The 48,766-nt window shown below is 42.9% G+C and carries 34 protein-coding genes and 4 tRNA genes (1 of these 38 running past the window's edge); 17 read left to right on the top strand and 21 right to left on the bottom strand.

Annotated elements, in window-relative coordinates; genetic code table 11:
• Positions 1–121: 121 nt before the first annotated feature.
• The 4 genes from DW917_RS03660 (at position 122) to DW917_RS03645 (ending at position 5,604) form a co-directional block, all read left to right on the top strand.
• Positions 122–3,382, top strand: a complete 3,261-nt coding sequence (locus DW917_RS03660) for a SusC/RagA family TonB-linked outer membrane protein (protein WP_233524621.1) — start codon at positions 122–124, stop codon at positions 3,380–3,382.
• A 19-nt stretch (positions 3,383–3,401) separates the two neighbouring features.
• Positions 3,402–4,916 carry a SusD/RagB family nutrient-binding outer membrane lipoprotein gene (locus DW917_RS03655; protein ID WP_118116585.1) on the top strand — a complete coding sequence of 505 codons (1,515 nt, stop codon included), beginning with the start codon at positions 3,402–3,404 and terminating at the stop codon, positions 4,914–4,916.
• A gap of 178 nt (positions 4,917–5,094) precedes the next feature.
• Complete coding sequence (locus DW917_RS03650) at positions 5,095–5,331, top strand: DUF4160 domain-containing protein (protein ID WP_118116583.1); 237 nt, start codon at positions 5,095–5,097, stop codon at positions 5,329–5,331.
• Between the two features lie 6 nt (positions 5,332–5,337).
• Complete coding sequence (locus DW917_RS03645; RefSeq protein WP_118116581.1) at positions 5,338–5,604, top strand: DUF2442 domain-containing protein; 267 nt, start codon at positions 5,338–5,340, stop codon at positions 5,602–5,604.
• A gap of 369 nt (positions 5,605–5,973) precedes the next feature.
• Here DW917_RS03645 and DW917_RS03640 read toward each other — a convergent pair whose 3' ends face one another.
• Entirely contained in the window at positions 5,974–6,633 is a 660-nt protein-coding gene (locus DW917_RS03640; protein ID WP_118116579.1) for an Abi family protein, read from the bottom strand.
• A 322-nt stretch (positions 6,634–6,955) separates the two neighbouring features.
• On the opposite strand from DW917_RS03640, the gene DW917_RS17160 reads away from it, so the two are divergent.
• The 3 genes from DW917_RS17160 to DW917_RS03630 all read left to right on the top strand — a co-directional run bounded on the left by DW917_RS17160 (position 6,956) and on the right by DW917_RS03630 (position 10,094).
• On the top strand, positions 6,956–7,093 hold the full coding sequence (locus DW917_RS17160; RefSeq protein WP_158570066.1) for a hypothetical protein: 138 nt from the start codon (positions 6,956–6,958) through the stop codon (positions 7,091–7,093).
• 111 nt (positions 7,094–7,204) lie between these two features.
• Entirely contained in the window at positions 7,205–8,695 is a 1,491-nt protein-coding gene (locus DW917_RS03635; protein ID WP_118116577.1) for an ATP-binding protein, read from the top strand.
• A gap of 199 nt (positions 8,696–8,894) precedes the next feature.
• Positions 8,895–10,094 carry an SGNH/GDSL hydrolase family protein gene (locus DW917_RS03630; RefSeq protein ID WP_118116575.1) on the top strand — a complete coding sequence of 400 codons (1,200 nt, stop codon included), beginning with the start codon at positions 8,895–8,897 and terminating at the stop codon, positions 10,092–10,094.
• 132 nt (positions 10,095–10,226) lie between these two features.
• Here DW917_RS03630 and xpt read toward each other — a convergent pair whose 3' ends face one another.
• Positions 10,227–10,793: a xanthine phosphoribosyltransferase gene (gene xpt, locus DW917_RS03625; protein ID WP_022111220.1), complete on the bottom strand. Its 567-nt coding sequence runs from the start codon at positions 10,791–10,793 to the stop codon at positions 10,227–10,229.
• A gap of 95 nt (positions 10,794–10,888) precedes the next feature.
• Entirely contained in the window at positions 10,889–12,193 is a 1,305-nt protein-coding gene (locus tag DW917_RS03620; protein ID WP_118116573.1) for a nucleobase:cation symporter-2 family protein, read from the bottom strand.
• A 180-nt stretch (positions 12,194–12,373) separates the two neighbouring features.
• Between DW917_RS03620 and DW917_RS03615 the strand changes: the two genes are divergently transcribed.
• Positions 12,374–13,363: a YqiA/YcfP family alpha/beta fold hydrolase gene (locus tag DW917_RS03615; RefSeq protein ID WP_022111222.1), complete on the top strand. Its 990-nt coding sequence runs from the start codon at positions 12,374–12,376 to the stop codon at positions 13,361–13,363.
• A 197-nt stretch (positions 13,364–13,560) separates the two neighbouring features.
• Here DW917_RS03615 and DW917_RS03610 read toward each other — a convergent pair whose 3' ends face one another.
• On the bottom strand, positions 13,561–14,028 hold the full coding sequence (locus DW917_RS03610) for a nucleoside deaminase (protein ID WP_118116571.1): 468 nt from the start codon (positions 14,026–14,028) through the stop codon (positions 13,561–13,563).
• 344 nt (positions 14,029–14,372) lie between these two features.
• On the opposite strand from DW917_RS03610, the gene DW917_RS03605 reads away from it, so the two are divergent.
• From DW917_RS03605 to DW917_RS03590, 4 genes are all read left to right on the top strand, one after another.
• Positions 14,373–15,827, top strand: a complete 1,455-nt coding sequence (locus DW917_RS03605) for an ATP-binding protein (protein ID WP_118116569.1) — start codon at positions 14,373–14,375, stop codon at positions 15,825–15,827.
• 181 nt (positions 15,828–16,008) lie between these two features.
• Positions 16,009–19,506, top strand: coding sequence for an ATP-binding protein (locus DW917_RS03600; RefSeq protein ID WP_118116567.1), 3,498 nt, complete (start codon positions 16,009–16,011; stop codon positions 19,504–19,506).
• A gap of 173 nt (positions 19,507–19,679) precedes the next feature.
• Complete coding sequence (gene greA, locus DW917_RS03595; RefSeq protein ID WP_022111225.1) at positions 19,680–20,147, top strand: transcription elongation factor GreA; 468 nt, start codon at positions 19,680–19,682, stop codon at positions 20,145–20,147.
• Between the two features lie 149 nt (positions 20,148–20,296).
• Positions 20,297–20,707, top strand: coding sequence for an HIT family protein (locus tag DW917_RS03590; protein WP_118116564.1), 411 nt, complete (start codon positions 20,297–20,299; stop codon positions 20,705–20,707).
• An 85-nt stretch (positions 20,708–20,792) separates the two neighbouring features.
• Here the strand turns inward: DW917_RS03590 and DW917_RS03585 are convergent, their stop codons facing one another.
• Positions 20,793–21,884, bottom strand: coding sequence for a mannose-1-phosphate guanylyltransferase (locus DW917_RS03585; protein WP_118116562.1), 1,092 nt, complete (start codon positions 21,882–21,884; stop codon positions 20,793–20,795).
• Positions 21,885–22,111: 227 nt separating this feature from the next.
• Here DW917_RS03585 and DW917_RS03580 point away from each other — a divergent pair.
• Positions 22,112–22,193, top strand: a tRNA-Leu gene (locus tag DW917_RS03580).
• A 182-nt stretch (positions 22,194–22,375) separates the two neighbouring features.
• Here the strand turns inward: DW917_RS03580 and DW917_RS03575 are convergent.
• Positions 22,376–24,979 (bottom strand): C10 family peptidase, encoded by a 2,604-nt coding sequence (locus DW917_RS03575; protein WP_118116560.1) that lies wholly within the window; start codon positions 24,977–24,979, stop codon positions 22,376–22,378.
• A gap of 259 nt (positions 24,980–25,238) precedes the next feature.
• On the opposite strand from DW917_RS03575, the gene DW917_RS03570 reads away from it, so the two are divergent.
• A complete protein-coding gene (locus tag DW917_RS03570; protein WP_118116558.1) occupies positions 25,239–26,816 on the top strand; it encodes a glycoside hydrolase family 28 protein in 1,578 nt (525 codons plus the stop codon).
• Between the two features lie 145 nt (positions 26,817–26,961).
• Here DW917_RS03570 and DW917_RS03565 read toward each other — a convergent pair whose 3' ends face one another.
• From DW917_RS03565 to DW917_RS03510, 12 genes are all read right to left on the bottom strand, one after another.
• The gene (locus tag DW917_RS03565) at positions 26,962–27,303 is read right to left on the bottom strand and encodes a hypothetical protein (protein WP_118116555.1); all 342 of its coding nucleotides are present in this window, start codon (positions 27,301–27,303) and stop codon (positions 26,962–26,964) included.
• Positions 27,304–27,351: 48 nt separating this feature from the next.
• The gene (locus tag DW917_RS03560) at positions 27,352–27,696 is read right to left on the bottom strand and encodes a hypothetical protein (RefSeq protein ID WP_118116553.1); all 345 of its coding nucleotides are present in this window, start codon (positions 27,694–27,696) and stop codon (positions 27,352–27,354) included.
• An 80-nt stretch (positions 27,697–27,776) separates the two neighbouring features.
• A complete protein-coding gene (locus DW917_RS03555; protein WP_118116551.1) occupies positions 27,777–28,385 on the bottom strand; it encodes a ribonuclease HII in 609 nt (202 codons plus the stop codon).
• 45 nt (positions 28,386–28,430) lie between these two features.
• Positions 28,431–29,645 (bottom strand): aminotransferase class V-fold PLP-dependent enzyme, encoded by a 1,215-nt coding sequence (locus tag DW917_RS03550; protein WP_022111233.1) that lies wholly within the window; start codon positions 29,643–29,645, stop codon positions 28,431–28,433.
• Between the two features lie 63 nt (positions 29,646–29,708).
• The gene (gene sufD / locus DW917_RS03545) at positions 29,709–31,052 is read right to left on the bottom strand and encodes a Fe-S cluster assembly protein SufD (protein WP_118116605.1); all 1,344 of its coding nucleotides are present in this window, start codon (positions 31,050–31,052) and stop codon (positions 29,709–29,711) included.
• A 14-nt stretch (positions 31,053–31,066) separates the two neighbouring features.
• A complete protein-coding gene (gene sufC, locus DW917_RS03540; protein WP_118116549.1) occupies positions 31,067–31,822 on the bottom strand; it encodes a Fe-S cluster assembly ATPase SufC in 756 nt (251 codons plus the stop codon).
• 4 nt (positions 31,823–31,826) lie between these two features.
• Positions 31,827–32,210, bottom strand: coding sequence for a hypothetical protein (locus DW917_RS03535; protein ID WP_134842989.1), 384 nt, complete (start codon positions 32,208–32,210; stop codon positions 31,827–31,829).
• A gap of 24 nt (positions 32,211–32,234) precedes the next feature.
• The gene (gene sufB / locus DW917_RS03530) at positions 32,235–33,686 is read right to left on the bottom strand and encodes a Fe-S cluster assembly protein SufB (protein WP_022111236.1); all 1,452 of its coding nucleotides are present in this window, start codon (positions 33,684–33,686) and stop codon (positions 32,235–32,237) included.
• Positions 33,687–33,831: 145 nt separating this feature from the next.
• Positions 33,832–36,699, bottom strand: a complete 2,868-nt coding sequence (infB, locus tag DW917_RS03525; protein ID WP_118116545.1) for a translation initiation factor IF-2 — start codon at positions 36,697–36,699, stop codon at positions 33,832–33,834.
• A 58-nt stretch (positions 36,700–36,757) separates the two neighbouring features.
• Complete coding sequence (gene nusA, locus DW917_RS03520; protein ID WP_118116543.1) at positions 36,758–38,020, bottom strand: transcription termination factor NusA; 1,263 nt, start codon at positions 38,018–38,020, stop codon at positions 36,758–36,760.
• Between the two features lie 3 nt (positions 38,021–38,023).
• On the bottom strand, positions 38,024–38,491 hold the full coding sequence (gene rimP, locus DW917_RS03515; protein WP_118116541.1) for a ribosome assembly cofactor RimP: 468 nt from the start codon (positions 38,489–38,491) through the stop codon (positions 38,024–38,026).
• A gap of 203 nt (positions 38,492–38,694) precedes the next feature.
• Positions 38,695–40,359, bottom strand: a complete 1,665-nt coding sequence (locus DW917_RS03510) for a S41 family peptidase (protein ID WP_118116539.1) — start codon at positions 40,357–40,359, stop codon at positions 38,695–38,697.
• Positions 40,360–40,576: 217 nt separating this feature from the next.
• On the opposite strand from DW917_RS03510, the gene DW917_RS03505 reads away from it, so the two are divergent.
• The 3 genes from DW917_RS03505 (at position 40,577) to DW917_RS03495 (ending at position 40,902) form a co-directional block, all read left to right on the top strand.
• Positions 40,577–40,650 (top strand) — tRNA-Asn (locus DW917_RS03505).
• Between the two features lie 52 nt (positions 40,651–40,702).
• Positions 40,703–40,776 (top strand) — tRNA-Asn (locus DW917_RS03500).
• 52 nt (positions 40,777–40,828) lie between these two features.
• Positions 40,829–40,902 (top strand) — tRNA-Asn (locus DW917_RS03495).
• A 281-nt stretch (positions 40,903–41,183) separates the two neighbouring features.
• Here DW917_RS03495 and DW917_RS03490 read toward each other — a convergent pair.
• The 3 genes from DW917_RS03490 to DW917_RS03480 form a co-directional block, all read right to left on the bottom strand.
• Entirely contained in the window at positions 41,184–42,878 is a 1,695-nt protein-coding gene (locus DW917_RS03490) for an RNA-binding domain-containing protein (RefSeq protein ID WP_118116537.1), read from the bottom strand.
• Between the two features lie 847 nt (positions 42,879–43,725).
• Positions 43,726–46,530, bottom strand: coding sequence for a glycosyl hydrolase (locus DW917_RS03485; protein WP_118116535.1), 2,805 nt, complete (start codon positions 46,528–46,530; stop codon positions 43,726–43,728).
• A gap of 43 nt (positions 46,531–46,573) precedes the next feature.
• Positions 46,574–48,766, bottom strand: the 3' portion of a protein-coding gene (locus DW917_RS03480) for a hypothetical protein (protein WP_118116533.1). Its footprint extends 150 nt past the window's final position; 2,193 of the gene's 2,343 nt are visible here — the last part of the coding sequence; its start codon lies beyond the right edge, outside the window; the stop codon is at positions 46,574–46,576.

The following is a 48,766-nucleotide window of genomic DNA, read 5'->3' as shown; positions in this document are numbered from 1 at the left end:
CCACCTCGGGACAAGAGGTAGAGAAAGCATTCTTAGGTATCTCCCTCAATGGGGAGCACCTCGTGACATATAGAGAAAGAAATACATTATATATTAATTTTTTTTAAAGAGAGAGAGATTTATGGAAAAAAGACTCATGACAGTAGCCGCAGCCATTGCCGTTAGTACAAGCATGGCGTTTGCGCAAACTTCCATCTCGGGTACCGTTGTCTCAAACGATGATGAAGAACCAATTATCGGTGCTTCTATCCGAATTGATGGTACAAAGACTGGTACTGTTACCGACATTAACGGTAACTTCTCCTTGATTGTTCCTAACAAGAACAGCAGTTTGGTTATTAGCTATCTTGGTATGAAGACCGTTACTGTAAAGGCAGTAAATGGTATGAAAGTTGTTTTGCTTTCAGATTCAAAAAATCTTGATGATGTAGTTGTTACCGCACAGGGATTGAAGCGTCAGAAACGTTCTTTGGGTTACGCCACTCAGGAAATTAAATCTTCTGATTTAACTTCTGTTGGTCAGCAAGGACTCAACAACGCCTTGGCTGGTAAAGTTGCTGGTGCCCGTTTCGTTGGTGGCTCTGGTGCAAAATTCGACGAAGGAAAAATTGTGCTCCGTGGTACAACCTCTCTGTCATCAGACAATGGAACATCTGCTGGAGCTGCAGCAGGTTCAAGTCCTATTTATGTAGTAGATGGCGTTATCACAGAGGCTGCCGCTGTCAACATGAATGATGTTGCCAGTGTCAATGTGCTGAAAGGTCCTGCTGCTACTGCGTTGTATGGTGTACGTGGTGGCAATGGTGCTGTTATCATTACAACCAATAACGCTAAGGAAGGTGAGGCTCATCAGCAAATTAATATCAGTAATACTCTGACTTGGACTACAGCTTACAACCACGCAAAATTGCAGAAAGAATATGGTGGTGGTGCATATGGAGCTGATGGTGAATTGGATGTCTATCATTGGAAAGAAGGTGATCCGGAATCCTACAAACAACTTGATGGTAAGAAGTATTACGACTACGCAGATGACTGCTCTTGGGGACCTCGTTTTGATTCTAATATCAAATATCTGCCTGCTATTGCATGGGATGAAACAAGTCCATATTTTGGTCAGGAAGATACTTGGACAAGTCATCTTGATATGAATGATTTGTTCCAGACTGGTGTTGCAGATAACACCAATGTATCTTTTGAACGTTCTGGTAAAGACTTCTCTTCACGCATTTCGTTGTCTAACATGAACATAAAAGGCGTAAATCCTAACAGTGGTGCTATTCGTAGATATGCCAATATCAAAACTGCTTTCACACCATTGAAGAACTTACGTGTTTCTTTCGATTATAAATATACTTATAAGAAGAATCATAATGCTGCAACTGAAGGTTATGGTACCGAAAGTAACAACCCATACTCAGACCTTCTTCAGTGGGGACAAACCAATGTAAACTTGAAGCAGTATAAGAATTATACTCGTCCAGACGGCACTTTCCGTACTTGGAATATAAAAGATTATAATGATTTTACTCCAGCATTCCACGATAGTCCGTATGCAGTGTACAATGAAATAAACAACACGAACACAAGGGAATTCCATGTACTTGCTGGTGATATCGAGTATTCTTTGCCATACAACATCAAAGTAGGTTTCAAGACGACAGCCAACCTTTATAATTTCTATCAGCTCTATAATCGTGCTGGTTTGACAGGACAAACTGATATTCATAAGCAGTGGCAGCGCAAGTCATACGATGTTTATAATCAGGGGCGCATCACTTGGGATGACAAGTTTGTCAATGATCGTTTGTCTGCTCAGGCTGCCATCTTCATCGAAAACCGCAACTACCACTATGAGGGTATGGATGTATTCACTCGCGACGGCTTGTTGTTACCAGGTTTATTCCGTACAACTAATTCATATGGTCTGTCTGGTGGTGATGATGCTTCTACTGATGCAACAACCAATGAAGTTGGCGATTATGACAAGGCTTATACAAGACGAGAAAAGGCACAGAGCCTCTTCGGTACTGTAACTTTGGGTTGGGATGACACTTACTTTGTAGATGCATCTCTTCGTAACGATTGGAACTCAACACTTCCTACAGATAACAATAGCTATCTTTATGGTGGTCTTTCTGTTGCAGCTGTAGCCAGCAACTGGTTTAAGCAGGCAAAATGGCTTGACTACTGGAAACTTCGTGCATCATTTGCTCAAGTAGGTTCTGCTTTGACACCATATCGTTTGTCTACAGTTTACAACTTTGGATATCGTTATGGTTCTACAGCTTCAATGTATGGTAATCCACAGTTGATTGATAAAAATATCAAGCCAACCATCACAACATCTTATGAGATTGGTACGGAATTCAGCGTCTTGGGTAACCGCTTGTGGGGTGATATCAACTACTATAGCCGTGACACCAAAAACCAGATTATCAGTACTACAGTAGGTCCTGCTTCTGGTTATTCTTCTCGATTGATGAATGCAGGTTTGATTCGCAACCGTGGTTATGAAATATCTCTGGGTGGTAAGCCTATCAAGACTAAAAATTATGAATGGACTATTGAGGCCAACATTGCTCATAATGAGAACAAATTGGTAGAATTGGCTCCTGGTATGACAAGATACACTCTCGATGGTATGTCTTTCTTCTCTTATCTGTATAGCTATGCAGAGGTTGGCAAACCAATGGGTGCCCTCTATGTAACACGTAGCTGGCAGACCAATGAGAATGGCGATATTATCTTGAAGAAGAATAAAGCAGGCAACTTGATGCCTCAGATAGATAAAACTACAGAGAAGTATATTGGCAATATGCAGCCTAAGCTTACTGGTGGTTTCTCTACTGCAGTACGTGTATATGACTTTACATTGCGTGCATCTTGCGATTTCCGTGTAGGTGGTAAGTTCGCTTCTGTCACCAACATGTGGTTGGAAGGTTCTGGTCTCGGTTCTGCAACAGCTGGTACCAACGACCGTGGTGGTGAGATTCGTGGTGATATCTCTGAGAATGGTGGTGTAAGAGTAGATGGTGTTGTTGCCAATGAAGATGGTACATATAGCCCTGCAACCACATACGTAGAAGCCAACACTTACTTCCAGGGATTGAAGTCAACTCTTTGGGAGCCATACGTATATGATGGTAGTTATATTAAAATGCGTGAATTGTCTTTGACATATAATATGCCTAAGACTCTTTTGAACCAATTACATATCGGTTTGCAATCCGCAAGTATCGCATTTGTTGCTACAGATCCATTCTTGCTTTATAGCAAAGTGAAGAACGTAGATCCATCTGAAACAGATGGTACTTTGTTTGAACAAGGTCAGGCTGTTTCTACTCGTTCATGGGGCTTCACTGTAAACTTAACTTTCTAATCGTATAAAGGATAAATATATGAAATCAATTATATTAAAGACTGCTCTTGCTTTTGTTGCTGGAGCTTCATTAGTAAGTTGTGGCGACTTTGGAGATATCAATGATAATCCTAATAAGCCAACATCTGCATATACAAGTTATTTATTTTCTAATGTAACCCGTCATACTCCATATATTTGGAATGACGAGCGCTATTCTAGTAATAGAAGTGATACCTATTACAACCCAGTATATCTGATTTATCCACAATATATTGCAGAGCGTCAGAATGTTCAGTATGGTACAATGAACCTCTTTACAGGTAGTACAATGGACACGTACCGTTACGTATTGAAAAATTTAAAGAACATCATTGATATGAACACCAATGATGCCACAAAGAATGAAGTTTGCGTATCTTCTTTTGGTAGCAATGCCAATCAGATTGGAGTAGCTCGTACTTTGATGGGGTATTTCTATCTCCACATGACAGATATATTTGGTATGATTCCATATTTAGAGGCATTGCAAGGTGAGGCTAACTTGACACCAAAGTTGGATACACAAGAGGAAATCTACAAAGGCGTAATTGCAGATATGAAAGAAGCATACGACCAGATGGATGCCTCAAGTAATCTGAACGCTACATACGATAAGATTTATGGTGGAAATATTGCAAAGTGGAAGAAAATGAACGCTACAGTTCGTATGCTTGCAGCCATCAAGTTGTCGGATGTTGATCCTACAAATGGTAAGCAATGGTTTGTTGAGGCTTATAATGATGGTGCCATCGAAGATAACGCGGACAATTTTGTATATAAGTATTATGCCAATACCGACAATGAGAATCCATTATATACAAACATTGTCACAGGTGCTCGTAAAGACTTTGCTCCAAATAAGGCTTTTGTTGATTCTTTGAATGTTGTAAATGACCCACGTCGTGCGGTATATTTCACAAAAAATGCCAATGGTGAATACAAAGGAATTCCTTTAGGAATCAAACAGGCAGATGTCTCTAATTACAACAAGGACAATTCAGACTTTGCTCCTGCCATGCAGGCACAGGATGCGCCATTGACTATGTATTCTGCAGCGCGAGTTCTTTTAGTCGAGGCAGAAGCTGCTGTAAGAGGTTGGATTAGTGCTGATGCAAAGAATTTATATGAAAAGGCTGTTGCTGCTTCATTTACAGCCAAAGGTCTTACTTACACTGATGATGTTCTTCAGAACTACTTGGCACAAGATGGTGTTAAATTCCAGGGTACAGACGAAAACAAAATTATGCTGATTGCTAAACAGCGTTGGATCAACGGCTATTTCGAAGATGGTGTAGAGGCTTGGTCTGATTGGCGTCGTCTTGACTTCCCTGTTATTGTAACCGGTTCTTATTCCAAAGAACTTAACATCAATCATGTTCCTTATCGTATGCCTTACGGTTCTTCGGACCGTAGTGCAACTCCTGCACAGTACGAAGCTGCTGATAAAATTCAAGGTGCAGACAGCCCAAATACCAGAGTATGGTGGGATGTCAAAGACAATAGAGAAGAGTAATTTTATCCAAAGGAAAAGTTTTTAAATCACATATATTAATACAGGTGTATCCTTTTTGCTCCTCATCGAGCATTCAGGATACACCTTTTTTCTTTCCTCCTTTCTCCATCATAAAGTTTTCCTGTCATTTCTTTGCAGCTTTCAGAAGAAAAGCGTATCTTTGCAAAAAAAAGAAACGATGCCAACAATATTTATATTTTTCGGATTCAGATTCATGTTTTATTCTAATGATCATGAACCAATTCATGTCCATGTTATCAAGGATGGAAATGAAACAAAATACAATGTATCTCCTCTAACCCAGATTTATAATCATGGATTCAAAAAACATGATATTGCTTTGATAGAATCTATTATTTCTGAGAATGAGGCGGTCATTATAGATAGATGGAAAGAGTATTTTAATCAAAAATAAGATATTATGGAGCAATATAGAGTAAATCGCGTTTGGGTTGACGATGCCCATATTTGGGCAGAAACCCAAAATGGCTGGAAGGCTAACTATCCTTTCAGTCGTTGGAACCGTCTTGCTAACGCCACTCCTGCCCAGCGTAAGGCTTTCGTATTGAGTAGATATGGTATTCATTGGCCTGAATTAAACGAAGATTTATGCTTTGAAGGACTGTTCGCAGATGCTGGTATATACAAACCGTCAAATGCAGAAGATACTATTTATTATCAAGCATAATAAAAGGATTTTTTGCAACAGAAGGATAAGTGAATCATTCGTGAATTCGTAAAAGACAACTATCAGGAAATGTTCTTGAAATGGTCGGAAATGAGCAATAATGGCTTTTATCGTGGAGAATAATTTAATAAAAGGTGTATCCTTATTGCTCCTCATCGAGCATTCAGGATACACCTTTATTCTTTTTATCTCTCTCACCCTCAAGCATTTTTCAATAATTCCTTGCTTCTTTCAGAAGAAAAGCGTATCTTTGCAGAAGAAAAGCTGCACTCGGCAAGCTGAAAGTAAACTCTCATTGCGCTCGCTGGCATAATTTTTGCAGAAGAAGCGATACTCTCTAATCATGGAGATATGTTTTTAGATATGGCTTTACCAATTCATAATTTTACGTATATCCAAGCTAACAGAACTAAATCTGTCAAACTGAGACAACCAAGTTGGTACCTCCTTATTCATCCATCCCATAACATTCATCATTTCATCGTGTATCATCTCAACTTCATCGAGATTCCAACAAATAGCTTCATTATGATCTATCCTATTGCGCAAGCGACGGAATTTGTTTAAGAAGCTAGCAACTACCTTTCTTTGCCGATTAGCTTTCTTCACAAAAGGGAAAGCTCTCCTTAAGTCTTTCCAAAGGATACGTTCGTAGTTTCTATTAAAAAGGGAGGTCCAAAAGCCCCAGGTCAATTCTGCTGTAATCTTTGCTGTGGTTATATCTTCTCCTCGTGCAGCAATTTGTTTCTTAGCTGTGCTTATATATTTATTCAGTTCCATCAGGCCTGGAGTTGTAGAGAAAACGACATACCAATCTTCTCTTTTGGCAAATGCCACAAGTTCCCGAACTACGGAATTACGGAGTTCTACCTCAAAGACAGAAAGACATGGGTACATAGCTTCGGAAAGCATTATGTTACATTGATAATGCTTAATTGCCTTTACTTCATCCCCAGGATAGAGCAAGAAATATTTCTTCATTCTATCTGTCGAGAAAACTTTTTCGAAAAAATCTTTGGTATATTCCATTTTTATTCTTATCTTTGCAGCGCAGTCCCGGTAAGGCCCTCTCCCAGATTATTCGATGCTGGTGATGACCCCGGGTTTTTTGTTTTTGCAAAAGTACATAAATATTTTGATAGTGACAACAAAAAAGCCTTTTTTCTTTGCTTTTCTTTTTATTTCCCTCATCCTCAATCATTTTTCAATAATTCTTTGCATCTTTCAGAAGGAAAGCGTATCTTTGCAGAAGAAAAGCTGCACTCGGCAAGCTGAAAGTAAACTCTCATTGCGCTCGCTGGCATAATCTTTGCAGCACGAATGTTGAATCATTAAAACAAGGAGGTAGAATATGGACAAAAAGAAAAATGAAAACTTCTTTCTGAAACTTATTAAGATTAAGAAGGAGATTCGTGATTGTGTACAAAATGGAGGAGACCTGAAAGATGTAGAGAAAAACTATGGTATCAGATTCTCTAAACCCCTATAGCATTAAAAGATGACTGACCTGCTGAAGATTGAATCAAGAAACACATCGTAAGTGAGTATGACGCATTTCTTCGGGAGGAAATGAAGAAGACAAAGAAACAAAAAGGCGACTATGAACATAGAGGAACTTGAAAGGCTTATAGCCAACGATGAAAACGTACATTTGGAGTTGAAAAAAACTACAGGTGAGTTGAAGGATGGTATGCACACTGCCTGTGCATTCCTCAATGGTGCTGGCGGTTGGCTGGTGTTCGGTGTAGCCCCTAAGTCTCTTAAAATTCTCGGACAGGAGGTTACGGATAATACACAAAGAGAGATAGCCCAAGCGTTGAGTGGTCTCGAACCTGCAGTTTCGATTGACATTCAATACATTGACGTGCCCGATAGACTAGGCTGTCAAGTCATAGCAATGTATTTCGAAGCATTCGTTTGGGGAACGGCACCTTATACCTATCATGGTAGCCCATATTATAAGGTTGAAAGTACCACGAAGCTGATGCCTCGCAATATGTTTGAGGAACGGCTGCGTGCCAACAAACCAAACTATTATGCCTGGGAGAGACAGTCGGCTGATGACATAACCATTGATGATATGGACGAGAAACTCATCAGGGGAGCTATACGGCTCGGCGTGGAGAAGAACCGCATGCCAGCCACAGCTTTGACAGAGCCTCTTTCGGATGTACTCAGAAAGCTTGAACTAATGAACGATGGCGTTCCCAATAACGCTGCTGCCGCCCTGTTTTCCACCAAATTAAGGGGCTACACGCAGATGCAGCTGCGTTTGGCTCGTTTCCGCGGAATCAATAAGATAGAGTTCATCGACAACCAAAGGGTGGAAGGAAATTTCTTCCAACTGCTTGATGCCGGTATGGCTTTCTTCTTGAAACACCTGAACATGAGTGGCAAAATTGTTGGCTTCCGTCGTGAGGAAAATATGGAGGTGCCAGCCGAAGCGTTGAGGGAAGCCCTTACAAACAGCCTTTGTCATAGGCAGTTCGAGAAGTACAACCTTACGCCAAGTATTGCCATATATGATGACCGCATAGAGATTGAGAATCCTGGTGTATTGCCGCCACAACTCAACACAGAAACAATCAAACAGTCACACAGTTCCTATCCATACAATCCCATCATGGCGGAAGTGCTTTACCGCACCACTTTCCTTGAAAGTTGGGGGTCTGGCGCATTCCGTATCATGGAGGCTTGCAAGGCACAGAATGCCCCAGAACCGAAGTGGAGCATCAACGGTGGCTTCATTTGCGTGACATTCGTGCGGCCTGTAACCGATCCGATGAAGACTCCTGTGGGGATGCAACTGGGATTAAATTTGAACCAAGTACGAACCAAGTACGAACCAAGTACGAACCAAGTTAAAGATTTAATTCTAGCTGTTTCTGAAGATTATTTATCAACAGGGGAAATGATGAAAACTTGTGGATTAAAGAGCCGACTGAGATTTAGGACAACCTATATTTTGCCAGCCCTCGACGAAGGGGCTATAGAGCGTAAATATCCTGATATCCCAAACCATCCTCGCCAACAATACAGGTTGACAGAACAGGCCATAGAATGGAAACGTGGACAAAAGAAAAGTTTATAGACTTTTTGGCCTTATTGAAGAAAGCGCAATCACGAATTGTGATTTTGAACGCAGGGCAATGAAAAATAAACAATGCTGAATAATTTAAAATAAGGAGGCAGAATATGACAGAGCTAAGAGATAGATACATAAGATTTGACTGGGTCGGTGCTGAAAAATGCATCGCCCCTTTTTATATATCACATATTATAAGAGAAGAATGAAAAGAATTATTGCATTTTTTATTTTCCTCTGCGCTATAACAATCAATGCTACGGCACAGGGATGGATAGGCACATGGGCTACTGCCCCACAAACCGTCGTGAAGAGCTTCATGCCCTATAATAACAATATGTCCAACCGCTCCGTGAGACAGGTGGTCAAGGTGAGCATCGGAGGCGATATGATTCGTCTGAAACTGAGCAATATCTATAGTACCGAACCGGTTGTCATCCGTTCTATCTATATTGCCCATGCCAAAGACTCTTTCGCCATCGACCCCAAGAGTGCGAAATATCTCAAATTCAGCAATCAATACAAGGTTACGATTCCAGCAGGCAAAAGCATCACAAGCGACGCCCTGCCCTATGACCTCAAGCCTCTCCAGCGACTTGCCATCACCATCAACTATACTTCCGCCCCAACAGTCCCTACCGTCCACATGGGTTCCCGCACCACCTCTTATATCATGAAAGGTGTAACCAATGCTCACTCCAACTTCGAGAAGGCTTTCCGAGAGAACCACTGGTACAACATCAGCGGCATCGACATATATACAATGAGGACTGACCTCAGCAGCATCGCCATCATAGGCAATTCCATTACCGACGGAAAATGCTCTACCGACAATGCCCAGAACCGTTGGCCAGACGTCATGTCGGAAATGCTCCAACTGAAATATAAAATTACCAACCAAGGCGTACTCAACTTGGGCATTGGCAACAACCGTGTGGTGGTGCCAGGAGGATTCGGTGCTTTGGCAAAGGAAAGATTCGACAAAGATGTATTGGCTCAGGCAGGAGTGAAAAAAGTCATTATCTTTGAAGGAATAAATGATATAGGTGCCGCCAAAAGCGGATATAGCGAAACCGTAGCACGTCAACTCATCGAGAGCTATCAGGCAATGATCAAGAAGGCAAAGGCACGCCGATTAAAAGTCTATTTGGGCACGATCACCCCTTTCAAGGGAGCAGGATATTACTCTCCCTTCCATGAAGCAGCACGTCAAACCGTGAACGAATGGATTCGCAACCAAGCCAAGAACAAAGAGGTGGATGGAATCCTCGACTTTGCCAAACTTCTTCAGGACCCGAAGGATGACAGACGCATGAAAAAAGAATATGTGAGCAACGACTGGCTCCACCCGAATCCAACAGGCTATAAAGCGATGGGAACCTACGCTGCCGAAATCATCAAATAACGAAGTTAACTTCAAAGCACATCGAAGTTAACTTCATAAGCAAATGCAATAGGCTTCATAAGCAAATGCAGTAGTACTTCATCTGCCAACGAAGTACTACTGCATTTTTATGTATATCTAATTGAAAGATGATTACTTCAAAACAATCTTGCAATCATCCAGGCTCTCTACGGTAGCGAGCGCTTCATAACGCATACCTTCCTTACGCAGGAAATCACCACCATGCTGGAATGCCTTCTCGATGATGAAGCCCATTGCCTCAATCGTGGCACCAGCCTTCTCGCAGAGATCCATCACACCCTTGGAAGCATTACCATTGGCAAGGAAGTCGTCGATGAAGATAACATGATCATCAGGAGTCAGATAACTGTCACTTACACATACCGTATAGTCACAGTCTTTGGTGAAAGAGTGAACCACCGAGGTAATCATACCTTCCATCGTCTTTGGCTTCTTTTTCTTTACGAAGACTACAGGAAGATGGGTCAGGTAACCCACCATAATGGCAGGAGCAATACCCGAAGCCTCGATTGTGACAATCTTGTTGTACTTGATGTCCTTGAAGAGTCTGACAAACTCCTTCGCCAAGTCCATCATCAAGATAGGATCCATCTGATGGTTCACAAAGCTATCCACCTTCAGGATTCCTCCAGGAAAGCATCTGCCTTCCTGCATAATTCTTTCTTTCAGTAAATCCATTATTCTGATTTGAAATTGATATGATTGATGATTAACAGCCATCATTCCCATTCCTGCTCTATTCCACCGGATAAGAAAATGATGACCTGTCTTTTTTATTTTTCCAAATTCTTAGGCAATACAAGATTCAGAATAACTGCGAGCAGGAACACTACAGCCACACAGTTGTCTGCAAATACGGTACGTACAATCTCAGGGAAGATATTAAACATACCCGTTGCCTGAGTGAAACCGAGACCCACACTGAGCGAGAGGCTCACAATCACCATATTGCGCTGGGAGAAACCCGTACGTGCCATCATGCCGAAACCTGCAAAGAGGATGCTACCGAACATCATGATAGTACATCCACCTAATACAGCCTGCGGAATGGTTGTAAGAACATAACCGATAGCAGGGAATACACCACCGATAATCATGATGATGGCACCCATGGCAATTGTGAAGCGATTGACCACGCCCGACATGGCAGCCAAACCTACGTTCTGGCTGAAAGATGTAATAGGAGTACATCCGAAAAGACCAGAAACCGAACTTACAAAACCATCACAGCAGACAGCCGCACCCATCTCCTTGGTATTAGGATCACGCTTCAGGGCACTATTGCAAAGCGCTGACGTATCACCGATGGTCTCTGTAGCAGAAACCAGATATACAGCCACAACAGAAAGGATGGCACCAATATTAAACTCTGGAGTAAAAGGCAGAATACGAGGCAAGGCGATGATAGAAAGATTGGTAAGACCACTATAGTCTATCATACCCATAAAACAAGCAAGGATATAACCCACTATCAAACCTACGAGCACAGAAAGAGAGCGAAGGAATCCCTTGGCAAAAATCTGACAGAGAAGACAAGCCAATAAGGTGACAGAACCCACAATCCAGTTGTTCATGCTACCGAAATCCGCAGCACCCTGACCTCCGGCAAAAGAATTGGCACCCACAGGAAGAAGTGAAAAACCAATGGCTGTAACCACCGTAGCGGCTACTACAGGAGGAATCAGTTTGATCCAATACTTGGCAAAAAGTCCGAGTGTACCTTCCACGAGACCACCGATGATGACCGCTCCGATGAGCGTACCCATTCCATGGGCAGCAGCAATGCTGATGGCAAGAGAAAGGAAGGTGAAGGAGATACCCATCACGATAGGGAGGCGTGAACCGATGCGCCATACCGGATAAAGCTGTACCAAAGTACCAATACCGGCGATAACCATACAGTTCTGGATAAGAACGGCGCTGATAGAGCTGTCCAACCCGACAGCACCGGCAAGAATCATAATTGGCGCAATGTTACTTACAAACATTGCCAACACATGCTGAAGACCAAATGGGAGTGCTTTACCGACGGGCACCCTACCGTCAAGTTTGTAGAGATTTTCTATTGACTGTTTCATGTCGTATGTTATTATATTTCGATAAAAATCTAATAGAATTTCCGAAAAGAACCTCTTGGAGTCCAAAAAGATGGCGCAAAAGTACAAAGAAAAACTGAGAAAGTGAAATTTCTCTCCCATTTATTTTGATTTGTCTGCAAATAGATGTACTTTTGCAGGGCAATTAAAAATTCAAAGACAATGGAAAATCCATATATCAAGCAATTCCCCGACCTCATGTCGGGCAAGAAAATCATGTATGTTCACGGTTTCCTCTCTTCCGGACAGAGCGGAACTGTAAAGATGCTTCAGGATCTCATGCCCAATGCTACCTTCGTGGCTGAAGACATACCCGTACATCCGGAAGAAGGTATGGAAATGCTCCTCAAGTTGCAAGAAACAGAGAAACCCGACCTGATTATCGGTACCTCCATGGGCGGTATGTACACAGAAATGCTGAAAGGTACCGACCGCATCCTCGTAAACCCAGCTTTCGAAATGGGCAATACCATGAGCAGTATGACCGGTAAACAGGAATTTCAGAATCCACGAAAGGATGGTGTCAACGAACTGATGGTGACCAAGGGACTCATCAAGGAATACCGTGACATTACCGAACGATGCTTTCAGAATATCACTCCAGAGGAACAGGCAAGGGTATATGGTCTCTTCGGAGACAAGGACCCATTAGTGCATACCTTCGACCTCTTCCATGAGCATTATCCCAATGCCATCCGCTTCCATGGCGAGCACCGCCTCATCGACAAGGTAGCCTTCCACTATCTCTGTCCGGTCATCCGCTGGATAGATGACAAGCAAAACGGGAAGGAACGCCCTATCGTATATATCGATTTCGACGCTTTGCACGACAGTTACTGGAAAGCCACAAGCAGTATGCACAAGGCCTACGAGATGCTCATCGAATACTACAATGTATATATCGTAGCCTCAGCACCTACCAACGACCATGAGTATATGGCGAAGGTACAGACCTGGGTGGAGGAATATCTTTCTACCCCAGCCTACAACCATATTCTCTTCACCAATCAGAAGAATCTGCTCTATGGTGACTACTTCATTGACCCACATCCTGCAGAGGATTTCATGGGAACAACGATCGAATATGGCAGCGATGAATTCAAGACATTCGAGGAGATTGTCACCTTTTTTGACAGATTAGGAGGACAATAACAAAGAGGGAGCCAAACGGTACCCTTACCCCACTTTCATTTTTCCCTGCCCAGGAAAAAATTCTTCCCTGCCCAAGGAGAAATTTCCAACTGCCTATCGCGTTATTTTTCCATCGGCAGATAACTATACGAACGAGGCTCTGATGTCAATTCATTTCATCAGAGCCTCGTTTAGTTTTTAGCTTTATTCTAAAAGCTTTAGTATTCCGTCTTAGCCGTATTCTCTTCCCACATACGGAAAGCCCCCAACGCCTCATCTCTCATCAGCGCAATCATCGGCTTGTGACGGTCTTCTATCTTGCGGTCTATTTCCTCATAGATAAACTCATCGTCAAAACCAATCTTGGCTGCATCCTTTCGGTCGTTGGCATAATAGATACGATCAAGATGTGACCAATAGATGGCACCTAAGCACATCGGACAAGGTTCGCAGGAGGTATAGATTTCACAACCCTCCAGATTGAAGGTTTTCAGTTTGAAGCAAGCCTGTCGTACGCAGTTTACCTCTGCATGAGCTGTAGGATCCTTGTCAATCGTCACACTATTGGAAGCCTCAGCAATGATGATTCCATCCTTGGCAATGACAGCTCCAAAAGGACCGCCACCGTTTCTTACGCTATTTTCTGAGAGCTCAATGGCTCTGTGCATCAATTCTTCTTTTGTCATAATCTAAGTCTTTATACCTTATTATATAATATAGAGGGCTACAAATTTACGAAATATTCTTGAATCCGCAAGGTTTTCTGCATTATTTTTATTACTTTGCAGCCAAATAGGATTCTTATCGGAATTTTAAGAAAGAATCAGAAAAGTGCTGTTTTAGGGCATCATTTTTATAGGAAAAGTGTAATTTTCCTGCATCAAAATCAGAAGAAAAGTGCAATTTCTTTCTAGAAAATCAGCGAAAAGCAAGAAATTTTAATCGTTTTCGCTGATTTTCTAAGTAGTTTCCTTGACATTTTCCTAAAAAAAACGTACCTTTGCAACCAACATTACAAAACTATCTTACAATGAGTTACGCAAAAATCATAGGAAGAAATAAAGAGATAAATATACTCGATAGAATATACAAGTCTAAGAAGTCTGAACTTGTAGCCATTTATGGTCGTCGAAGAGTAGGCAAATCTTATCTCGTAAGCGAATGCTTTGGAAAGAAGATTCTCTTCAAAGCAGTAGGCACTTATATTAAAGACGGAGACAAGGACTATGAGTCTTATCGCCAACTTCAACTTGCGCATTTCTATGATTCGTTAGTGATTGCAGGATTATCAACAAAGGAGTCCAAACCCACTTGTTGGAGAGAGGCATTCTTACTTTTGAGAAAAGTTCTGGAAGGAAAAAGAAACAGAAGGAAAATCATTTTTATCGATGAACTTCCATGGCTTGCAGGACCTCAATCATCAGAAATGATAGCAGAACTGGGATATTTTTGGAATTCATGGGCAGACAGTGAACGAAATATTATACTCATTGTCTGTGGATCGGCTACAAGTTGGATGCTTGATAATGTGATACATGACTATGGAGGCCTGCATGGAAGACTCACGGAAACCATCAAACTATTCCCTTTCACTCTAGCAGAATGCGAAAAGTACTACAAGAAAAATGGTTTTCATCTCTCACGCTATGAAATGTGCGTGAGTTATATGGCTATAGGTGGAATCCCCTATTATCTGGATAAACTCCGCAACGATAGAACAATGACAGACAACATTGACAGCATATTCTTTGCTGATGAATTGATTCATCAGGAATTCAAAGATGTTTATACAGGACTTTATTCTAGCAAAGAAAAATACGTAGACATCGTCAAAGCTATTGGCAGCAAGTTCTATGGAATGACTCAATCAGAGCTTTCCAAGGCTACAGGTATCAAAACCGGGGGTACCCTGACAAAGCTACTTGACAACCTGAGAGAATCAGGAATTACGAGAGAGTATCCCCGTTATGGAAAGGAAAGAGTCGAAACTGTATATCAGCTAAAAGATTTCTTTTCTCTATTCTATCTGAGATTTGTTCATGGCAAACAAGTCAAACAAGGAGGGTGGAACACTATCCATGGGACAGCCACATTCTACACATGGGCTGGAGATACGTTTGAACTTCTGAGCATAGAGCATCTGCAAAACATACAAGACACTTTACGCATCCATTCGGTGGAAAGAAACTACAGTTGGTGTGGAAAAGCTGAAGACGGAAAAGGTGCTCAAATAGATTTAGTCATGGAGAGTAAAAGTGCTCAAACAGATTATCTCTGCGAAATGAAATTTTCAACAGGTAATTTTACTATCACACAAGATGCCGAGGAGAATATACGTCACAAGATAGACGCTTTCGCAAATAGTAAGATGCATAACAAGACTCGCTCAATACAAACAGTTTTGGTGACAACAATGGGACTTAGTTCCAATATGCATGCAAGTATCATCAATCACCTGATAACTCTTGACCAATTATTTCAATAACAAAATAGAAGAATAATGAAAGTTAACCGTGGCAATTTAGTTAAAATTACCACGGTTTTTGCTTTTTTCTTTCAAAAGAGGTGTCCACAATTAGCAGATCCCCAAAGTTAACAGTTAATTATCAATAATTATAAATACCTTTATTATAAGAGTATTTATAATTTTCGTAACTTTGTTGCCTATGAATCAAAACAACATATCCGCCACAGAACTTTTCCTGCGGGTAAGGGAACTCTTGATGCTTCCTGACCTGGAACCTGCTACACGCAACAAGATGATGCACGATACGCTCATCCTCTGCTGCCACGAAGGAGTGAAGAATACGAAACAAGCTTTCGGTAACCTTTTCGCCCAGGTGGATTATCTCTGCAAGGTACATGGCATCAAAATAGCCGACAAGATTGCCATCCAGACCATGCGCCGACACAGCAACAAGCAGGAACCTCTATCGGAGGAAGATCTGAAGTACGATGCCCGTGCGCTCGCCATCTTCATCTCTGCCGTATTCCAGGCTGATATTCCACATGAACTGACCATTCTCATCCCACATACCAACCGCCCCTACCAGAAGGGACTCGACATCAGCAACCGACGCATCCGCTGCATCGTGAAAAACTGGGACTCGGACTTCATCCATGTGGATATCGACCATGATACTGATGAGGAAGAACATCTCGTTTGTCTCAAAGATGAGGCAAACGGCATCGACCATACCTATCTCTGCGAAATATTGGAGGAAGGCATGCAGCTCAACCTGCTCGACTGTCAGATACGTCAACCAGTCATCACACCCCGACTCATCATCGTTGAACCGGATTATCTCATCGACATCAGTAGTATCGCAGCCTGCTTTACCGAGTTCGGTCATCATCCCCTGCTGTATCTCTTGAATCTGATGAAACCCCGTGCCAACACTCAGGCTACCCTACTTGGTAACTTTGCCGGTGCTGCGCTCGACGATATCATCAATTCGCATGGCAAGTATCAGGTGAACGAAACCATCAAGAGCAATTTCAGAGAAAAGGCTCTGGAATTTTGCACCTGTCCCTGGTTTGATGCCAAGAAATTCTATACCGATGCCAACCTGCAGGCTTACAATCTGCAGCAGGTAGTGGATATTCTCTTCCCACGCACCGTCTCCCAGGCACAGATGAATGCCTTTCGGGGCGAGGGCATCTACGACCGGAAGAAAGCCATCCTGGAGCCGTCATTCGTGTGCGAAGCCCTTGGCATACAGGGACGCGTCGATTTGATGACCACCGACTGCAAACTTCTCGTAGAACAGAAATCAGGACGAAACCTCAATATCGAAAGCCATCAGGCAGACCCTAACTACCACAGTTTCCAGCTGGTGCCCCACTATGTACAGTTGCTGCTCTACTATGGTGTATTGCAGCACAACTTCAAGTTGGGCAACAATCTCGTCAACATCCGTCTGCTCTACTCCAAGTACCAGCCGCAGAACGGACTGATGGTGGTAGCCTATTACCAGAAACTTTTCAGGGAAGCCATAGAATATCGCAACCAACTCGTTGCCGCTTCTTTTGAAATAGCCAAGAAGGGATTCGAGCATGCGCTGAATGAGTTTACCCCTGATGTTCTCAATGTAGCAGGCACCCAGGACTTCTTCTACAACAAGTACCTGAAGCCACAACTGGCAGACATCACCGACCCGCTTCATGCACTCAGTCCTTTAGAAGAAGCCTACTTCTGCAGGATGATGACTTTTGTGCTCCGCGAACAGATGATTTCCAAAGTAGGTGCCCAGGAAGGAACCAATACTTCGAGCAGCGATCTCTGGACGATGCCCCTTGCCGAGAAAAAGGATGCGGGCAACATCTATACCGACCTTCATATCATCAGAAAGGATCAGAGTGGCGAAGGTAGCGGTTACGATACCATTACCCTGAGCGTACCCGACCAAGGCAAGGACTTCCTGCCCAATTTCCGTATCGGCGACATGGTATATCTCTATACCTACAAACAGAAAGAAGAACCAGACGTCAGGAAAGCTATATTATATAAAGGTGTATTGCAGGAGATTCATTCCCATGAAATCGTGGTACATCTCAACGATGGTCAACAGAATGCTGACATCTTCGAAATGGACAAGCCATACGCTATCGAGCATGGTACTACCGATGCCAGCACCGGTGGAAGCATCCGCAATCTGCACCAGTTTATCTGTGCACCTCAAGAGAAGCGCGACTTGCTATTAGGTCAGCGTCCTCCCCGCCGCAACACCTCGCTCACGCTGACCAGACATTATGACGATGTACTTGACGATATCATCCTGAGAGCCAAACAGGCACAGGATTACTTTCTGCTCGTGGGACCTCCGGGAACAGGAAAGACAAGTCGTGCCTTGAAGTTTATGGTAGAAGAAGCATTGAACGATGGAACAGAAATGCCGACAGCAGAAAGCATCGCTGCTGGTGGAAAGACGGCTCAAAAGCCAGCCTCCTCTATCCTACTGATGAGCTATACCAACCGTGCCGTGGATGAAATCTGCGAAATGCTGGTAGATTCCAGCATCCCATTTCTGCGACTTGGCAGCGAATATTCCTGCGATGAGCGATTCCGTCCATATCTGATAGAAAAAGCCATTGCCCAATGTCCGAAGTTGGAAGCCATCAAACAATATATAATAGGTACGCGCGTCATCGTGGGAACAACCTCGATGATGACCTCCAAGCCTTTCATCTTCAATCTGAAGCATTTCAAGCTTGCCATCATCGATGAATCGAGTCAGATTCTGGAACCCAATCTCATCGGATTGCTTTCAGCTATAGACAAGTTTATCCTCATCGGAGACTATAAGCAACTGCCAGCGGTGGTACAGCAGAGTGAACAGGACTCTGCCATTCCTACCATCAACGACAGTCAGCAGAACAGCCTGATGGATATGAGTATTCTACAGGACATCTGCCTTACCAACTGCCGCAACTCCCTTTTCGAGCGCCTCATCCGCTGGGAAGACCATGAGCATCGTACCGATTTCATCGGCATTTTGCGCCGTCAAGGACGTATGCATCCGGAAATAGCCGAGTTCCCGAACAAGATGTTCTATCGCCGGGAACAACTGGAACCGGTGCCATGCAAGCACCAGTTGGAAACCCAACTTGCCTATTCTCTCCCATCAGAGGATGAACTCGATGAACATCTGAAGAATCATCGTATGATATTCATACCATCAGAATTCTGCAAGGAGCCGAATATTTCCGACAAGATCAATGCCAACGAAGCAGAAATCGTAGTAGATATACTTCGCCGCATACACCGATATTACGGAGATCAGTTCGATAGTCAGAAAACAGTGGGAGTCATCGTACCTTACCGCAACCAGATAGCCATGGTGCGCAAGGGAATCGAGAAACTTGGTATTCCAGAACTGGAGAAAATCAGCATCGACACCGTAGAAAGATACCAGGGCAGCCAGCGTGATGTCATCATCTACAGTTTTACCATCCAGAACATCTGGCAACTGGACTTCCTGGCAGGAAACAGTTTTATAGAAGACGGTCATATCATCGACCGTAAACTGAACGTAGCCATCACTCGTGCAAGAAGGCAAATGATTATGACCGGTAATCCTGAAATTCTCCGTAATAATCAGATTTTTAATGATTTAATGGAATACGTAAAAGGAAAAGGCGGCTTTTTTGAGAAATTTCATTGAAAAAGTTTGGAGATATGGAAATAAAGTCCTATCTTTGCAAAAGAATAGAAAAACAAAGATAATTCAATAGAGATAAAAGATACAGGATTCCGGTGCTTAACTGGCACCGGGATTCTTTATTTTTTACCCCTCTAAGAAATCACATTAATAACTATAAATTAATAAGAAGAATTATGGCTTACATGTCACAAGAAGGTTACGATAAACTCGTAGCAGAACTAAAACAGCTCACTACAGTAGAGCGCCCAAAGGCATCAGCCGCAATTGCTGAAGCCCGAGACAAGGGTGACCTAAGTGAGAACTCAGAGTATGATGCCGCTAAGGAGGCACAGGCTCATCTTGAAGATAAAATCAATCGTATCAAACTCACCATTGCCGAGGCTAAGATCATCGACACCAAGCAGTTGAGCACCGATTGCGTGCAGATTATGTCTAAGGTGGAAATGACCAACATGGTCAACAAGGCAAAGATGACATATACTATCGTGAGCGAAAGCGAGGCTAACTTGAAGGAAGGCAAAATTTCCATCAAGACTCCTATCGCACAGGGATTGCTCAACAAGAAGGTGGGCGAGATTGTAGAAATCAAGATTCCTCGCGGCACCATCAAGCTCCGTATCGACAAGATCTCATTTGAATAAAAATAAAGGAACTATCATATCGGCTCCCAAGCCCTTATGGCAGTTCCTTTTATTATGACATGTAAGCCCACTAAATAAAATATCAAATGAGAATGATACGAAGAGAGAGAAATAAAGTTTCTATTATAAATGTTTAATTGAAAGAGATTATGGCAAGCATTTTTTCTAAGATTGCAGCGGGAGAGATTCCCAGCTACAAGTGCGCAGAAAGCGATAAGTTCTACGCTTTTTTAGACATTAGTCCTATCGGCAAGGGACACACTTTGGTCATTCCTCGCAAGGAAGTGGATTATATCTTTGATATGGAAGACGAAGACCTCGCTGAGTTTGAAGTATTCGCCAAGAAAGTGGCAAAGGCCATCAAGGCTGCTTTCCCTTGCAAAAAAGTGGCACAGGTTGTTTTGGGTCTGGAAGTTCCTCATGCACACATCCACCTCATCCCTATGAACAGTGAGGCTGATGTCAACTTCCGCAAAGAACATCTCAAACTGACTGAAGAGGAATTCAAGGAAATCTCTAACAAGATCTACACAGAATTTCAAAAAAATGAGAAAGACTGAAAAATGAGAAATGACAAATGAGAAATGAGAAATGAACGGCTATCTTGCTGCATTTCTCATTTCTCATTTGTCATTTCTCATTTAATTAAATGTATTCTTCGCCCTTCTTCATTTGCACTTCATTCACATATTTGCGAACCAATGCAGAGGAATCTTCTTTCTTGCAGATCAAGAGTACATTATCCTTCTCTGCTACAATGAAACCATCCAAACCATTGAGAACTGCGAGTTTGCCCTTTGGCAGTTTGATGACATTACGATGGCAGTTTTCCATCATGACATCACTATCTATGATCACATTATCCTCCTCGCTCTTCTGCATTGCCTCATAGATACTGTGCCAGGTGCCGAGGTCAGCCCAACCGAAATCACACTTCAATGCAGATACATTGTCTGACTTCTCTAAGATGGCATAATCTACGGAAATATTTGGATATGAAGGGAAATTCTGCTTCATATAGGCATTCTCTGTCTCCACATCAAAAGTGCGATAAGACTCATCGAAACCTCTCAATACAGCAGGCAGAATTTGAGAAAAACTCTCGCGTAAATGCTTGACATTGGAAATGAAAATACCTGTATTCCAATAAAATTCACCACTATCAACAAATATTTTGGCAAAATCACGCTCAGGCTTCTCTGTAAATGACTGAACATTATAGAGATTATCCCCTTCTGCATCGCCCAACTGGATATAACCATATCCTGGTTCAGGACGGGTTGGTTTTACACCTAACGAGAGAAATCTGTCGTTTTCAGCAACAAAAGCCAGTCCTTTCAGTACATTTTCCTTGAAAGCTTCCTCATTGAAAACTGCCTGATCAGAAGGAGTGGTAATCAAGCAGGCTTTCGGATTCAACTGCGAAACACGATGGTTTGCCCAAGCTACACTTGGAGCCGTATTGCGATGAATCGGTTCTGCCATGATTCGTTCAGCAGGAATCTGCGGCAACTGTTCCCTGACCAGTTCCACATATTCCTCATTAGTATTGATAAAAATATGGTCGGCAGGCACAATCTTCACCATTCTATCGTAGGTCTGCTGCAACTGAGTACGCCCCACCCCGAAGAAATCGATAAATTGTTTCGGGTAATTGCTTCGACTGCATGGCCAAAGTCTTCTACCCTTACCACCTGCGAGTATCACGCAATAATTGTTGCTATCATTTATTGTCATATATCAAGAAACTTAATTGTTAGTTTTGAAATTCTGATGTAAAGGTAAAAAATATATGTGAACCAACCAAGTTTTTTTCCACAAATTAATATAGATAAGGTGAAAAACAACAAAAATTTAGTGTTTTCGAAACAAAAATGCATTTTTTTGAAAAAAAGTCGGCAAAAAGTTTGCCAGTTCAAAAATTATTAGTACCTTTGCAACCGCAAATAAGCCGAGAGGCATTCGCCCAGATGGCGGAATCGGTAGACGCGCTGGTCTCAAACACCAGTGGAGCAATCCATCCCGGTTCGATCCCGGGTCTGGGTACAAAGAGCTGCAAATCGAAAGATTTGTGGCTCTTTTTTCTTTTTCCCACAGATTTCACAGATTACACAGATATTTTTTTCGACACCAAAAACTTAAATCTGTGTAAATCTGTGAGATCTGTGGGACTTTTCTCTTTATCTCCACCATCACGCTGGAGACATTCATCCTATTTCACGATGGTATTACTTCACAATCACTTTGATTCCATTTACAATATAAATGCCTGAAGGCACAGGAATCACTTGTCTTTCACCTGCCTGAACTGCAACTGAAGTTACTTTCTGTCCACTCAGATTACAGATCTTTACGGTCTGAGAGCGGTCAGATGATATGATAATCTCGCCATTGCCACCATAGATACCCTTGTTCAAGGAAATGGTTGAAATACCAGAAGGCTGACCAGCTACATAGACAACCAAGTTAAATGGCTTTAACGGATAATAGCCACCCGAAACTATGTCAAGTCTATTATTAGACAAAGTGGTTGGAATATCGTAATATTCATTATCTGTCAAACTCATGAACCACAAATCAGAGATGATTGTATTGCCGCCCAACTCGTTAGGGTCAAAAGACTTAGAAATCGTAGTGGTCGCTCCATTACCAGGAATGCGTACCGTCTCAAAACGAGGAACAAAGTTTCTTTTATTCGTACTATATGCTACCAAGGCATATTTCAACAAAGCTGTACCTCCATCGTTCTTGATAGCAAAATTGAATTGGGCAAAAGCATCATTCGTCTTTGGAGCTTTCACTTTATTACTACCATAAGTCGCCTTTTCGGTCTCATATTCATTTGGAGCCGCATTGGTCCATGCTTTTACAACTGTGAATACAGGGGCTGCAGGTGTAGCTCCCACCGTAAACTTTTTGCCATTAACAAAGACATTTTCTGCTCCTGCATCAGTCAACCAAAGATATAAATCACCTTCCGAAGGAGACAACTCTACTTTTCTGGTAATAGAACTATGTGCTGGAACCGTGACATAAACATCCAGCGCGGCTTGGTCTGGCATTGTAGCAGTCGTATTGCTGAAGATATTGATGGCTCCCAAATATTCGATATCACCCTGATTCTGGATAGTAATTTCAAAGCCATTGGTTAATCCACCCAATAGTTCTTCGGTTGGAGTGATATCTGCTTTCAATTGCGAGCGAACCTGAGTCAGTTTTTGAGCTGTAGCCTCAACGACATAAGGCCGCATTTCAGAATTAGCGCATTTGTTCCAATGAACATGATCGGTACTGTAAATCGCATAGATCGTGGTCTGTCCGATTGGGAAAACATAATCAAATTCAAACAAGAAAGTATTACCATAAGTTCTGCCATTATCTTGGATACCCTTAAAAGAGAATTCCTTAACCCCAGAGATTGGAACATAAGTACCATCAGACTTCAATATACCATAAGCGATAGAGCCTGTCATTTCCTGACGACTCTGATTACAGAAATAATTCTGTATTTTCAGAGCAAACTTATCTGAGACCTGATTTCTTGTATCCTTAGTCAGTTCAAAAACAGACATTTTATCCCAATAGCTCTGCACAATAGGAGCGAAAGGTGCTACAGGCTCATCTACCTTACCATTATCAGGAGCCACACCAACCAACATACTACAACTGCGGTTGTAACCATCCTGTGCATTACCGGAGCCGACACCACCCTTCTCAGGATTCAAGATCGTAACATCGAAATAACCATTCTGATAGCCTCCCCAGCCCCAGTTGATATGATAAAGTCCCTGTCCATCGGAACCATCACAGATAAACTGATGACCACCATCAGTAGAAGAACCTGAATAGAAAACCGGACGTCCAGCAGCCAATTCATTGTCAAGAATCTGAGTCCATTCTGTCAGGGAATATAAAGAACGGGACAAATCCAGCATCATATCGGCATCATATCCGAAATACTTAGCCAAAGGCGCTGGCGTAAGATTTGCACCCGACGAACTACCATAACCCATCTGCACGGCAGCTCCACAATGGAACATCAGTTTGGCTACGGCATTGGCCTGTGCTTCGGTATAACTACCCTCGGCAGTACTATAGAAAGGTAACATGTTGTCCCAATCATATACGCCATCGCTCTTGCTGATACCAGGAACGGCTACATCCCTGCCATACCATTTCTTAGTATATTCAGGAATATCCTGCAACAATTGTTTAGGATGCTTATAATAAGCCATCACCTGTGCCATAGCCGTAGCCACACAACCGGTAACAGCCCGATTTTTACCATCATAAATCGGACACATATTATTAAAAGGCTTACTCTGATTCCATGCAATATTACCCAATAATGGAGAAACTGCCTTGAAATGGGTGGAATTTACCGAAGAACGGTAAGCTTTTACCTCTGCCAAATTGCGCAAAGTAGCTTGATCGCCCTTGGTCACAGCCTCTACCATCTCCTGATAAGCCTTCATGAAGTTCTTATAACTTTCTGGAAGAGATGCCTCATCATAAGTTCCCTGATCGGTATAACCTACGATTTCCGGCAGACAATCATCGCCCGACACAATCGTGAAACCCTTTCCCTCACCATGAGGAAAAACATAATAACTGGCAGTTTCCTGATCAGAAGCCTGAGATTTCTGAGTTTTGTCACCAAAACCGAAAGACTTCGCCTGTGATGCAGCAGACTCATCCATGACAATACCCAACAAAGCAGCCTGGCGCTCTGCTATCTGCCTGGCTTGTCGGAAACTACGTGGTCCTGCAAATGCTGATACAGAGATCAGCAACAGGGCAAACAACAATAGGTGTAAACGAATACATTTCATAAGCAATATATCAAAAAGTTTAATTGAGTTGTATCGGCCACAAATATACGACAAATCTTCTACACTTGCAAGTTTTTCCTAAGAAAATTCTGCAAATTGCTATATTCCCCATGAGCGAAAACGTTTGCGATATAATAATATCCCATTTATTTGGCGATAAGAAATTAAATGCGTATTTTTGCAACATCAACTGCAACCTATATGCAGAACAAGAAATAATAGCTATTTATTAATAACTCTATTAAACCCAGATTAATTCATGAAGAAATTTTTCAGTTTCGTATTTGCATGCCTGGCAACTTTTGCGTCACAGGCAGCAGAAACCAACAATTATGACGAGCTTTACCAGAATCTTCCATTCCAGATGGAGAAGGTAACACGCCCTCAATTCCCTGCCAACGAGGTTAACCTCAAGGATTTCGGAGCTATCGGCGATGGTTCTACGCTCTGTACTGATGCTTTCAAGAAAGCGATTGATGCACTGGAGCAGAAAGGCGGTGGTAAACTGATTGTTCCACAAGGTGTATGGTTTACAGGTCCTATCACGCTGAAAAGCAACATCAACCTGCATATCGAAAAAGGTGGTGTCATCCTCTTTTCTGCTGATGTCAACCTCTATCCTCTCGTAGAAACTTCTTTCGAAGGTCTTGACACCCGTCGCTGCCAGTCTCCTATCTCTGGTAGAAACTTAGAGAACGTGGCTATCACCGGTCAGGGTGCCATCGATGGAAACGGCGAATATTGGCGTCCATTGAAGAAAGCAAAGGTTACTTCAGCCCAGTGGAAAGAGATTACTTCCCGTGGTGGTGCCTTCAAGAATCCTAACTACTGGTTCCCTTCTGAGGCTGCTCTCAAAGCTGATGAAAAAGGCGCTGGAATGAACGTTCCGCTCGGCATTACAACCGAAGAAGGCTGGAATGAAGTGAAAGACTATCTCCGTCCTGTGATGGTAAGTCTCATCAGTTGCAAGAACGTTTGGCTCAACGGCGTGATCTTCCAGAACTCTCCAGCCTGGAATATCCATCCTTTGATGTGCGAGAATGTACTTATTGAGGATGTATTGGTACGCAATCCTTCTTTTGCCCAGAATGGTGATGGCCTTGATTTGGAATCATGCAAGAACGCACTGATTGTCAATTCTACTTTTGACGTAGGTGATGATGGTATCTGTATCAAGAGCGGTAAAGACCTTGACGGAAGAAAACGTGGCATTCCATGTGAAAACGTGATTGTCGATGGATGCACCGTTTTCAAGGGTCACGGCGGTTTCGTGGTAGGTAGCGAAATGAGCGGTGGCGTCAAGAACATTATGGTACGTGATTGCCAGTTCCTCGGTACTGATGTTGGTTTACGCTTCAAGAGCGCCCGTGGTCGTGGCGGAGTCGTTGAGAACATCTACATCCAGGATATGTCTATGTTTGATATCCAAACCGATGTGATCACCTTTGATCTCTATTATGGTGGAAAATCAGCAGTTGAAGTATTAAACGACGGCGACCAGAAGAAGCAACAGGTGGTAGATATGAAGAAGGTAGATGAAACCACTCCAGCCTTCCGCAATATCGATATCAATCACGTTATCTGCCGTGGCGCACGCCGTGCCGCCTACTTCAATGGTCTTCCAGAGATGCCAGTGCAGAACATCAGCATCAGAGACCTGGAAGTAAACAATGCCCAACAAGGTATCGTTATCAACCGCACGGATGGTGTGAAGTTGGAAAACATCAAGGTGAGTGCCAAGACTCATACCTTTGATGCCAAGAATTCCAAGAATGTAAGTGTCAACGGAAAGACATATAAGAAAATAGATGCCAACGGTATCACCCTTGATTTCTAACCGACATTCATCAGACAAAACATTTATAATACCGCCCTAGCCCCATCAAAAATGGCAGTTAGGGCGGCATTTCTGCTTATAGTACATGTCTTCACTCTTCACCTTACTTTTTAAAGTGGGCTCAGTATTTAATATCTGTCCCATATTACTTATTCACCATCGGAAGTCGAATCTTGCCATTGGGCTTAATCAGATAAAGAGCACTATCTCCTGCTTCCTTATAGACACTATCCCCAATGGCATATCGCCCTTCCAAATTCCAGACTTTGGCTATCTTGAAGTTCACCTTCATTCCTTCACTCGTCATACCGGTAAATCGATAGAAGCTATCCTCATGGGCAGACAAAATTTTGAAGTCATAATGCATAGAAAGACAATACTCCAACAAACTGTCTGTAATCGAATATTGTTTCGTATAGAAACGATAGCCGAAATATGCCAAGACTATGGTTCCTGCACAGTAATTCAATATATTAAGAGTCAGCATGACTCCTTTCTTAGTTATATTCACAATATCACATATTTACAATTGTCATTATATCTCCTCTCCATAAGCCATCAAAGATACCTTTATGGTAGTATCTGGTTTAATCACGTAAATTTCCTTTTCGCCTGCCAATTTATGAATGCTGTCACCAGAACAAACATCGTCCAAATCCCAGTTTTGAGGCAATTTAAACTTAACGATTCTGCCCTCTTTCGTTCGCCCTTCAAAATTGTAATATCGGTTCTGATAACTAGAAATCACCTTAAAGTCATATTGCAACGGCACACAATCTTCCAATGTATTCTCAACCACCTTCTTCTCATCTGGTTGCAATGCAAAGAAGATGACATAAAAACATGCCATTCCCCATATAAGGTAACCAACTACTTTCATTATACTCTTAAAATCTTCCATATCAATGCATCAAAAAATTCGTGAAAGACATAGACCAAATGCTTCATGGCGACAGTATATTATTCCTCAAAATCGATGGATAGTTCACCAGAGCCCAAAAGATTATAGCTCATGCGATGATAAGGAGTCACACCATACTCCTTAATGGCTGCACGATGCTTTTTAGTAGGATATCCCTTATTGGCTTTCCAGTCATACTGCGGATATTCTTCAGCCAAAGCATCCATGTAATCATCACGGTAAGTCTTTGCAAGGATACTGGCAGCAGCTATCGACATATACTTTCCGTCACCTTTCACGATGGTTGTATAAGGTAAATCCTTGTAGGGTTTAAAACGATTACCATCTACAATGATTGCCTCCGGACGAACCTTCAGCTGATCCAAAGCACGATGCATCGCTAAGAAACTGGCATTTAATATATTGATTTTATCGATTTCATCGGGTGTAACTACACCTACAGCCCAAGCTACAGCGTCCCGTTCAATCTGTTCACGGAGTGCCTTACGCTTCTTATCTGTAAGTTTCTTACTGTCGTTGAGATCTGGATTTTGATAACCAGGAGGTAGAATGACGGCGGCAGCATAGACACTGCCTGCCAGGCATCCACGACCTGCTTCATCGCAACCAGCCTCAATCTTATCCATATAATAATGACTTTCCAACATAAACTTCAAATTCTGTTGTTCTTGATTTAAAACATCAGTCTCTTGCTAAAACATCATAGCAACACGTTTCACACCAGCTACCAAAGCATCTACTTCTTCCTTCGTATTATACAAAGCGAAGCTTGCACGGACAGTTCCTAAAATACCATAACGATCCATCAGAGGCTGTGCACAATGATGACCAGTTCTGACAGCAATACCCAAACGGTCGAGCAATGTACCCATATCCATGTGATGAATATCTCCTACCAAGAAGCTGACAACAGCATCTTTACCTTCCTGCTCACCAAAAAGTCTGATTCCATCGATGGTTTTCATCTGTTCCATACAGTAGCGGGTCAACTCCTGCTCGTGCTTGGCGATGTTGTCCATACCGAGAGCTGAGACATAATCGATGGCTTTTGCCAAACCATGAGTAGCCACATAGTCAGGAGTTCCAGCCTCGAACTTAAAAGGCAACTTCTCAAAAGTGGTCTTCTCGAAGCTCACACTTTCAATCATTTCGCCTCCTCCTTGGTATGGAGGTAACTTATCGAGCCATTCTTCCTTACCATAAAGAACACCGATACCTGTTGGTCCATAAATCTTATGTCCGCTGAAAGCAAAGAAATCACAATCCAAGTCCTGCACATCCACAGCAAAGTGAGGAGTACTCTGAGCACCATCCACTATGACAGGTACATCATGCTCGTGAGCGATCTTGATCATCTCCTTTACTGGATTCACCGTACCTAATACGTTGCTCACTTGGGCAATACTTACGATTTTAGTACGATTGGTGAACAAATGAGTGAATTCATCGAGGTTAATCTCACCTTTATCATTAATAGGAATAACACGGATGGCAATTCCCTTCTTAGCAGCCTGCAACTGCCAAGGCACGATATTGGAATGGTGCTCCATTGTAGAAATAATCACCTCATCGCCCTCGCTCATAAACTCATCACAGAACGATGAAACCACAAGATTTAAACTTTCTGTAGTACCACGGGTAAAGATAATTTCCTCGATCTTAGGGGCATTGATAAACTTACGTACGGTCTCACGAGCTGCCTCATGAAGATCGGTAGCCTGCTGAGAAAGATAATGTACACCACGATGCACGTTGGCATTTACATTAAGATACTCATCGCGCATGGCATCAAGTACACACAATGGCTTCTGCGTTGTAGCCGCATTATCCAAATACACCAACGGTTTATCATATACAGTTCTCGATAAAATCGGGAAATCTTGACGTACTTTATTTATATCATACATAATCCTAAGACCTTTTATATCGTTAAAAAAAGGCGCTCCTCAAGCAGAGGAACGCTTTATTATTTATTTACAGAGTTTGCAACCCTCACACTTATTGAGTTCGCCACGGAATCGCTTCTCAACGAGATGATGCAGGCGGTCGCGCAATGGCTCCAGCTCCATCTTGTCGATGACTTCGTTGATAAATGCAAACTGAAGAAGCAACTTAGCCTCCTCGCGGCTCACACCACGCTGCTGCATGTAGAACAAGGCTGCATCGTTCAACTGACCTACCGTGCTACCATGCGCACACTTCACATCATCGGCATAAATCTCCAGCATCGGCTGGGTAAACATACGGGCAGTCTTCGTAGCACAGAGATTCTGGTTGGTTTCCTGAGAAGTAGTCTTCTGGGCACCATGACGAACCAAGACTCTACCGGCAAAAGCACCACGTGCTTCTCCATCGAGCACATACTTATAAAGTTCGTTGCTGGTGCAATGACCCACCTGATGATCAATAAGTGTATTATTATCAACCACCTGATTCTTATCAGCAATCACGCAACCATTGCAGAAACACTCAGCACCTTCTCCCTTGAACACCAGATCGAGACGGTTGCGAGTGATACCATTATGAAGTGTAATCACGTTATGGTTCACACGGCTATTGGCCTGTTGCTCGATATACACATTGCTGACACGACGGTTCTTATAATGAGTCTCCTCCAGACAATAGAGATCGAGACTGGCATTCTCACCTACGTATGCCTCAATGACCTGAGTAGCGAGGAAGTTCTTATCGTCAGCAGCATGGTCACAGAAGAGGAACTTTGCCTCAGCTCCCTGCTCCAAGACAATGAGAACGCGACGGTTTACCATCAGGTCAACATCCGAACGAAGGATATTGATAACCTGTATGGTACGATCCAGTTTTACATTCTTTGGAATATAGATGAGCAAGCCATCCTGTGCCAGGAATGTGTTCAATGCAGTGATACCATCTTCATCTGTTTTTGCAATCTTAGCATAGTATTTTGCGATGAATTCGGGATTTTCTGTAGCAACCTTGCACAAAGAATCCACGATAACACCCTCTGGCAACTCCACTTTTGGAAGAGCTTTATTATAGAAAGCATCGTTCACTACGAAGTAAAGTGAAGTACTCAGATTAGGAACATCGCAACGGAAAGCCTGGTATGGATCTACTGGAATTTCCAAGCGATTCAAATTCAAACCATAGTCTGGCTCGAAGATGGCGCTCATATCGGTATATTTGTATCTTTCTACCTTACGGGAAGGGAAGCCCAAGCGACGGAAGTCCTCGAATGCAGCATCACGAACTGCGTTGAGAACCTCAGCACTGTTCCTCTTGATCATTCTCGAAGAAGACTGATACAAATCTAAATATTGTTTTTCTGAAAGCATAGCCATCCTCCTCATTATTTCTCATCTACCTCAGCCTTAATCCAGTCATAACCACGAGTCTCAATCTCCTTGGCAAGTTCAGGACCTGCAGTTTTCACAATTCTACCTTTATAAAGAACGTGAACCACACTTGGCTTAATCATATCGAGCAAACGCTCATAGTGAGTAATGACGATGGCAGAAGTCTGATCGGTATGCATCTTGTTCACACCGTCTGCCACGATACGCATCGCATCCACGTCAAGACCTGAGTCGGTTTCATCGAGAATAGAAAGCTTTGGCTCCAACATCGCCATCTGGAAAATCTCGTTGCGCTTCTTCTCACCACCCGAGAAACCTTCGTTTACAGAACGGCGAGCCAACTTGCTGTCCAATTCCACCAACGCACGCTTCTCGCGCATCAACTTCATGAATTCACTGGTGTTCAATGGTTCCAAACCCTGATACTCACGCTTGGCATTGATAGCCGCACGCATGAAGTTGGTCATGGATACACCAGGAATCTCCACTGGATACTGGAAAGAGAGGAACAAGCCTTCACGGGCACGGTCCTCTGGCTTCATATCCAGAAGGTTCTTGCCGTTGAAGATAGCCTCGCCCTCGGTTACAGTATAGAGAGGGTTACCTGTAAGCACAGCGCTCAAGGTTGACTTACCGGAACCGTTAGGTCCCATAATAGCATGTATCTCACCATCGTTGATAGTCAGGTTGATACCTTTCAATATTTCTTTGCCTGCAATAGTAGCATGCAGATTCTTTACCTCTAACATATTATTACTTAAAAAATGCGTTCAAAATATTGGAACATAACTCTTCAAAGAAAGATGGTGACTTCTCCCAGCCCCATTGCACAAACAACGAAGGAGGGTCTAGTACCCAAAATGAGCACTCACCTGGTCGTATGACCTTACCCTTCATCTGCGGAACATAACTCGATGTCTGCATAATGGACTTGGTCAATGTAGGGTCAGACTCATCAACATGACAATATCGACCACAACGAAGATACACATTTTGCTCTTGCTTGCATTTCGCAACAAAAGATGCAACGATGGAATCTTGCTGTGCCGTCAAGCCATTTTTTTGATGATTGAAAAGGTCTTGAGCCGTTAAGTTCAAGCTATCAACTAACAATAACATCAACAACATTCTTTTCATAACCACCTCTCTTTCTTATTATTCTTAGCCAACGGTGCCTTCGAGTGAAACACTCAGGAGTTTCTGTGCCTCTACGGCAAACTCCATAGGCAACTTGTTGAGCACATCCTTGGCATAACCGTTTACGATCAAGCCGACAGCCTCCTCGGTAGGAATGCCTCGCTGATTACAATAGAAGAGCTGGTCTTCTGAAATCTTCGAGGTAGTTGCCTCATGCTCGAACACGGCTGTGTCGTTATGGGCATCCATATATGGGAAGGTATGCGCTCCACAATCGCTACCCAGCAACAAGGAGTCACAGGAACTGTAGTTGCGGGCATTGTCGGCATTGGATGTAGCACGAACCAGACCACGATAGGAGTTCTGACTATGACCAGCCGAAATACCCTTCGAGATGATGGTACTCTTGGTGTTCTTACCCATGTGAATCATCTTGGTACCTGTATCAGCCTCCTGATAGTTGTTGGTAACAGCCACACTGTAGAACTCAGCTACAGAGTTATCGCCACGCAAGATACAGGAAGGATACTTCCAGGTAATCGCAGAACCCGTCTCTACCTGAGTCCAGCTCAACTTAGAGTTGACACCACGCAAGTCGCCTCGCTTGGTTACCAGGTTCAGCACACCACCCTTACCATGTTCATCACCAGGATACCAGTTCTGAACGGTAGAGTACTTCACCTCAGCATTATCCTTGACAATAATCTCTACGATAGCAGCATGGAGCTGGTTCTCATCACGCATTGGCGCTGTACATCCCTCTAAGTAAGAAACGTATGCATCATCATCGGCGATGATCAATGTACGCTCGAACTGACCGGTGTTACGGGCATTGATGCGGAAGTAACTGCTCAACTCCATCGGACAGCGGACGCCCTTAGGAATATAGACGAATGAGCCATCACTGAATACACAACTGTTCAAGGCTGCATAGAAGTTATCACGATAAGGAACAACGGTTCCTAAATACTCTTTTACCAAATCAGGATGTTCCTTTACTGCCTCACCAATACTGCAGAAGATGACTCCTTTCTCACGAAGTTTCTCCTTGAAGGTAGTCTTCACCGATACAGAGTCCATAATGGCATCCACAGCGGTACCGCTCAAAGCCAAGCGCTCCTCCAGAGGAATACCGAGTTTATCGAATGTCTTCTCCAACTCAGGATCAATCTCCTTGTTCTTTGGCTTCTTAGCCAAAGGGTCTGCATAATATGAAATCTCCTGGTAGTCAACAGGTGGCACGTGTACGTGTCCCCACTTTGGCTCCTTGAGCGTCTTCCAGTAATGGTAGGCTTTCAGACGAAATTCGAGCATCCAATCTGGCTCTCCCTTCTTCTGTGAGATGAGGCGCACAACATCCTCGTTGAGTCCTTTCTCTATGATTTCAGTATGCACATCAGTGGTAAAGCCGAATTCATATTTCTGCTCAGCCACCTGCTTGACAAACTGATTCTTTTCTTGTTCTTTCTCTGCCATTTTATTTAGAATAACCTTTCGTTATTTAAACCCTAAATAGGGATAAGCCACCAAGGACTCATCCCTACCTTATTATATATAGGATAGAGCGAAAAGACAAATGAAATCTTCACTTTTCGTTCATCATTCTTCACTCTTCACTTGATTAAAGTTTCTGCTCTACCTCGATTTCTGTGAAGGTCTCGATAACGTCGCCTTCCTGGATATCGTTGTAGTTGACAAGGCTCAAACCGCATTCCATACCGGTAACAACCTCCTTGACATCATCCTTGTAACGCTTCAAGGCACCGATTTCTGCAGTACGGATTACGATACCGTCACGGATAACGCGAGCCTTATCCTTAGCGTGTACCTTACCCTCGGTAACGAGACCACCGGCAATAGTACCCACCTTGGAAATCTTGAAGGTCTGCTTCACCTCTACCTGACCGGTAACGATTTCCTTCTTCACCTTGTCGAGCATACCAACCATCGCACTCTTGATATCGTCGATAGCATCGTAGATGATAGAGTAAGTATTGATTTCAACACCCTCACGGTCAGCAGCCTTACGTGCATCAGCAGATGGACGAACCTGGAAACCAACGATGACAGCATCTGAAGCAGATGCCAGCATCACGTCGTTCTCAGAAATCTGACCCACAGCCTTGTTGACAACGTTCACCTGAACCTTCTCGGTAGAAAGCTTGATGAATGAGTCGCTCAATGCCTCAACAGAACCGTCGGTATCACCCTTCACGATGACGTTCAACTCGTGGAACTCACCACGTGCGATACGGTGAGAAATATCACCCAAGGTCAAGCGCTTCTGAGTACGCAAGCCCTGTTCACGCTGCAACTGCTCACGCTTGTTGGCAATTTCGCGAGCCTCCTGTTCTGTCTCGATTACGTGGAACTGGTCACCTGCTGTAGGCGCACCGTTCAAACCGAGGATGATAGCTGGCTCTGCAGGAGCTGCAGACTTGATATTGGCATTACGCTCATTGAACATTGCCTTTACACGACCCCAAGAAGTACCGGCGAGTACGATGTCGCCAACCTTCAAGGTACCATTGGCTACCAATACGGTAGAAACATATCCACGACCCTTGTCGAGAGAAGACTCGATGATGGTACCTGAAGCACGACGGTTAGGGTTAGCCTTCAAGTCGAGCATATCAGCCTCAAGGAGCACCTTGTCGAGCAGATCGTGAACACCAATACCCTTCTTGGCACTGATTTCCTGGCACTGATACTTACCGCCCCATTCCTCAACAAGCAGGTTCATGTTAGCCAAGTCCTCGCGGATACGGTCTGGGTTAGCACCTGGCTTATCAATCTTGTTGATAGCAAATACCATTGGCACACCAGCAGCCTGAGCATGAGCGATAGCCTCCTTGGTAGTAGGCATCACAGAGTCATCGGCAGCGATGATGATGATGGCGATATCGGTAGCCTGAGCACCACGGGCACGCATGGCGGTAAACGCCTCATGACCAGGAGTATCCAGGAAGGTTACCTTGCGACCGCTTTTCAGGGTCACACTGTAGGCACCGATGTGCTGGGTAATACCACCCGCCTCACCAGCAATCACATTGGTATTGCGGATATAGTCGAGCAAAGATGTCTTACCATGGTCAACGTGACCCATCACAGTTACGATTGGAGCACGTGGAACCAAGTCGTTCTCATCATCCTCTTCCTCGCTCACAGCCTCCTGAACCTCAGCGCTGACATATTCGGTCTTGAATCCGAACTCCTCAGCCACCATGTTGATGGTCTCTGCATCCAGACGCTGGTTGATAGATACCATGATACCAACACCCATCAAGGTAGAGATAACCTGAGTAACGCTGATGTCCATCATCGTAGCCAACTCGCTAACGGTAACGAATTCAGTAAGCTTCAGGATCTTACTTTCCTTCTGCTCCTGACGAGCCTGATCTTGCAATTTCTCCTGAACAGCCTCACGCTTCTCCTTACGGTATTTAGCGCCCTTCTTGTTCTGGCTCTTGCTGGTCAAACGAGCAAGAGTCTCCTTTACCTGGCGTGCAACAGCCTCGTCGTCAACCTCAATCTGACGCTGGTTGTTCTGATTGCCGCCCTTGTTATTATTTCTGTTCTTATTCTTTTTCTTCTTGTTGCCACCATTCTGGTTGTTCTGGTTGCCACCATTATTCTTGTTGCCCCCATTATTACCCTGGTTAGCCTCAGCGTTGATATCAACACGTTCCTTGTTGATACGCACGCGTTTCTTTCTCTCACTGTGCTGCTGTGCAAGTTTTTCCTCACGTTCCTTGCGGCGTTCCTCCTTACTCTTCTTCTTAGGACGAGTACTCTGATTCAAGGAAGACAAATCGATCTTACCCAACACCTTAGGTTCATTGGCAGAGAATTTCTTCTCACTCTTGAGGGTGAACACGCTTCCAGAAGCATTCGTTTCAGCTGGCTTCTCGCCTTGTTGTGGCTGATTGTTGTTAGCCTGATTTTGCATTGACTTATGATTATTTTGCTTCTGTTGGCCATTATTTCTCTCACCATTCTGCTTATGCTGGTGAGACATCTGTCCGCCAGCATTACCTTTCTGATGTTCATGACTTGCTTTTACTTCAGCCTTAGAAGCATTAGTAACAGGCGCAGAGCTGACGGCAGCAGACTCCTTTCCAGACGCCTTACGATTCTCAGGAGCAGCAGACTTAGCAGTAGGTTTTCCGATGCTATCCAAGTCTATCTTGCCCAATGGTTTAAACTGTTGTTTACCATTAGACACCTCGGCATTCTCCTCACGGTCTTCCTTCTGCTCTGGAACACGTTTCTTATCTTTTGTTTTCTTGGTGAAAAGCTTTTCCGCCTGGTCACGGACCTTCTTGTCCTGACTGAAGGCATCGGTCAGAGCCTTATATTGCTGATCGCTAAGCTTGAAGCTTGGTTCTGCCTCGACCTCTCCCAGGTCACTTCTCTTAGATAGGAATTCAACTGCCGTCTGAAGTCCTATATTTAATTCACGTAGTGCTTTGTTTAATCTGATGCTCATATTTATTATTTATACTCCTTTTCTTTTGTCTCTTATTTGTAATGCGATTTTTAGAGAATTACTGTTCAAACTCTGCTCGTAAAACCTTCAATACGTTATCAACAGTCTCTTCCTCCAAGTCGGCCTTTTCTACGAGCATATCGCGAGGTGCATTGAGCACTTGCTTCGCTGTATCAAGTCCGATGCCCTTGATGGCGTCGATAACCCACTGGTCGATTTCATCAGAGAATTCATCCAGATAAATATCCTCGTCAGCCTGACTTTCGTCAATCTCACGGAACACATCAATGGTATATTCAGTCAACATAGAAGCCAACTTGATGTTCATACCACTGCGACCGATAGCCTTGCTCACCTCTTCTGGCTGCAAGAACACCTCAGCCTTCTTGTTTTCATCATCTATATTAACTGAAGAAATTCTTGCAGGTGCCAAAGCACGCTGAATGAACAACTTCACGTTGCTGCTATAGTTGATTACGTCTAAGTTTTCATTACACAACTCACGTACGATACCATGTACACGGCTACCCTTCACACCCACGCAGGCTCCTACAGGGTCGATACGCTCGTCGAAAGTCTCCACAGCAATCTTGGCACGCTCACCTGGCATACGGGCTATGCGACGGATAGCAATCAGTCCCTCTGCAATTTCAGGAACCTCAGCCTCCAACAGGCGCTGCAAGAAGATAGGTGCAGTACGGCTCAAGATAATCTTAGGATTATTGTTCTCATTATCCACGCGCAAGATCACGGCACGCACGGTTTCACCCTTGCGATACTGGTCAGCAGGAATCTGCTCTGCCTTTGGCAAAATCAACTCATTGTTCTCGTCGTCAACAATCAGGATTTCACGCTTCCAGATCTGGTAAACCTCACCGGAAATAATCTGACCCACACGATCCTTATACTTATTATAAAGAGAATCATGCTCAAGTTCCAAAATCTTAGAAGCCAAGGTCTGACGAAGAGTCAAGATGGCACGACGACCAAACTTATTGAAATCCACGTTCTCGCTCACATCCTCGCCTACCTCATAGTCAGCCTGGATCTTACGAGCCTCAGTCAAAGCGATTTCCTTATTTTCATCTTCCACCTCGCCATCAGCTACAACGACACGATTGCGGTAAATCTCAAAGTCACCCTTATCAGGATTGACAATCACATCGAAGTTTTCATCACTACCAAAAATCTTAGCAAGCACATTGCGGAAACTTTCCTCCAACACGCTCACCAAAGTTGTACGGTCGATATTCTTGGTTTCTTTGAACTCGCGAAATGTATCAATCATACTCGCAGTTAATTCTTGCTCTTTCTTAGCCATAGTTTATTTGAAACTTATTACGTATTTTGTATATTTTACCTTATCCATCTGGAAAGCATAATCTACTTCCTGTTTTACCGGACGCTTCTTGCCTTCCACTTTTACCTTTTCTTCAACACCTACTGTAAAATCATTGCCATCGACAGCCTTGAGGATGCCCTTTACTTTTTTGCCATCGGCATCAAGCACCTCGACTTCTTTGCCAACAAAGTTGATGTACTGCTGAGGCACCTTGAATGGCTGTCCCAATCCTGCAGAACCCACCTCCAGTTCAAAGTCTTCCTCATCACGATTCAAATGGTCCTCAATATATCTACTGAGTTCCACGCAATCCTCAATCCACACGCCATCGGCGTGGTCGATTTCCACGACAATCTTGTTGTCTTGACTAATTTCGATGCCTACCAAGAAATATTCCTTATCTTGGAGCCACTCATCCACTAATGTTTTTACGACGTTTTTGTCAATCATATATACCTTATTAAAATAAAATGAGGAACTCTTTGCGAGCCCCTCATTCCACTGAACGTTTGCAAAATTACGAATAATTTCGATATTATCCAAAAAAAATGGAACTTTTTATTCCTAACATGCGCATTTTTAATGGATTGTGCATGGATTTCAGCTAAAATCATACTTATTTCCTTCTGATATAGGCAGGTATCGTATGCACTTTATTTTTTCTTAGGATGCAAAATCTTGGCATATTCTTCCGGAGAATTCAAGAGGCGGGACGCTTCCTTTACCACCTTGTCATATCTCAGGGAATTGCGGATGGCACCTGCCTGATAATAGTAAGCTGCCACGATCGCGTTTTCCAGCAATCGCTTGATAGTAGCCTTATTATAATCCAGATCCTTTGCCACATTATGACTCAGTTTTTTCTTCAATGCCTCAAACTCCGGTTTGGCATCCTCATAATATCCTTCAAACTTAGCAAGTTTCTCCAAATCCTTCAAGTATTTCTCCGTTTCACGGTCATACTTAAAGTTTGCCTTCAGCACTCTTGCCTTGAATTCCTCATAGTCTGCATCCGTCAAAGCAAATTCCTCTGGTGATGCAATCGTTGGATGCTTGGCAATGTAATCTACCTCATAATTAAGCATCACCTCATTACTGTCACGAGCTCCTGCTAAATAGAAGGCAATATTTGGAAGAGAATCTGGCTTTACCTCTACATCTGGTTTGATACCGCCACCGTCACGCACTTCTCTACCGCCCACGGTATAGAAGACCTTGGTCAATGAATCTGGCACATGCTCCACATATCCACCCCTCGAATGTTTATAGTTCAAAGCCTGCACACATCTTCCGCTTGGAATATAATACTTGGCAGTGGTCAGTTTCATCTGTCCGTTGTAAGGCAAATCCATGGTTGCCTGAACCAAACCTTTTCCATACGTGCGCGTACCTAATATAATAGCTCTATCATAGTCCTGCAGACTACCACTTGTTATCTCACTGGCACTTGCCGTGTTTTCATTGACGAGCACAGCGATAGGCATCACCGTATCAATCGGTTCCACGGAAGTCTTATACTCATTGTTGGAACGTTTCAACTTTCCCTTCATCTGCAGTATCAGCTTGTTTTTAGGCAAGAACATATTGACGATACTGATAGCTTCCTGCACAGAACCGCCTCCGTTATCTCTCAGGTCGAGAACCAAACTTTTAGCGCCCTGTTTTCTCAAGTCGATAAAAGCACGACGTACATCTCTTGCAGAATTTTCTGTAAAACTATTATAGTTGATATAGCCTACCTGATTCTGCAACATACCATAATAAGGAAGATATGGCATCTGAATGGTTCGGCGTGTAACCTTCATTTTCATCTCCTTGCCCGTGCTCGGTCTTTTGATTTTGATGATAAAGGACGTACCAGGTTCACCACGGAGGTGGTCACTGACGTATGACACTTCCTTGCCAACCATGGAAGTATCAGCAATGGAAAGGATGACATCACCCTTCTTGAGACCAGCCTCCGCAGCAGGCATATTCTCATAAGGTTCGTCGATAACCACAGTCTGCAACTGGTTGTTATATCGAATCAGTGCACCCACACCGGCATACTTACCGGTAAGCATGCGTTTCAACTCTTTCTGATCTGACTCTGGATAATAGGTAGTATAAGGATCAAGACTACCGAGCATAGCCTTGATACCATAGCCGATAACCTCATCCGCATTGAGTGTATCGACATACATCATATCCAAGTTTTTATAGATGGCATTGAAAACATCCATGTTTTTAGCCACTTTGAAATCATGGTCTTTATCTTTCTGTGCAAAAGTTGGCAATGCCAAAAGCAGAGCCAGCATTGAGATCCATATTTTATTCATGCTTATCTTTTTATTAATATGTTTATTTGCCTACAAAATTACTCATTTCTTTGTGAAAACTGCCATTTTCTGTCTTAAAATATGCCTATAAACAAGAAAAAATGCACTTTTTGAAGAAAAACTCAAAAAAAACCGGCAAAAAATTTGGTAGAATCACGAAAAGTTAGTACTTTTGCAGTCGCAAATAAGGAACATCATGTTCTTATAGATGCAAAATGCTTCAATAGCTCAGTTGGTTAGAGCACCTGACTGTTAATCAGGGGGTCGTTGGTTCAAGCCCATCTTGAAGCGCAAATAGAGTATCAAGCAACTCTTATACTCTTCTTCTTTCATAAGCTAAAATGCTTCAATAGCTCAGTTGGTTAGAGCACCTGACTGTTAATCAGGGGGTCGTTGGTTCAAGCCCATCTTGAAGCGCAAATAGAGTATCAAACAACTCTTATACTCTTCTTCTTTCATAAGCTAAAATGCTTCAATAGCTGAGTTGGTTAGAGCACCTGACTGTTAATCAGGGGGTCGTTGGTTCAAGCCCATCTTGAAGCGCAAAAGCCTTGCAGGTTCAACACTTGCAAGGCTTTTTGTTTTTTTATACAAAAGAGGCAGCCAGTCAGGATCGTAGATGACAAGCACAGATCTCTCTGCGCTCATCTTCCCCAACCAGTAATCTACAATATATCTTTATATGTCCATGTTCTTGTAAATTTCTTGTAAATCTTGCAGTTTTCTTGTAAATCTAAAAAAGCATTTCTATCTGACTATCAACACTTTACAAAAATTTTCTTGTAAAACTTGCAGTTTTCTTGTAAATCTAAAAGCCTACAACTCTACTTGCACAAGAACCAAATACGTCTCTCCACATGGATTTTCCCTTCCTTCCTTAAGGAAGCCAACAAGTTAGTCACTTTATTATACTTTTGAATTTCATCCAAGACCTCTGGCAATTTATCCATAAGAAGTTCTTCGATTTCTTTTCTTGATGCAGACTTAAACTTTTCCAAGTAATCAATAATCAATTTCTTATAATACGAATCATCAAAACTTTTATTCTTTATATATGAAGCCTTCAAACCTATATGTTTGGAAGATTCCACTACTTTATACGACAAATATAAATTGGTCTTTCTACCTTCAACAAATCCTTTTTGTCTGAGAAGAGCTATAGCATCATTTGTCAAATCTGCATATTTTTTCTTCTGTACCTTATCCAAGAGAATAATTTCTGGAAGAGACAATTCTGGATTATTCACAAGAATACGAGCGAAATTCTCATCCAAGACTTTTCCTTGTATTTCACACCTTACCTTTTGGTCGGAAAGCGTATATATAGGCATTGGGAAAAATCTCTTCTTCTGTTCGACGAAGAGTTTCTTAATTCCACCTCCTTCCGTATCAGCCATTCCTACATTACACATCGCCTCCATCAAGAACGGATTTCGGTATCTTGAATCTGGACAGTCGCGTTCAACCACATCTTCTACCGAATCGGGTATAAACTGACCATAATTCTGTACCACCAGTTTCTCATCTTCATATTCCAAAAGTTCAATACGAGTGCTCATACCATAATCCTGATGACCGATAGCGTTATTAATTGGCTCTCTAAGTGTAAACATGTCATAGCGTTTCATATTCTCTGGGAACATGTTTCCGCTGATGGTATATATGTAGTTTGTATTTCTTATGTATTCCTTTGTTATCTCATCCACAGCCTTAATCATTGGGATATGGAAATTACGAAAATCTTTATTCTTATCATCTTTTGCAAGCAGTTTCCAACGAATGACACATACGGCTGGCGACAAGAAATGTTCAGATTCCTCTCTACCCAAAAGTATGATAGCTGCATTGGTTATCTTTCCGGCTCTTGTAATCTTTGCCTTGTTCAAGAAGGTTGCATCATCCCAGCTCTCGATTTCCTTAGCTCTTATCTCATGCCTTTCCGTATATTTTTCTCTTGCCATACGAATCGCATCAGGGTCGAGGTCATCGATGGTGGCATCTTCTATAATATTAGCAGTCCAATCGCCAAAGACAGCACTTGGTTCTGAAAGTATTCTTTGCATACGCTCCTGCGTCATCTCTACCAGCGAATCGGCAATACGTTGCCATGCCTTCCTATGAGCATAGACAGGGCGGCGTGGCTGATGCTTGGGGATATGAATAATCCAAACTGTTTTTTGGGTATCCTCGGTTATGAATTCCTCAACACAAAGGCCTTCAGAAGAAAGGTTCACACATTGCTCCACCAACTTGAACGTCGCAGTCAATGGGGTTGCAGCAAAACCATTGAAAGTCAATGCTGACAAATCCGTGCCAACGATATCCAAGGTCTGGTCTTTGACACCAATCACAAGTTCACCTCCCTCCATGTTGGCAATAGCCGACACGTAGGAAAGTACATCATTGCCTTCCTTGCCATTGAAGGAGTTCTTCAGATTTTTCATTTCCTTCCATTCGCATCTTGCATTTTCTTCAGGATAGCGTTGGCGGATATATTGTTGTAGCTCTTGCTCTGTCATACCTTATTCTATATATTTTGATATCATTAATTAGTTTTCTTCTCAACTAATACTACTTTTATGCAATTATATCCTTCATTGTTTTTTTTATTATTGGATAAAAATGCAAATTTAAGAATTTTATTCGAAAATATGCGGTGTTACTCTTTTTTATAGGAAAGTTTAACGATTAGCTTACTCCTTATAGGACATAAATTGCAAACAATAAAGAACCTACAAACTCGGTTTAAGGAACATATATATATTAATCATTTTTTATTTGCAAAGAAAATTCCAGAACTCCATAAGTATCTGATTATAAGCCGGTTTTTATTTGCAAAGAAAATTCCATGCAATAATAGGAATATGAATAGGAAAGATAAAGCTTTAGCTATTTTAAAGGAAAGTTTAACACGCATTCCTCATGAATTAAGTGAACTTGATTGCAATCTATCTACGAAAACGGATTAATTCAGTACGATTCTTTTTATTGTGTCTATAAAATTAGGAACAAAAAATAAGGAGTGTCTACTATTTCAGTTTTATGATATTGATAGTGTCTACCTTTCTAGTTTATAAAGTAAAAAAGTGTCTACTGAAATCAGGAAAAGTCATTTCTATATTGCCCAGATTTGGTTCACCTATTTGGGCACTTGTTGCCCGTCTCGTGAGCAACGGTTGCTCGTCTCATGTTCATCGGTTCCCCAACACATGATCCCCGAGGGACCGCTTGAAGGTCATGACAGGGACTTTTTGGGGTGTATAGGATTTGACTCATGATACACCCTTCATGTAAAAAAAGGTGCATTCCGACTTTCTTCGGAACACACCTTATTATATATACTACAAAACGCTCATATTCTCGGCTTTATCGGCGAATAACCAATTTGGAGAACTTGCCGGAATTGGCCTTGATGACCAAGATGCCAGCAGGCAAGGAAGCCAAATCGAAATGCGCCTCACCACCTTGGAAGTTGGCAGAAGCAACCTTTGCACCAGAAGCTGTATAGACAGCCACAGCTGTAGCCTTGGCATCACGAACATTGACCATGCCGCCATTTACCTCTACTGAAAGATCAGCCGTTTCACCGCCAGTAACATTCTGGATACCTGTACCTGCCGATTCGTCATCACTGATAGCCATCCAACCCACAGTCTCGCTAAGTGGCTTATTCCTACTAATCGTTTTATTTGGATCAGAAGAGTCGCCCACTACTCGAACATTAGCATAAGACTTTGTTTCATAAAGATCATCCAAACTTACCAATCGCATCAATGACAAGAGCGGACGATTGAAAGACTGATATTGGAAAATCAGTTTTGGATTATTCAATTCTTTGCCATAGTTTAACTTATAACGAGAAATAGTTGATGTAAATTCCATATCCTGGTTGCCTACAGAGATGATCTTGTCAAATGCAGTCGTACTACCCTTCTCGATGGCAAAAAAGGAAACACGTTGCTTAACGATTACCTTTCCAAATTTACTGGCTTCCACCTGGCGAGTCAGCACCACCTTAAAACCATCTTTGGTAATTTCCCAAGCACGAGCTTTCACAGGATACTTCAAGGTAGAATTCGGGGTCACGAATACCACAGGAGCCTCAGCAAATGGTTGCTTAAACTTATATTCTATCGTATCACCACCCACTTTTACTACAGTACCAGCTTCATCCGTAATGAGACCCGTCTCATAATGAAGAGAGCCCAAGGTACCATTACCAGGTTTTGCTACAATAAACGAGGCATGCTCTGTTCCACTGGAAAAATCATTAGGATCCGAGTCGAGCGCATTCCAAGGAAAGAACTTCGATGTGAAATAACTCGTAGTGATAGCATTGACAACCTCCTGAGCACGAGTCTTAAAATTTACACCGGTTGTACCTCCAAAAACCACAACTGGGTTGCTTTCAAATCCATGCTCATAGAAACTATAGACATCTTCATCATTTGCAGCAGACATGGTTCCCCATTGGAAATCAGCAGAACCTTCTGAACCATTCACCGTATTTGCTACCTCAGAAGAAAGGCGGTCTCTTCCCAAGAAATCTATCACATGGATACGATAGAAATAATTACCAGCCTCTTCTACCTTCTCCTGATAAGAATAAGTGCGGGCAGTATCCTCTACTGCTTCAAGATGACTGACACACTCCCACTGTCCATACAATCCTTTTTTACGCTCTACCATGATATCATCTACAAACTCACCGCTATGGTTCTTGAATGTCATGGTACAAGTCTTCGTACGTGGCACAAAAGATACGGTCAGGTCTGAAGGATCATAGGTACGAGGATTCCGAGGAACATACTCATAGTCGGAGTTGTAAGCCAACTTAGGTGCTAAGGCAGCATACTTCTCGCCTATCGGCGTCAACTTATCTCCAGCTATCGCATAACGGCAGTCCTGTACATTATTAAAGAAAGCATAACGCTCTATATAAGGAGCATCATTCAGATAGTCGAGGATCGGACCCATGCGCTGCAACTCAATTGCATAATTGGCATCAGTTCCTTTGGTATCACTTCCAGGCCATCCTGTCCAGTTGGCACCATAGTTCATCTCTGTAATCCAGATAGGGCGACCGCCACATCGCTTACTGATACTTTCCAACTGACTCTTCCAGCCTGGCTGATCTTTATACCAATAAGCATGAACGGCAATAAAGTCACAGCGCCAGCCACGGGCATCCACAGAGTCGATAAATTCATAAAGCCAATTATAATCAAAAGCTACGGCAGGAGAACCCAAGCGGCGACCGGTAGCCATCATCTGAGGCCAGTTGGCCAATACACCATGGACATCAATAAACTGTTCCTTTATATCATTCTTATTATCCGGTTCGTTGTTACTCAAGATATTGGCACTACCCGAGTTATTACCCACATCTTCAATACCCGGCCATCCCTCATGGTGGTGCTGGGTCACATACTCACGATCTACCCAATCATCATGAATACTGGCATCCCAGTTGTAAGCCCATCCCGTTTTGAATTTTTCCTGCACATCATTGTTCCAGAATCCAGCCCATCCACGCTTGTGGACATCATTCCACTTACTGATGCGGATGTAAGAAACTCTGTCGTTGAGTGGTTTGGAAACACTTGCCAAGTTGATTTTCTTATCCGCTTTATCGGCGATGAACACACGGCTATAGCCTGTACCATCTCCCTTGGTACCTAAACAGACCATGTATCCACGTTTTAGGATAAAACTTCTGATATGATTATTAAAAGTTTTATTACTTGATGTCAAGTTATACTTAGTATTGACAACAAAATTATTAGAAGACTCTCCACCAAAATCAGCCTCTGCAAATACAGTCAAAGGTTGATTTCCGGAATAAGGCAAAATCATAGCACCGGCATTATAGATACGCACCTGGCAGTTGGAGCCATTCCTCGCTGCTTCACCATTGATCATCACGTTGCTCAGGAATTTTACAGCCTTGCTTGGCAACAAATTATCAAAGATGACGGTCGCATGATCCGTATTGGTGATGTTGATACTACCGGTTGTGGCGAAAGGCGTGGTCGAAGAGATATGATAATCTACCTCTCCGTCCAGGGTAACCGAGCCCGTTACCTCTTTCACCGTCTGACTCGTGTTGTCGGCGAACACCGACAGGGATGCCGCCAACAAACAGGTTAAAAACAGTTTTCTTTTCTGCATGGTTTAAGTTTATTCTTATTTAAAAATTAGTTCTTGTTATTTTCTACTTTACTACCTTCTTCTTTCCATTGATGATATAGATGCCTTGAGGTAAGTCCTGCAAATCTTCAGCCTGTTCTTTCACTTTCTGACCACCCAAGGTATAGACCCCTTGCTTAGCAGCAGGATTCTCCATCTTGATCTCCTGAATACCAGAAGCGACAGGTTCTTTTACACCATAATAGTAGAGGCGGAAATTATCAAAGATGGCCCAATAATTTGACAGGACATTATCTCCCTTCAAACCAATGGTAATCGTCAATTTATACTTGGTTGTATATTTCAACGTATTCTCATAAAGCCCCTTCTCGAAATAAGCATGAGCAGACTGCATATCATTAGGCACATACTTCGTTCCCGCAGCAGCTTCTTTACCTATATTCAACTTATGGGTCTGGGCATCCGCCATGATGTTACAGATGTTCTGCTTGTTTTTTTCAGTTCCCATATATATATAGGTAGCCACCTTGTCAGTTCCTGCAGCATAATCAGTATTCACTTGAGTAGTGGTTCCTGGACGCTGGAAAGCCTGAACCTTCATCTCATACACACCCTTAGGCATAGATTTCAATTTCTGACTGATATCCACGGACTTCTGGTAATATTCAGCACAGGAATAATTGAGGGTAGGTTCTGGAGAAACCGTCCATCCTTCAAGTGCATCCATTCCTGCATTCTGAATCAAGAAGGAAATATCAAAAGGCTTGTCAGCTTCTGTTGCCTGTACACCACCCAAGAATGTTTTCACTGCTTTCAGAAGGTCTGTCTTTGCTTGCTCCAGTTCGTCTGCCAATCCTGTTTGAGCTAACTCTTTCATTTCTGCTAACACACCTTCGAAAGTAGCATCCGCACCTTCCACGGTTTCCTGATGAGGAACAGCCAACAAGGCTTCTACTTTCTCAATCTGGGCATTCAGTTCATCGGCAACACCATTTCTGTAATTCTGTGACAACTCCTTCGCCTCATCAGCAGTAAGAATCAACCAACGCTGGTCACCTGCCTCCTGAGAGAATTTCAAATTAGCAGAAGTTGTGGCATTCGTTTTCTGAGCAGTCAGACAATAAGCAGAATTATTCTGCACATGAGCTATCCAATAACCCGTGCGCATCTCGCCACCCACCTTTTCCACTTCTACAGAGGAAGGCAGGAAATGGAAACGTTCACGATTTGTCAGTTCTGTCACTTCCTTGGTCTTGATACCATTGGTACCGGTAGAATTGTATGAAAGATACTTGCCTGTTGCCACATTCTTCAGGGAATAGTAGCAGGTAGCAGGGTCGAAAGTAATGTTCCATGCCACACTGTCATTGGTCGTAGCATCCTCATCACTCATCGCCATCCACTGTAAGTTACCACTCTTATCAACGCGCAAGAACTTCGAACCCAGACCATATCCCTCATTTTTGAGATAATACTTCTGCTGGTCATCCTGTTCGAAGACATAGGCAGGAGTAGCAAACTGACCATTTGTTGGTGCCAGTCCATCTTCTCCCAAAGCCTCAGCCAAGAGCGAGTTTCCTACATAAAGAATCTGAGTACCATTATCCTCATGCGCTCCATTCACACCGTATGGCCACATGTGAGTACCATCGCCATTCAAGCGGACCGTCGTACTATTGTCCAAGAAGCGCAAGGCACGGGTAGCACGCACACCCAACCAATAACCGCTGGTAGTATTGGAACGGAGGAAAGAATTCTGCCAGGTAGCATGGGTTCCCACGCCGATGGCATGCAGCATCTCATGGAGCAAAGTACCCGTCTTCTGATAGGAAGCATTCGGTCCTACTCGCATCCAACCGCCATAACTACAGTCTGCAGTAGGCGTTTGAGCACCATAATTAATGGTGATATGAAGTCCATGAATACCCGTATATTCATTCCATAAATCAATAGCATCCTTGGCAGCAGACTGAACACGATTCAGCGCATCAGAAGGGAAACCGTCATTGATGTTATAAGTAACACCACCCTTCGGACGAGTAATTGCTTTCACAGGATCACCATAGACTACATCGCCACTGGTCTGCTTGACGTAGGCACGGATGTAATATACCGTAGCAGGCTCCAACTGAGAGATCTTGTAGATTTCTCCCTGATTAGACAGATAGATCTTGCTTGTTCCATCCTCCACCGTTGGCATCTGATTGACAGAAGAATAGCAGAAGCCCTTTTCCTTGATGTTGCTTGATGTAATGCC

It is taken from the genome of Prevotella sp. AM42-24 (assembly GCF_003461825.1).
Taxonomy (GTDB): domain Bacteria; phylum Bacteroidota; class Bacteroidia; order Bacteroidales; family Bacteroidaceae; genus Prevotella; species Prevotella hominis.
This window is presented reverse-complemented; position numbering and strand designations above follow the sequence as displayed.

Coding starts and splice junctions, on each gene's coding strand:
- DW917_RS03660 (WP_233524621.1), top strand. CDS start 122: ATGGAAAAAAGACTCATGACAGTAGCCGCAGCCATTGCCGTTAGTACA.
- DW917_RS03655 (WP_118116585.1), top strand. CDS start 3,402: ATGAAATCAATTATATTAAAGACTGCTCTTGCTTTTGTTGCTGGAGCT.
- DW917_RS03650 (WP_118116583.1), top strand. CDS start 5,095: ATGCCAACAATATTTATATTTTTCGGATTCAGATTCATGTTTTATTCT.
- DW917_RS03645 (WP_118116581.1), top strand. CDS start 5,338: ATGGAGCAATATAGAGTAAATCGCGTTTGGGTTGACGATGCCCATATT.
- DW917_RS03640 (WP_118116579.1), bottom strand. CDS start 6,633: ATGGAATATACCAAAGATTTTTTCGAAAAAGTTTTCTCGACAGATAGA.
- DW917_RS17160 (WP_158570066.1), top strand. CDS start 6,956: ATGGACAAAAAGAAAAATGAAAACTTCTTTCTGAAACTTATTAAGATT.
- DW917_RS03635 (WP_118116577.1), top strand. CDS start 7,205: ATGAACATAGAGGAACTTGAAAGGCTTATAGCCAACGATGAAAACGTA.
- DW917_RS03630 (WP_118116575.1), top strand. CDS start 8,895: ATGAAAAGAATTATTGCATTTTTTATTTTCCTCTGCGCTATAACAATC.
- xpt (WP_022111220.1), bottom strand. CDS start 10,793: ATGGATTTACTGAAAGAAAGAATTATGCAGGAAGGCAGATGCTTTCCT.
- DW917_RS03620 (WP_118116573.1), bottom strand. CDS start 12,193: ATGAAACAGTCAATAGAAAATCTCTACAAACTTGACGGTAGGGTGCCC.
- DW917_RS03615 (WP_022111222.1), top strand. CDS start 12,374: ATGGAAAATCCATATATCAAGCAATTCCCCGACCTCATGTCGGGCAAG.
- DW917_RS03610 (WP_118116571.1), bottom strand. CDS start 14,028: ATGACAAAAGAAGAATTGATGCACAGAGCCATTGAGCTCTCAGAAAAT.
- DW917_RS03605 (WP_118116569.1), top strand. CDS start 14,373: ATGAGTTACGCAAAAATCATAGGAAGAAATAAAGAGATAAATATACTC.
- DW917_RS03600 (WP_118116567.1), top strand. CDS start 16,009: ATGAATCAAAACAACATATCCGCCACAGAACTTTTCCTGCGGGTAAGG.
- greA (WP_022111225.1), top strand. CDS start 19,680: ATGGCTTACATGTCACAAGAAGGTTACGATAAACTCGTAGCAGAACTA.
- DW917_RS03590 (WP_118116564.1), top strand. CDS start 20,297: ATGGCAAGCATTTTTTCTAAGATTGCAGCGGGAGAGATTCCCAGCTAC.
- DW917_RS03585 (WP_118116562.1), bottom strand. CDS start 21,884: ATGACAATAAATGATAGCAACAATTATTGCGTGATACTCGCAGGTGGT.
- DW917_RS03575 (WP_118116560.1), bottom strand. CDS start 24,979: ATGAAATGTATTCGTTTACACCTATTGTTGTTTGCCCTGTTGCTGATC.
- DW917_RS03570 (WP_118116558.1), top strand. CDS start 25,239: ATGAAGAAATTTTTCAGTTTCGTATTTGCATGCCTGGCAACTTTTGCG.
- DW917_RS03565 (WP_118116555.1), bottom strand. CDS start 27,303: ATGCTGACTCTTAATATATTGAATTACTGTGCAGGAACCATAGTCTTG.
- DW917_RS03560 (WP_118116553.1), bottom strand. CDS start 27,696: ATGAAAGTAGTTGGTTACCTTATATGGGGAATGGCATGTTTTTATGTC.
- DW917_RS03555 (WP_118116551.1), bottom strand. CDS start 28,385: ATGTTGGAAAGTCATTATTATATGGATAAGATTGAGGCTGGTTGCGAT.
- DW917_RS03550 (WP_022111233.1), bottom strand. CDS start 29,645: ATGTATGATATAAATAAAGTACGTCAAGATTTCCCGATTTTATCGAGA.
- sufD (WP_118116605.1), bottom strand. CDS start 31,052: ATGCTTTCAGAAAAACAATATTTAGATTTGTATCAGTCTTCTTCGAGA.
- sufC (WP_118116549.1), bottom strand. CDS start 31,822: ATGTTAGAGGTAAAGAATCTGCATGCTACTATTGCAGGCAAAGAAATA.
- DW917_RS03535 (WP_134842989.1), bottom strand. CDS start 32,210: ATGAAAAGAATGTTGTTGATGTTATTGTTAGTTGATAGCTTGAACTTA.
- sufB (WP_022111236.1), bottom strand. CDS start 33,686: ATGGCAGAGAAAGAACAAGAAAAGAATCAGTTTGTCAAGCAGGTGGCT.
- infB (WP_118116545.1), bottom strand. CDS start 36,699: ATGAGCATCAGATTAAACAAAGCACTACGTGAATTAAATATAGGACTT.
- nusA (WP_118116543.1), bottom strand. CDS start 38,020: ATGGCTAAGAAAGAGCAAGAATTAACTGCGAGTATGATTGATACATTT.
- rimP (WP_118116541.1), bottom strand. CDS start 38,491: ATGATTGACAAAAACGTCGTAAAAACATTAGTGGATGAGTGGCTCCAA.
- DW917_RS03510 (WP_118116539.1), bottom strand. CDS start 40,359: ATGAATAAAATATGGATCTCAATGCTGGCTCTGCTTTTGGCATTGCCA.
- DW917_RS03490 (WP_118116537.1), bottom strand. CDS start 42,878: ATGACAGAGCAAGAGCTACAACAATATATCCGCCAACGCTATCCTGAA.
- DW917_RS03485 (WP_118116535.1), bottom strand. CDS start 46,530: ATGCAGAAAAGAAAACTGTTTTTAACCTGTTTGTTGGCGGCATCCCTG.